Consider the following 57,622-nt stretch of genomic DNA (forward strand, 5'->3'; position numbering starts at 1 on the left):
AATGATCTGGCCAACCGGATCATCGACAGCCGCGCCCGTCCCAACGGACTATTGATGGAGCGGATCCGCGTTCCGGTGGGCGTGCTGGGCATCATTTACGAAAGCCGGCCCAACGTGACTGCCGATGCTGCAGCACTTGGCCTTCGGTCGGGTAATGCCGTCATATTGCGCGGCGGAAGCGAGGCGGTGCACAGCAACCATGCCATTCATGCCGCGATGCTGCGCGGGGTTGTTGCGGCTGGCCTGCCGGCCGATATTATTCAACTGGTCCCGACGCAGGACCGCGAGATGGTGGGCGCGATGCTGCGCGCACAAGGGGCAATCGACATGATCATCCCGCGCGGCGGCAAGTCGCTGGTGGCGCGGGTGCAGGATGAGGCGCGGGTGCCGGTCCTCGCGCATCTTGACGGCATCTGTCACAGCTATGTCCACAAGGATGCCGACCCGGACATGGCGCAGGCGCTGGTCGTCAACGCCAAGATGCGGCGCACCGGCGTGTGCGGATCAACCGAAACGCTTTTGATCGATCAGGATTATCCAGCGCCCGCCGCATTGATCGCGGCGCTGATCGATGCCGGGTGCGAAGTGCGGGCCGACGATATGCTGATGGAACTCGATGCGCGCACGGTGTCGGCTGACGATGACGACTGGAACACCGAATATCTCGATTCGGTCATTTCGGCGCGTGTTGTGTCCGGGCTCGATGATGCCATGGCGCATATTGCCCGCCACGGATCGCACCATACCGATGCGATCATCACGCAGGATGAAGTGGCGGCTGCGCGTTTCCTAGCCGAGGTCGACAGCGCCATTGTCATGCACAACACCTCCACCCAATTTGCCGATGGCGGTGAATTCGGCCTTGGCGCTGAAATCGGAATCGCCACGGGGCGCCTGCATGCGCGCGGGCCCGTCGCACTTGAGGGACTGACGACCTATAAATGGCTTGTCCGTGGCCAGGGACAGGTCCGGCCTTGAAAACAGTCGGGCTGATGGGGGGATCGTTCAACCCGGCGCATGGCGGGCATCGCGCGATCAGCCTGTTTGCAATGGATTCGCTCGGCCTCGATGAATTTTGGTGGATGGTGTCGCCGGGCAATCCGCTGAAACCCAAATCGGACATGGCGCCATTGCCCGCCCGCATGGCATCGGCCAAGGCACAAGCGCGCCGCACGCCCATCAAAGTCACGGCGATCGAACAGGCGCTCGGCACCGTGTACACCGCTGAAACACTCGCGAAACTGGTCGCGCGTTACCCCAAGACGCGGTTCATCTGGATCATGGGGGCGGACAATCTGTTGCAATTTCACCACTGGCGGCAGTGGCGAAAGATCGCCCGATTGATGCCGATTGCAGTTATCGCAAGACCCGGCTATAACGGGCGCGCTGTTGCGGGTCCCGCAATGGCCTGGTTGAGACGGTTTGTCCGGCGTCCGGACCAGCATCATCACTGGACTACATGGAGTACGCCAGCGCTTGTCTTTTTGCGCTTTCGTCCAGATCCGCGTTCGGCCACCGCTCTTCGGCGCGCTGACCCATATTGGTTTCACCGATATAAGGAACTTGGAACGCGTGACGGCGTTACCCGAAATATTGTGCTTTAAGGAGCCATCTTGATCGATTCTGTTTCCGTTCCTGCCGCTGGCATTGCCGCCGCAAAGGCTAAGGAACCCACTTTGACCCCCGACGCTTTGCATGCGTTGATTCTCCAATCGCTCGATGATGATCAGGCGCAAGAGGTGGTCACCATCCCGCTTGAAGGCAAAAGCAACATTGCGGACCATATGGTCGTCGCTTCGGGCCGCTCGTCGCGCCAGGTGGCGTCGATGGCGCAAAAGCTTGCCGAGCGTATCAAGAAGGCCGGACGTCATGCCCGTATCGAAGGTCTTCCTTCGGCTGACTGGGTGCTGATCGACGCTGAAGACGTGATCGTGCATCTGTTCCGTCCGGAAGTGCGCAGCTTCTACAATCTGGAACGCATGTGGGCATTTGGCGACGCGCCCGAAGTCGCGGCGCAATAAGCCAGCATTAACGCGCCGATGGCAATGCGTTTGCACATCATCGCGCGCGGCAAGATTGGCCGCTCACCCGAATCCGAGCTGGTCGATCGCTATCTGAAACGGATCAACTGGCCAACGCGGCACAGCGAATTGCCTGATCGGGGTGGGGATCTGCCTGCCTCCGACAGCCCGCACAAAACCATCATCATGGACGAAAAGGGCGAACAGCTCAGTTCGGTCGAGCTGGCGCGCCTGCTGGAGCGCTGGCGCGACGATGGCGTGCGCGAGGTGCGCTTCCTGATTGGCGCGGCCGACGGCTTTGACGACGCTGCACGCGCCGACGCAGACAAGCTTATTGCCTTCGGCAAAGCCACCTGGCCGCATTTGATGGCGCGTGCGATGCTGGCCGAACAATTGTTCCGCGCAACTTCTATCATTGCCAACCACCCTTATCATCGTGAAGGATAAGCCATGCGGTTCGGCTTCACCCTCGCGACGTTGATAATTGCACCACTCGCCATCGCAGGCGGGTTGATGGCGCAGGAAAATGCCACCCGCGACCCGCAACAAAATGCTTTGCGCAATGCGCAAGCACGGGTGCATGCTGCCCAACAGCGCAGCGAATTGCTTCGGCAGGAGGCGAGCAATGCAGAAAGCACCGCCGATCGTTTCATTGCACGGCGCGCTGTGCTGTCGGCTGAAGTCGATGCAGCAGAGGCGCAGATTGACGCAGCGACGATTAGCGTTGGCATTATTTCGCGCAGCCAAAATGCACAGCAGCTTCAGCTGAATACGCAAAGCGCGCCTGTGCTGCGGCTGAATGCAGCGCTTCAGCAAATGGCAGGCAAACCCACATATTTGCTGATGATGCAGCCTGGGCAGCGCAAGGATTATATCCATTTGCGCGCCGTTATGGCGACGGTGCAGCCATATATCATGCAGCAAACAAGCGCGCTGCGGCAGCAGATTGCCGTGCAGAGCGAGTTGCAGGCGCAGGAATTGACGGCGCTTAAAATGCTGCGTGATGCGCGCAACAGGCTGAAAACGCGCCAAGCCGCATTGGCGCAACTGGAAGGCGCGGCGCAGGGCGTGAATGGCGTCCTGTCCGCCAACGCAGCGATCGCCTTTGAACGGGCTATTGCCCAAGGCGAACAGGCACGCGATATTGTCGGCCGTATTGATAATCAGCGGTTGAGCGCAGCAAAAGCTTCCGAGCTGGCGGCGCTCGATGGTCCCGTTGTGCGTCCCGGTCGCGGTGGACGAAAAACTGTCATCGACAATGTCTATATGTTGCCCGTTGCTGGCAAGCTGGTCACCGGTTTTAGCGAACTGACCGCTACGGGTTATCGCGAGCGTGGCCTGCGGTTGGCGGTTGGCCCGTCCACGCGAGTGGTCGCCCCGGCAGCGGGAACAGTGTCCTTTTCTGGCCGCTACCGCAGCTATGGGCAGATTGTGATTATCGAACATGGCAGTGGCTGGAACAGCTTGCTCACTCATCTCGATTCGGTTCAGGTGACGAAGGGGCAGAAGGTAGACCGAGGTGGCTTGCTTGGCCGCGCCGGAAAAGATTCGCCAGATATCGGGGTCGAACTGCGCAAAAATGGCCGTGGAATGGACATATCTGCGCTTTTGGGCTGATCTGCTTCCCTTGGTCGAGGGCAAATCCCTGTTCATGGTAAACTTGCTTTCACCTGAGGTTCAGGCGAGATATAGCTAAGAAGATCTGATGAACTGGAATTGGTCTATGAAGAACCGTTTGCTGCCTTCCACCCTCGCCATCATGGTGGCGCTTGCCGTGCCCGGCACAGTGCTTGTTGCGCAGAATATGCAGCAACAGCAATTGCAGGCGCAGCAGATTGAGGATCTCGACGAATTTCTTGCTGTCTACCGCAAGGTCAAATCAAGCTATGTCGACAAGGTGGACGACAAACAATTGATGGAAGGCGCCATTCAGGGGATGCTCGCGAGCCTCGACCCACATAGCGGGTTCCTCGACAAGTCCGATTTCAGTTCGCTGCAAACGCAAATTGACGGCGAATATGGCGGCCTTGGCCTCTCGGTTACGCTTGAGGATGAAGCGGTGAAGGTCATCGCGCCGACCAAAGATACGCCTGCGGACAAGGCCGGGATTAAGTCGGGCGACTTCATTACCCATTTGGATGGCAAGCTGATCATTGGTGGAACGCTCGACGAAGCGGTCGACGCGATGCGCGGCCCACCGGGTACATCAATCAAGCTATCGATCTTTCGTCCCGGCCGCGACGCGCCGTTTGACGTGACTTTGACTCGCGCCATCATTGACCTGAAACCAGTTCAATGGGAGGTTAAAGACCGCATCGGCGTTATTTCGGTAACCGGCTTTTCCGAACAGACCGGCGCTGATGTGGTCGCCGCGGTTGCTGGCATCAAGAAATCACTTGGCGGCAATCCGCTTGGATATATCGTTGATCTGCGGTCCAACCCCGGTGGCATTTTGGATGAAGCGGTGGCCGTTTCCGATGCGTTTTTGACGAGCGGCGAGATCGTTTCCGAGCGCGGCCGCGACAAGCGCAACATCGAGAGATGGTGGGCTGAGCGTGCTGTTCCGGGTGACGTTACCGGTGGCGCGCCAATCATCGTATTGGTTGACGCGGGCTCCGCTTCCGCATCCGAAATCGTGGCAGGGGCGCTTCAGGATCATCATCGCGGGCTCGTGATGGGCGAACGCAGCTTTGGCAAGGGGTCGGTACAAAATGTCCTTCCGCTGACCCGCGATACCGGCCTTCGTTTGACCGTGGCGCGTTACCATCTGCCATCTGGCCGGTCGGTGCAGGAAGGCGGCATTAAGCCAGACATCCGCGTGCCCCAATTGTCCGACCCCGATTACAAAAAACGCGTGTCGATCCGCGAATCCGATTTGCGCCGGCACTTGGTCAATGAGCTGAAAGACGACACAAAGGATCTGGAATCGGATATCACCGACGATCCCCGCTTCGCCATGACTGCCGAGCAGTTGAAGGCAAAGGGCATTGAGGATTTCCAGCTATATTACGCGATGGAAACGCTGCAACGCCTTGGACCCCGCACCATGAAGCTCGCCGAAAAGCCATTGAAGGGCAAAGCGCAGAATTGAGTTGGGCGGTAGTCTGTCACACTGATCGGCATCCTGAACTTGTTTCAGGATAGCAAACCACCGCTGCTCGTTATCCTGAAACAAGTTCAGGATGACGACATAGAGAAGATTGGCCTTTCGCGGTCCACCACTGGGTCATGCTGAACTTGTTTCAGCATCTTACTTTTTCCATATTGTCCAAGTAAGACCCTGCATTGAATTCAGGATGACAATAAAGACTGGTAACGCCGCATATATGACTTCGAAAATTGACAAGGCCCATTGGTTGGCGCTGCTGCTGCCCGCTGCAATGCTGGCGGGCGCTTATGTGTCGCAATATGTCGGCGGACTCTACCCATGCGAGATGTGCTGGTGGCAGCGGTATCCGCATTTTGCTGCGGTTGCCATCGCGCTTGTTGCCTTTGGCGTCAACAACGCCGCCTATCGCAAGACCTTGGTTGCATTGGCTGCATTGGCGATTGCAACAAGCGGCGGCATTGGCGGGTTTCATGCGGGCGTTGAATATGGCTGGTGGAAAGGCCTCACCGCCTGCACCGCGACGATTTCGGGCAGTGGCGACGATTTGTTAAAGTCGATCATGAACGCGCCCTTGGTGCGCTGCGACGTTGCCCCATGGACTTTGTTCGGTATTTCGCTTGCCGGGTACAATTTCCTCTTGTCGTTCGGCGGCGCAATGCTCATCTTGGCGATGATATGGCGCAAAAAGACACTTTGATAACCGCAGAACAGCGGAAACGAGCAATCGAACGCATGATCCGCGTCAACCAGGCGGGTGAATTCGGTGCAAAACGTATCTACGCTGGCCAGCTTGCGGTCATGGGTGATCGCACGCCAGCCGCGCGCAGCATTGCGCATATGGCCGAGCAGGAAGAACGCCACCTCAATGCCTTCGACAAGATGATGGCGGAGCGCGGCGTCCGGCCAACCGCATTGCACCCGATCTGGAATGCCGCCGGTTTTGCGCTTGGTGCGGTATCCGCTTTGGTAGGTCCGGAGGCAGCGATGGCCTGCACCGTGGCTGTCGAAACTGAAATCGACCGCCATTATGGCGAACAATTGGCCGAGATCGGGGACAGCGACCCCGAATTGGCAGCGATGATCGCAGATTTTCAGGCCGATGAGCTGGAGCATAAGGCAACCGCATTGGAGCAAGGCGCCGAACGCGCGTTTGGCTATCCAGTGATGAGCGCGCTGGTGCGGATGGGATGTCGCACGGCCATCGCGGTGTCGAAACATATTTAAGCTTCATCGCGCATTCAGCCTGCGCGGTTCAAGCTCAAGGCTATAAAGTTGGAGATATTCCCGTGAATGCAATGGCCAAAATTTCAATTGCCTGCCTTGGCCTGATGCTGTCGGCACAGGCACCTGCTCAAGATATGCCTGCGGCCCAACCGGGCGATGAAAAAATCAACCAGCTGATTATTTATGGCGACGACAAATGCCCTGAAAGCACTGGCGATGAAATCGTTGTCTGCGCACGGATGGGTGAGGCCGACCGTTTTCGCATCCCGTCATCGTTACGCGGCGACCCGAATGATCCCCGTAATCAGGCGATGTCCGAACGGATCAAGTCCTACGAATATGTTGCCGCAAGTGGCACGATGAGCTGCTCGCCCTCGGGCGCTGGCGGATTTACGGGTTGCGGTCTGGCCGCGATCAACAAGGCTTATGCCGAAAAGGCGCAAGACCCCGGCATTACCTTTGGCCGCCTGATCGCCGCCGAACGGTCCAAGCGCATGGCGGGCATTGATGCCGAAGCCGCCGAAGTTGAACAACGCGTGCAGGAATTTGAAAAGGGCCGCGCCGAGCGTGAAGCAAAATTGCAAGCCGAGCTTGAAGCCAAGGAAGCGGCGGGCGCTGATGCCGAGCCGCTCCCCGAGCCCAAATAAGCAGAGCTAGCTTTACGCCTTTTCGCTTGCGACCCAGTCCTTGATTTGTTGCTCAAGCACGTCCAGCGGCACTGACCCCTGACCTAAAACGGCGTCGTGAAATGCGGCCAGATCGAATTTGGGGCCAAGCTCTTTGGTAGCCATCGCCCGCAACTCACGGATTTTAAGCTCACCCAATTTATAGGCCAAAGCTTGGGCGGGCCAGCTGATATAGCGGTTTACCTCAGCCTCAATGTTCGCGGCGGACAAGGCGCTGTTGTCGGTCATGAAGGCGATCGCCTGCTGCTTGCTCCAACCTTTGGCATGAATGCCGGTGTCGACCACAAGCCGGCACGCGCGCCACATCTCATAGGACAATCGGCCCATATCCTTGGCGGGCGTATCATATAGACCCATTTCGATGCCAAGCCGTTCGGAATACAGCCCCCAGCCTTCGGTAAACGCGGTAAAGGACACGCCATATTTGCGGAAGTCCGACAAGGGCAATTGCTGCTGCAACGCAATCTGGTGATGGTGCCCCGGCACCGCTTCATGGACCGACAGCGCGGGGATTTCCCAATAGGGCCGTTGGTCAAGCTTCGATGTGTTGACGAAATAGGTCCCTGAAATGCCGATTTCGGGCGACCCCGGATTATAATAAGCCGTCGTCGTGCCTTCGGCAGTCTCCGCCGGAATTTCCTTGATACCATATGGCAGGCGGGGCAGGCGGCCAAACAGACTCGGCATCTTGCCATCAATAATCTTGGTCACCCGCGCGACCTTCTCCATCAGCTCTTCGGGCGTCTTGGCATAATATTGCGGGTCGGTCCTCAAATGCGCGATGAAGGCTTCGCGGCTTGGATAGCCAGCCTTTGTTGCGATATCGGCCATTTCGGCGCGAATACGGGCGACTTCGCTGAGGCCAATTTGATGGATCTGTTCCGCCGTCAAATTGGTCGTGGTTTCTTCACGGATCCGGAATGCGTAATATTTGTCGCCGCCGGGCTGCGCCGAGACACCGGGCGCTTTGGCGCAGGCTGGCTCGTAGCTTGCCGTATACCAGGCCAGCTGCTTGCTCAGCGCCGGGTGGATGACGTTGCGGATGGTCGCTTGGGCACGCGCCGCCAATTCTGCAAAATCAGCTTCCGACACGTTGTCAGGCCGTTTTCCAGCATAAGGCCCGTAAAAACGCGACTGGCGTACGTCAGGGGCGATCAGGCCAGTGATGGTGCCTTCAAAACCGGTAAGCGTCTCGCACGGTTGGGTAAACTTGCCCTTGATCGCGACATTCGCGACCGCGATGTTTTCGTCGTTCACGCGCGCATATTGTGCGAGCCGCGCATTATAGCTTTCAAAGTCGGCTTTGGTTTTAAACGGCAGATTTCGCGGCATGCTTGCGATTTGCTGATGCCAGCTGGAATAGGTCGTGAAGTTAATTGCGCGCTGGCCGAACCGGTTGCCCTCGATTGTGGAATACAGCGACTGCCGCAATATGCCTGCCTCAACCTTCGATGCAGCATCAAGGTCGCCCGAAGGAATAGCATCGAGACGGGAGAGGAATTTACTGGCTTGGGCTGCCCTGCGGTCGAGCGCGGCCAGCGTATAATCGCCAAGTTCATTGCCATAGTCGTTGACGCCGAGCGCGCTCGCATAAACCGGCTGTTCCTTGAGCACGAACGCCCAGACTTCATCGACCAGTTCCGCGACGTCTTTGTTGGCATCGGCGTATGCTGGGGCCGAAAGTACAAATAGCGATCCAGCGAGTAAATATTTGCGCATAAGGGCCCTTCCATGAAATATGGCTCTGCGGACTAAAGCAGGGGAGAGAGCAATTGGCCAGTCTGTTTGGCAAACCAAAGGAACGCATTACGCCCGCACAGCTAGTGCCGGACGGCTTCGACCGGCTCCTGTCCGCTGGCGCGGCGCTGTTGTTTGTGGCCTTATGTATTGCGTTGTTGCGCGGCCAAAAGGACTGGCCACAACTGCCGCTGGCGTTGTGGTTTCACATCGCGACGATTGCGACAGCGCTTGTTCTCACGCCAGTGATGTTGCTGCGCAAGCGCGGCGACAAATGGCATCGACAATTGGGGTATGTGTGGGTGTCGGCGATGCTTATCACCGCCATCGTCAGCTTTGATATTCGTCTCGCAAACCGCGGAAGTTTCAGCATCATTCATCTTCTGTCGGTGTGGACGTTGATCCAATGCGCGCTAATATTCTGGAGCGCGCGGACCCATGATGTTGCCCGCCACAAAAGCGCTGTGCGCGGCATGGTGCTCGGCGCACTGCTGATCGCCGGCTTCTTCACCTTTCCATTCAACCGCCTGCTTGGCCAGTGGCTTTTTGGTTAGCAGTAGCTGTCGACGACTTCGAACATCGCGGTGATTTGATCGCGTTCGCGTATTGTCAATTCAGGCCGCCAAATGTCGAATATCAACACGAGCCGGTCAAAGGCGCTATTATTCCACGCCTCATGCTCGACACTGTCGTCAAAGGCGATGATTTTGCCTTCCTCCCACTGGATTGTGGTCGCACCGACCCTAAAGCCGCAGTAGGGCGGGACGATGAGCGGGAGGTGACAGATCAGCCTGCTGTTCAGCATGCCCGAATGCGGCGGAATTTTTGCACCCGGGCGTAACAATGACAACATGACCGACGGCGCGCGCGGGCCAATGAAGCACAAGGGCACATTGTCCATCACCGCGCGATAGATTTCGGGGCAGCGGCGGATATGCTCCTCCACCGGCGCGCCATTCTGCCAGAGATGCAAGGTGCTCCAGTCCGAATTTTCAAGCAGTCCGTGATGGTCCTGCTGCGGCCGGCCGGCAGCGGCCTGCATATATGGCTGGAACCCGTCATGGCTTTTCAAAAGCTTCAACGCTTCATCCTGCAGTGCAGGAAAATTTTCTTCCAACTGCGGAACCCAGTCGAATTGGCTTGTATCCGCAAACTCAAGATGCGGCATGTCCGGATAATAATGCGCCATAGGCTTCTGCGGAAACTGCCGATATTCGGGAGGGCGCGGTACGTCGCCAAACATCATGTCGAGCGATTGCGCGAAGCGGGGATGCTGCTGGTCTCTGCCGAATCCCTTATTGCTCAGTGAATCCAGCAAGTGATTCCGGAACACATCGGCCAGCCATGTTACGGCACGCGATGCGCGTTCGACCTGCTCGATAACAAGAGGGTCGGATGGCGGGCGCGCGGCGGCGGTCCGAACTGCTGCGTTATAATAAGCATTGGCCGCGCGGCGGTCGCCGTCTTCGCGCCGGTGGTCAGCTTTTGCAATCAACGCGAGGATGTCAAAACGGTCGGCAGTGAGCCGGGTCTCAGCCTCTGATTCGGTAATCGATCCGGGCGGTGTCTGGGGTTCGCGGCCTAACATATTCAGGCATTACGCCATCAATATGCGCCTTGGCAACTTTCGGGTTGCGCTTGCCTTTACCGATTGCGCGCGCGCCGGGCCTCTTCTTTGGCCACGCGGATCTGGTCTTCCATATCGCGGCTGAGATTTTCGAACGCTGGCATCATATTGGCCATCGCCCGGGCAACGCCGCCCATCATGCCAACAACTTCGCGTGTCTGACCACCCAATTCTTGGGGCAGATAATCGGCGTCGCGTCCTGCAAGATCACCAATCGTGGCATCGCGGCGCAGTCGTCTCTCGACCGTTCCGGGCCGCGCGGTTTCAATCGCGTCGGTGATACCGCCAATCGGCATGTTCAAAACCGCACCCGATACGCGCTCGACCATGATCGCTATACCATTTTGCACAACAGGGTCGGAAAGCCGACCGGCGATCTCGCCCATCCCTGCCTGCGCATCATCACTGGCATAAGCTTCATCGTCATAGGCTTCACCTTGCGAGTCGTCGTCGGCACTTGCATATCCCTGCGCCCCGGCACCCGGCACGTAAGTCACGTCCTGCGCGGCCAATGGCGCAGCCATGGCTGCGATAGGAAGGGCTAGAAGTATGATATTAACACGCATGATTCATCCTTGCATGAAACCGTCAACTGATAATGCTGGGGTTTACGCCGCACAGCATGAGTCTAAGCTGAACGCTTTTTATCGGGTCAGTTGACGCAATGACTGGAGCGCTGCTTTCACTCAGCGGCTTCCAATGCTGCATGGTCCGACAACGGTTGATTAAGGCGAGACAGCATTTCCTTCGGGCAAATCTGCCAGAACTCGCCGCGCCTGCGATCCCAATCCTCAATGATTGATTTTGACCATGCGCTGTCGGTGGCATCGGCATGCGCGGTAACAAGCGCCTTGAGCTGCTCTTCCCAATATGTGCTTTCCAGCCTTTGCCAGACGATGCTTTCGGGGTTGGCCATTGCGGCGAAGTCACGTTCCGCATCGAGCACAAACGCCATTCCGCCGGTCATGCCTGCACCGAAATTGCTGCCGACCTTACCCAGGATAACTGCCATGCCGTTGGTCATATATTCAAGCCCGTTTGAGCCGCAACCTTCGACCACCACATGCGCGCCGGAGTTGCGAACTGCAAAGCGTTCGCCCGCTTGCCCTGCCGCGAACAAACGGCCCGACGTTGCGCCATATAAAACGGTGTTGCCGATGATGCTGTTTTGGTGGCTCACAAGAGGACTGCTGACCGTTGGCCGGACAATGATCGTTCCGCCTGACAAGCCCTTGCCGACATAGTCGTTGGCGTCGCCAAAGACTTCCAACGTAATGCCTTGGCACAAAAACGCCCCAAGCGATTGCCCGGCGGAGCCGCGTAAACGGACATGGACATGCCCTTCGGAAAGGCCCTTCATGCCGTAAAGCCGTGTGATTTCGGAACTGAGCCGCGTTCCTACGGCGCGATGCGTATTGCGGACATTATAAGTCAGCTGCATCTTCTCGCGCCGTTCAAACACCGGCCTGCCATCATGGATCATTTGCGCATCCAGGCTTTCGGGCACTTCGTTCCGGAATGTCGGAATACTGAAGCGGCGTGCACTGTCGGGCGCATCGACCTTGGCGAGGATGGGATTGAGATCAAGATCATCGAGATGCTCCGCTCCGCGGCTGACCTGCCGAAGCAGTTCGGTGCGCCCGATAACTTCGTCAAGGCTGCGATAGCCAAGCTTGGCCAGTATCTCGCGCACTTCCTCGGCGATGAAAGTCATCAGGTTGATGACCTTTTCAGGTGTGCCAGTGAACTTCTTGCGCAATGCCTCGTCCTGAACGCAAACGCCAACAGGGCAGGTGTTCGAATGGCATTGCCGCACCATGATGCAGCCCATGGCAACCAGGCTCAGCGTGCCGATGCCGAATTCCTCAGCGCCAAGGATCGCGGCGATCACGATATCGCGCCCGGTCTTGAGGCCACCGTCGGTGCGCAGCTTGACGCGATGCCGAAGACCGTTGAGCGTGAGCACCTGATTGGCCTCGGACAGACCCATTTCCCACGGCGTCCCGGCATATTTGATGCTCGTCTGCGGGCTCGCGCCGGTGCCGCCGACATTGCCCGAGACGAGGATGACGTCGGCATGCGCCTTGGCCACGCCCGCCGCAATCGTGCCGATGCCCGCCGCGCTGACGAGCTTCACACAGACCCGCGCGCGCGGGTTGATCTGCTTGAGATCGTAGATCAGCTGCGCGAGATCCTCGATCGAGTAGATGTCATGATGCGGCGGCGGTGAAATCAGCGTCACGCCCGGCGTGGAGTGCCGCAGCCGCGCAATCATCTCGGTGACCTTGAAACCGGGCAATTGCCCGCCTTCGCCCGGCTTTGCGCCTTGCGCGACCTTGATTTCGATTTCCTCGCAGGCACCAAGATATTCGGCAGTCACGCCGAAACGGCCGCTGGCAATCTGTTTGATGACGCTGTTGGCATTGTCGCCATTCTCATAGGGCTTGAACCGCTTGCTGTCCTCGCCGCCCTCGCCAGATACGGCCTTTGCGCCGATGCGATTCATGGCGATGGCAAGCGTTTCGTGCGCTTCTGGCGACAGCGCGCCAAGCGACATTCCGGGCGTGACAAAGCGTTTGCGGATTTCGGTGATGGCCTCAACCTCGTCAATCGCGACAGGCTCTTTGGCGAAGTTGAACTCAAGCAAATCACGCAGATAAATCGGCGGCAGTTCCTTAACGCCTTGCGCAAACTGGGTGTAGGTAGAGTAACTGTCGTTTGCGACAGCGCTCTGCAACAAATGCATCAGCCCTGCCGAATAAGCATGCGACTCGCCGCCGCTGCGCTGTTTGTAAAAGCCGCCAACAGGTAACCTTGCAACCGCGCTGTCAAAGGCGTCGGCATGCCGGTCGCGCGCGTTGACATATAGAGAGTGATAGCCTTCGCCCGAAATCTTATTCGGCATGCCGGGGAAGAAGTCGTTGACGAGCGCGCGCGAGAGGCCAACTGCTTCAAAATTATAGCCGCCACGATAGCTTGAGATGACCGCGATGCCCATTTTGGACATGATCTTCAGCAGCCCTTCGTTAATGGCCGTGCGGTAATTCTCGACGGCTTGGGGCAGCGTAAGACTTCCAAGCAGGCCGCGCGCGTGCCGGTCTGCAATCGCAGCTTCAGAAAGATAGGCGTTCACTGTGGTTGCGCCGACACCAATGAGCACGGCAAAATAATGCGTATCAAGGCATTCCGCCGAACGGACGTTGATGGACGAGTAACTGCGAAGGCCATTGCGCACCAGATGCGTGTGCACCGCGGCTGCCGCCAATATCATCGCTATGCCGACGCGGTCGGCATTGATGTTCTCGTCGGTGAGGAACAGCTCCGATTTGCCCATCCGCACTGCGGCAACGGCCTCTTCGCGGATCCGCTTTATGGCGGCGCGCAAGCCTTCTTGTCCTGTAGATATGTCGTAGGTGCAGTCGATTTCGGCGCCAAGCGAACCAAAGGCGGCCTTAAGCCTATACCAGTCGCGCGCGGTCAAAACCGGACTGTCCAGAACCAGAACATCGGCGTTTTGGCTCTTTTCCTCCAATATATTGGCGAGGTTGGAAAAGCGTGTTTTCAGGCTCATCACATGCCGTTCACGCAAGCTGTCGATGGGCGGATTGGTAACCTGGCTGAAATTCTGGCGGAAGAACTGGCTGATCAGCCGCGGCTTGTCGCTGATGACGGCGAGCGGGGTGTCGTCGCCCATCGACCCAATGGCTTCCTTGCCATCCTCGATCATCGGCGCAAGGATCATTTCGACATCTTCCAACGTCATGCCGGCGGCGATCTGGCGCTTTGTCAGTTCAGCGCGCGACCAAGCCGCGGTGCTTTGCTCGCCGGTATCGGGCAAATCGTCGATCCGGCGGAAGCCGCCGACAAGTGCGCGATAATCCTGCTCGGCTGAAATGCGGTCCTTCAACTCGCCGTCGCGGTACAATTTGCCTTCATCGAGATTGACGGCAATCATCTGCCCCGGGCCAAGGCGACCTTTTTCCAATATGACGGCTTCCGGCAGAACCACCATTCCGGTTTCCGAGCCAATCACGAGCAGATTGTCCGACGTCCGGCTGTAGCGCAGCGGACGCAGCGCGTTGCGGTCAACACCCGCTACCGCCCAATGGCCATCGGTCATCGCCAGCGCTGCCGGACCGTCCCACGGCTCCATGACGCTTGCCATATATTCATACATCGCGCGGTGGTTTGCGGGCAGATTCGGGTTCGACTGCCATGCTTCAGGGATCAGCATCAGCTTCGCGGTCGGCGCTTCCTTGCCCGAGCGGACAAGGGTTTCGAACACGGCGTCGAGCGCCGCGGTGTCGGATGACCCGGCGGGAATGACTGGCTTGATATCATCTGACTGCGCGCCAAAGGCGATGCTCGCCATCTTGATTTCGTGGCTTTTCATCCAATTCTGGTTGCCGCGAATGGTGTTGATCTCGCCATTATGCGCAAGGCCGCGGAAGGGCTGTGCCAACCACCATTGCGGGAAGGTGTTGGTCGAATAACGCTGGTGGAAAATCGCGACGCGGCTTTCAAACCGGTCGTCCTGCAAGTCAGGATAGAACACGGAAAGCGATTCTGCGAGGAACAGGCCCTTGTAAACAATCGACCGGCACGACATCGAGCAGATGTAGAAGTCGCGAATTTGCGCAGCGATAATCTTCTTCTCGATCCGGCGGCGAACGAGATAGAGATTTTTCTCAAACTCGGTCGCGTCAACTTCGTCAGGCATCGGCCCGGCAATCATGATCTGCTCGATCTCTGGCCGCGTTGCCTGCGCCTTTGTGCCGATAACCGATACGTCGACAGGCACCTGCCGCCATCCATAGATTGTGTAGCCAGCGTCGATGATTTCGGCCTCGACGATCGTGCGGCAGTTTTCCTGCGCGCTCAGGTCCGTGCGCGGCAGGAAGACCATGCCGACCGCAAGCCGGTTGGGCATCGGCCGGTGGCCGCTGTCTGAAATTGCGTCGTCAAAGAAGCGGACGGGCAAATCGATATGCAGCCCTGCGCCATCGCCAGTCTTGCCATCTGCATCCACCGCACCGCGATGCCAAACCGCCTTCAGCGCTTCGATCCCTGCGGCCACCACGCGGCGCGACGGCTTGCCATCGGTCGCCGCGATCAGGCCAACGCCGCACGCATCGCCTTCGGACTCCGGATGGTACATGCCTTCACGGGCAAGGCGTTCATGTTCGGCGGTGGGGTAGAAAATGGTCATTTACCTGTTCCAAGATATTGCGCAGCTTCGCCCATCAATTCGACGGCAGCCTTTTCACCGGCCTTGCGGCCAATTTCCTGTCCGGACAGGCTGAGCTTTTGCTGTATTTTTGGTTGCGCTGAAGCCAATGCCTGTCCCGCACGCGATTCCATGAACGTACGAATATTCGCAAGATCGGCCGGGCTGATTTCTGCCACATATTGCTGCGCGGCCTGATCCAAAATGGTCGGATATGCCGCCTTGAAATTCAGCATGATCAACTCGCCGAAACGCTTCCCGAAAGCGGCTTGGCCACCAGGATATTTGGCGTCAATTTGCTTTATGAGTTCAGCGCCACCTGCGATCTGGCCAATTTGCCCAAGGAAGCCAGCCTCCATGACGGGCACTAACTGTGTGAACATATAATCGAGTGTTTTTTCGGTGTTAGCGGCAATGATAATGGCGCGCGCATCTTCGATCGGCGTGGCCGGTGCTGCGACTTGCGCGGCGACGGGTCCTGTCGCGACGCCCATGCACAAGAGTGCCAAAAAACTATGGCGGACGACTGAAGATATTTTCATGCTGCAATCCTCTCACGACCGGCCTTCGAATTCAGATAACTGTGCATATGCTCCGTGACATCACGTCCGTCGCGGATTGCCCAGACGACCAGGCTTGCGCCGCGCACGATATCGCCAATGGCAAATACGCCATCGAGATTTGTCATTTGCGTTTTATGGTCAACGCGAATGGTGCCCCAGCGGGTGACGTTGAGGTCGGCTGCCCCGAACAACACGGGCAGGTCCTCCGCCTCAAAACCGAGTGCGGTAATCACCATGTCGGCGTTGACCGTAAAATCACCCTCCGGATCATTTTCGGGCGTGCGGCGGCCAGAGGCATCCGGCGCTGCAAGCCGCATCTTGGCGACGTGCACGCGTTCGATCTTGCCATTGCCATCAAAGCCCTTGGGGCCGGAAAGCCAGACGAACTCGACGCCCTCTTCTTCCGCATTGGCAACTTCGCGCTGCGATCCCGGCATATTTTCCCGGTCGCGGCGGTACAGGCATTTTATGGACCGAGCGCCCTGACGAATGGCGGTGCGCACGCAGTCCATCGCGGTGTCGCCGCCGCCGATGACGACAACATCCTTGCCGTGCGCATTCAGCGCGCCGCTGTCGAACGCGGGGACATCATCGCCAAAGCCTTTGCGGTTCGACGCCGTGAGAAAATCGAGCGCGGGTACTATGCCGTCAAGCCCTACACCCGGCGTTGATATGGCCCGCGCCTTATACACGCCCGTCGCGATTAGCACTGCGTCATGTTTCGCGCGCAAATCGTCAAGTGTCGCGTCGCGGCCAACCTCGAAATTCGCATGGAAGTGGATGCCAGCATCCTCAAGTCTCTTGATGCGGCGCATGACGACGTCTTTTTCAAGCTTGAAGCCGGGGATACCATAAGTCAGCAGGCCGCCCATCCGGTCATAGCGGTCGTAAACATGCACATCATATCCAGCGACACGCAGATATTCCGCTGTTGTAAGCCCGCCCGGTCCACCGCCGATAATGCCTACCGACTGGCCGCGCGATGGCCCGACCTCAACGGGTTCGACCCAGCCCTGCTCCCACGCGGTATCGGTGATATATTTCTCGACCGCGCCGATGGTGACGGCATCATGGCCCGAAAACTCAATGACACAATTACCTTCGCACAGGCGATCCTGCGGGCAGATACGGCCGCAGATTTCGGGCATGGTGCTGGTCAGGTTGGACAGCTCATATGCCTCGCGCAGACGGCCTTCGGCGGTCAAACGTAGCCAGTCGGGAATATGGTTATGCAGCGGGCAGTGGACAGAACAATATGGCACGCCGCACTGCGAACAGCGTGATGCCTGGTCTGCTGCCGCTACCGGCGCGTAACGGTCCGCGATTTCCGCAAAATCTTCTGCGCGAAGCTCCGCCTCCCGCTTGTGCGGATAAGCCTGAGGCTTCGATACGAACTTAAGCATTGGATCTTTCGCCACAGCATGCTCCTTGAAGATACGGTGCGGTTACCGCGGCAAACCGTTGCTGTCACGCAGAAATCCAAATATAGGGAAGCTTTGCTGACTAATATATCGATATTTGAGGCTATAAAATAACCCTGCGCAATTTTATTTCAATTTAATATGGCCATTTCGGCCCCTACCGCAAGCTAAGCCAAATTAATGCCGCCGAGCCAACAATGATTCGATAATATGCAAAGGGCGCAAATCCATATTTTCCCACGACGGCTACAAAAGCTTTGACAACAACGACGGCCACCAGAAACGCCATGATAAAACCAATGGCGATCATCCCCATATCGTCAGAGTTCAAAAGCGCTCTGTCTTTCCATAACGCATAGACTGTCGCCGCCATCATTGTCGGCACTGCCAGAAAGAATGAAAACTCGGCAGCCGTCTTGCGCTCGACGCCCATCATCAGTCCGCCCATGATGGTCGCGCCAGATCGGCTGACGCCCGGGAGCATCGCAGTGCACTGGACAAGGCCAATCGACAATGACGTGCCGAGCGGGATTTCCTCCACCGCATTAAATCGTACAGTCTTTACCACGCGCTCAAGTATTAGAATGATGAACCCGCCGACGATCAGAGCGATGGCAACAATTTGCGGGGTCTGCATCGCAGCGCGAATGGCATCATAAGCGAGTACCCCGATGACAAGTGCCGGGGCAAAGCCGAGCAATATGTTGCGAGTGAAGGCGACTGGACCTGCCTCCATTTTCAAAAGCCCAACACCGACCGCCCAAAATCTCTGCCAGTACACAAGGATGACCGCCAATATCGCGCCAAGCTGAATCGCGATCTTAAACGCTACCGAACTTTTGTCGGTAAATCCGACCAGTTCGCCCGCCAGAATAAGATGGCCAGTGGAGGATACCGGCAAAAATTCGGTCAGCCCCTCGATGATACCAAGCAGGACTGCGACCATCCAATCGCTCATTGGCTGGATTCCGCTTGTCCCGACTCTTTAGGCGCACTGCCAAACCGGCCATGCTTGCGGTAAATGTCCAGCCAGTCGTCGGCTATGACATTGAGGGGCGTTGGCACAATCGCATAAGCCGCCAACCCATCGGTGCCGGTTACAACATTATCGCGCCCAAGCATTTTATACTGATCCTCCGTGATGGGCGCCCCGGGCAACCATCCAGTGCCCTTTGCAAGCATCTTCGCCGCGATGTCCGGAACCTCAAGAAATACCGGCTCTCGCCCGATGGCCTTTGCAATCCAGCGGTTCAATTCCATCATTGAGAATATCTCTGGCCCGCCAAGTTCCAATATGCGCCCATCCTGATGCACCAAAGCGGCCGCAACGGCCTTGGCTACATCGCCTGCAAAGACTGGCTGAAACCGGGTAGCCGCGCCAATGACTGGAACGATGGGCAGCATTCGGATGAGCCCAGCAAAGCGATTTATGAACTGGTCCTCGCGGCCAAATACGATCGATGGTCGCAGTATGACTGCGGCGGGAAAGGCGGCATGCACTGCGGCCTCGCCGCCGGCTTTGCTCTGGCCATATTGTGCATCGCTGCTGGCATCGGCACCAATCGCCGAAATATGGACCAATGCTGTCACACCGGCATCCGCCGCGGCCTTTGCAACATGACCAGCGCCGATATTCTGGACCGCATTCATATCGGCAAAACTGCCCACCAGATTGACGACGGCGTCCGCATCCTTGACGGCGCGCGCGACGCTTGCGGGCTTGCGGATATCCGCCTCCATCAATTGCACATCGCCCAGATTGCCAAGAGGTTTAATGTGATTGGCATTATTGGCGTTGCGGCACGCGACACGAATACGCGCACCCTGACTGAGCAGCGTTTGCGCAACGTACCGGCCCAAAAAACCGCCGCCGCCAAAAATCGTTACCAACTTGCCTTGCATACATGCTCCGTCATTAAGCGAAAAATCGCTCCTGCGCTTTGCACCACCACCCGAAAGCTTTCAAGGCCGACATGCTGGAAACGACCGCAGCATCGATCCCTGCTTGCTTTACTTATGTAATCGGCCAGCTGCGTGGCAGGGCCGTTGACAATATCCCCCGATTGCTTAAAGGGACGCGCCTACCCGACGTGCTGCCAAAAACTGCGCGTCACGTGCCCGGATGGCGGAATTGGTAGACGCACCAGCTTCAGGTGCTGGCGCTGGTAACGGCGTGGAGGTTCGAGTCCTCTTCCGGGCACCATTTTCGCGATCGTGTAAATTATCGTCGGTTGAACACGGCGCATGCGTGTTGCTATTGCAACCGGTGTCGTTCGCAGTATCGGATATTCGGAGGCCACAGCGGAACCTTTTTGCGTGAGGTGGTGTTGGGGCCGGGGGATGTCTTTTTGATCCGATCAATTGCCTTTTTATATCTTGGATGTGCGGCCGCGCCTTTGCTTGCCCAAAATCCGCCTGCGTCTGCTGTTTCCACGCCTGTTCCGGTTGCGCCAGCGGCGGTAGAGGCTGATCCAACCGGACCGCGCACGCCGATAATAACAGATACGGAATTTGACGAGGCCATTCCGTCGCTCGATGATGCCCCGCTGGAAAGCATCGATGAATGGACAGCGGCGCAGGAAAGCCGGGAAGAAGGGGGTTCAGCGCAGGAACAGGCAAAGCAGACCGCAGCCGACCCTGCCATAGCCGCAGTTCAGGATAATGACGCGGTAGAGCTGCTGCCGGATGCGCCCGTCACGGATCCGCTTTTGGACGACCCGTTGCCGCCTATTGAAAGTTTTGATGCAGAGCCACCGCCTGAGCCGACACAGGTGGCCGAGCGGGAAGCCAGCGCGGTGCGCTATGTCGTACGGGTCGACGGGCTTGATGCAGCAAAGACCGCCGAAATCGCAAAAGACGCCGATGCTGTGCCGATCGAAGCCGAGGCGTGGCGCGATGTTCGCAGCCGTTTTAACGATCTGTCCTCCTTAGACGATGGGGATGGCCGCGCCGACAGCCGCGCCGAGGTTGGTCAGCGCGCACGAGCCGATCGCCAGTTACTGCTCGATATCTTGAACGGGCTTGGCTTTTTTGATGCAGATGTTCGCGTCACGTCCGAAGTTGCGACAACCCCCGATGGCGCAATCAATGTTGTCCTGACGGTCATTCCGGGGCGGCGTTATTATCTCGGGCAGATCGCCTTTACCGCGCCAGTGGTTCAGCCGGCTGACCTAATCAGCAGCAGCTTTGTGCCGAAAACCGGCGATGCGATTGTTGCAGATGTTATGTTGGCCGCCGAGGCGAATATTTCGGTTACCTTACCGCGCAATGGCTATCCCTTCGCCACGGTCGGTCAGCGGGACATATTGCTGGATAGCGATACGGGCGTTGGCGATTACACTTTGCCGGTGGAAACGGGCGCACGAAGCTATTTTGGGCAATTGCGCACGGAAGGAACGCCAGCGTTCGGCGCGGATCATGTCGCCATCTTGCGGCGGTTCAAAACAGGCGACTTGTACGACAGCCGCAAGGTTGACGATTTGCGCGCGGCCTTGATTGCAACGGGACTATTGTCGACCGTGTCCATTGAGGCCGTGCCAGGTGAGGGCGTTGCGCCCGATGGGACACCTTATGCCGACCTGCTTGTCCGTCAGGAGGCTGCTCCGCCCCGCACGCTTGCTGCAAGTGCGGGGTACGGCACCGGACAGGGCTTCCGCGCCGAGGGCAGCTGGACTCACCGCAATTTGTTTCCGCCAGAAGGATCGTTAAGAGTTGCAGGCGTGCTTGGCACGCAAGAGCAGGCTGCAAGCGTTGCCTTTGCGCGCGCCAATGCTGGGCGGCGTGATCGCAATTTTGAAATATCACTGTCGGCGCTGCATAGCACGTATGATGCGTTCGAAGCATATACTGGCCGACTTGCGGCGACCATGGCGTTCGTCTCGACACCGATCTGGCAAAAGAAATTTACATGGTCGGTCGGGGCCGAAATACTGGCGACGTCCGAAGATACGTTTGAAGTCGCACGCGCGATACGCGATCGGCGCATTTATTATGTCGCCGCTTTACCCGGGCAAGTGGGCTTCGACCGGTCGAACGACCTGCTTGACCCTGTCCGCGGCTATCGCGTCAATCTGCGCGTATCGCCCGAGGCATCATTGGGGTCAGGCAAACAGATTTACGCACGCGTGATATTGGACGGATCCTATTATTACCCGGTCAACGACAGCATGGTCGTCGCGGCGCGTGCGCGGGTTGGTACGATCTCGGGCATTGCACGCGATAATCTTGCGCCTTCACGCCGTTTTTACGGCGGCGGCGGCGGCTCGGTCCGTGGCTTTGGATATCTGCAGCTTGGACCTAAAGACATAAACAACGATCCAATTGGCGGCCGCAGCCTGAATGAATTTGCGCTTGAGGGGCGATACCGCTTTGGCAATTTTGGTGTCGTTGGCTTTGTCGACGCTGGACAAACCTATGAATCGTCAAAGCCGAAATTCAATGACTGGCGCGTCGGCGTCGGCATTGGCGGCCGTTTTTATACAAACTTCGGACCCGTCCGGCTTGACCTTGCTACCCCGCTGAATCGCCAGCAAGGCGAGCCGAAAATAAGCGTCTATGTTTCGATAGGACAGGCGTTTTAATGGTCTGGCGGCGGGTAGCTATTGGCGTTGCGGCGATCGCGGGACTGTTGCTTGCGGTTTTATTGGGCAGCTATATCTGGCTCGATAGCCAGTCTGGTCGTAATTTTGTTGCGCGACAGATTGCCAGTTTCGAACTGGAAAATGGCCTGAACATCCGCATCGGGAAAATCGAAGGGTCCATTTATGGCGACGCGATTTTGTACGATGTCCGCTTCCGCGACCCGAAGGGTGACTTTGCCCGCGCGCCGGAAATCCGGCTCGACTGGAACCCGCTGTCTTATTTCAAGCGCGGCGTTGCCATCAATGCGCTGACGGCCAAAGAATTGAACGTATCGCGTCGGCCCGCGTTTCGGATCGTACCTGACCGCGGCGACCCGCTACTGCCTGATATCGATATCAGCATTGACCGGTTGCAGGTGGACCGCATTGTCTTTGCCAAAACCATAACCGGCGAAGAACAAATTGCTTCGCTGTCGGGCAAAGTGCAAATTGCGGACAGACGCGCGGTAATCGACGCCACCGCCGGAAGCATCCGCGGCGACCGGATTGTTTTGAAACTGGATGCGGTGCCCGACGACAATCGCTTTGATGTCGATTTGAAACTCGATGCACCGGCAAAAGGCTTGGTCGCTGGACTAATTGGACGCGAACAACAGATAAAAGTAAAACTATCCGGGCGTGGCAGTTGGCGCAAATGGGATGGCGCGCTGACCGCGCAAATCGCGTCCGACGATGTCGCTGACCTCAAACTGTCTGCGCGCGAAGGGACGTTCACGGTCAAGGGTACTGCCGCGCCGGCGAAATTGATGGCCGATGGCTTGCTCATGCGCGCCTTGTCGCCAGTGACATCGATAGACATGGCAGCTACCTTCGCCGATCGGATTGCAAAGATTAAGGGAACTGTCCGGTCGGCAGCGGTTGAGGTTGATGCCGATGGCATGGCTGATCTGGGTGAAGGCAGCTTTGAAGATCTGGCGCTGGAGTTTCGGGTTCTGCGCCCTGGAATCATTGGGTCAAATGTCAGCGGCACGAATATTCGCGGGAGAGCTTTGCTCAATGGTGTCTTCGCGGGCCCCATTGTGGCTTATTCCGCCAGCGCCAAGCGAATTGCTTTTGATGCCACAACATTTGAAGACGTTACCGCGACGGGCGAAGCGCAAGGCAAAGCCGACCGTTTTATCATTCCGGTCAATGTACGGGCGCGGCGCGTCACGGGTATCAACCAGATTGCAGGCGGGCTTTTGACCAACGTCCGCCTGAACGGCGATCTTGCCATCTCGGGTGGGCGCTTGCTTTCCGACAATCTGAAGATCCGGTCCGACCGGATTAATGCAACTGCCCTGCTCGTCGGGGATATCGACAAGGGTTTTTATACCAGCGCATTGAACGGAAAAGTAGACGGATTTCAGGTCAATTCGGTTGGCCTGTTCAACGTGGTAGCTGATGTCGATTTGGAAACGACACTTGGCCGTGGCTACGCGCTGGTCGGCACCGTCAAAGCGCGTTCAACGCGTCTGTTTAGCGCCGGCTTCCAGAATTTCCTTGGCGGACAGATGTTCGTGAATGCCGGGATCCGTTATGGCAGCAATGGCATATTGCAGATTACCCGCGCCACAGTCGTGTCGCCCTTATTCCGGCTAAACAGCGGTAGCGGAAGCTATGTGACTGAGGGCGGCCGGGTCGTGTTCAACGGACGCGGATATTCCACCAAATACGGCCCGGTGTTGGTCGGAATGACCGGCACATTTGACCGTCCCGTGTATCGCATTACAGCGACCAATCCGGGATTGGGCGTTGGCATGTCCAATGTCGTTGGCGTTGTTACGCAAAGTCGGCGGGGCTATGCCGTCGCGATAACGGGTTCAACCGCTTACGGTCCGATTAGCGGCAACATAGACGTCCTGTCCGGCAACGGCCCGCTGACGATTGACATATTGCGCGGGAATTTCGCAGGGATCGGCATAACCGGACAAATCCGGCAGGCCGCATCGGGTCCATTCGTGGGAACCCTGACGGGAGTCGGCTCCGGATTTGACGGAACAATCGCATTGTCGGCCCAAGGCGCATATCAACGCGCGGTTGTCGACGCGGTTGCGCTGAATGCGGAGCTTTCGGGCGCGCAAAAACTCGCCATCGGACGCGGCATCATAAATGCGGACATCATATTGTACGATAGCCCGCAAATCATTGCGGATGTTCAGGTAGAAAACGCGCTGGTGAACGACATCTCGTTGGCGGCTGCCCGGGTCAAGGTCAATTATCGTGCAGGCGCAGGCACTGCGCAATTATTGGCCGAGGGCCGAAGCCAGGTTCCGTTCCGCATCGCCGGCAATGCAGACTTCACGCCGCAACTTTGGCGGGTCGCATTGAAGGGCCGCGCCAATAGCATCGATTTCGCTACCGATGGCCCGGTCAGGATTATTCCGCGCCGAAACAGCTATGATATTTTGCCAAGCACTATCAAGGTGGCTGACGGCAACTTGCGTCTTGCGGGTAGTTACGGCGAAGCGATAAAGTTGCAGTCGCGGTTGGACAAGGTCGACATCGCGGTGCTCAATCCGTTCATGCCCGGGCTCGGTCTGAGCGGACGTGCGACCGGAAGCTTCGACTGGTCGCAGGCGTCATTGGCCGCGTTCCCGAGTGCAGATGCGCGGCTTGAAATATCCCGCTTTGCGCGAACAAATCTGGGCTCCCGTTCGCAACCGGTTGATATTAGCATGGTTGGCAGACTATTGCCCAGCGGCGGCAATGCCCGCGCCATCGTCCGTCGCCGCGGGGCCGCAGTAGGCCGGCTTCAGATCGATCTCACGCCATTGCCGCCTGGCAACGCAAGCTGGACAGAGCGCCTTCTTGCTGCGCCCTTGTCGGGCGGTATCCGCTATAATGGGCCTGCGGATACGTTATTCTCGCTGGCGGCGCTGGCGGATCAGAGCCTGACTGGAAATATCGGCGTGGCTGCCGATTTCTCGGGCCGGGTGCAAACTCCGCGTTTGACTGGCGTCGTCCGCGCGAACGACCTCGTCTACGAAAATGATCTGTACGGCACGCGTCTGACGCAGCTGCGCGTGCGCGGTGTTTTTACCAATGACCAACTGGAAGTAACCGAACTGAGTGCGAAGGCGGGCGATGGCACAGTGTCGGGCAAGGGGATCGTCAACCTGAGCGCCGCAAAGGGCTTCCCGTTGCAGTTAAATCTTGACCTCGACCGCGCCCGCGTCGCGCGCAGCGAGTTGATTTCATCGACGGCCACCGGGCAAATCAGCATAACCAATACGCCCGACGGCGCTGCTTTGGTCAGCGGTACGCTGCGCCTGCCCGAAACACGGTTCAAGATCATCCGCCAAGGTGCCGCAAAGGTTGCGACCTTAACTGGTATCCGCCGTAAGACACCAATCGGGCGCGCGCGCGTTTCAGGTAATGCCGACGCGATCACCAGCCTGCCAAGTAACTGGAAGCTGGACATCCGGCTTGAGGCACCCGACGAATTATACGTCAGCGGCATGGGACTGGAATCCGAATGGGGCGCAAATTTGCGGGTAACAGGCACCAGTGACGCCCCGCTCATTTCGGGCGAAATGGAGTTGCTGCGCGGAACGCTCGGTTTTGCTGGCCGGTCGTTTGAACTGGAAAGCGGTCGCATTTCCTTCAATGGCGGTCCGGCCAGCAACCCGTCCATTCGCGTTGCTGCCGCAAGCGAAGTTGACGGCACGACAGTGCGGGTCAATATTCGCGGGACGGGCCAGAACCCCGATATCAGTTTCAGCTCGACCCCGGCATTGCCCCAGGATGAGATCATGGCGCGAATATTGTTTGGAAATTCTATTGGCGAGCTGTCAGCTATCCAGGCTGTCCAACTGGCCGGATCGCTGAACAGCCTGCGCGGGGGATCAGGAGGACTTAATCCGCTTGGCGTGTTGCAGTCGGCTACCGGACTTGACCGCCTGAGAATATTGAGCGCTGACGAGAAAACCGGACGTGAAATGGCGGTTGCCTTTGGCCAATATATCACCAACGACGTCTATGTCGAAATCGTTACCGACGCGCGTGGTTACACCGCCACGCAGTTGGAAATCAGCCTGACCCCTGCATTGTCGGTGCTCAGCCAAATTGGTACTGGCGGCACGTCGAACGTCAATGTCAGATATAAAAAGGACTATTGATGCGTCGCGCCATCCTTTTGCTCATTCTGGTATTGCCGCTTTCGTGTCTCGCCGGGTGTCAGCAGGACTTTGACTCGCAATATGCCGAGACAGAGCGGAAGGTGAAGGCCGCCGAGGCAAAAATAGACGCCGAAATGGCGAAGAAAGCGAAGCGGGAAGCGGGTGAAGAAGCTAAATCGGACTAATGCCCGTGGTTTTGCGGTGCGCGCTCTTCCCTTTATCCATAACCCGCCCTAACAGACACGCATGTGGCAACTCCATCAATATCCACTCTGTCCGTTTTCGCGCAAAGTGCGTCTGCTCTTGGGCGAAAAAGGTGTGCCCTATAGTCTGGTGCGCGAAAACCCTTGGGAACAGCGCGACGAGTTTTTGCAAATGAACCCGGCTGGACGGACACCGGTGATGCGCGATTCCGAACGGAATATTACGCTGGCCGATTCGGTGGCGATCTCCGAATATATTGACGAGACGGTTTCGACCAACCCGATGATCAGCGGCACTGCGCAATATCGGGCTGAAATCCGGCGGCTTGTGTCCTGGTTTGACGAACAGTTTTACGGCGATGTCACGCAACCGCTTTTGCATGAGCGCATGAAGAAGCGATTGATTGATCGGCAACCGCCGGAGTCCAAAGTTTTGCGTGAGGCGATGAAGCTGGCAAACGGACATCTCGATTATATTGACTATCTGATCGACCACCGCGCGTGGTTGGCAGGTTCAACGATGACAATGGCGGATCTGGCTGCGGCTGCGCAAATTTCGGTTGCCGATTATCTCGGTGGTATCGACTGGAACGGGCATGAGCAGACCAAGGCATGGTATGCGATGTTCAAATCGCGGCCCAGTTTCCGGCCATTATTGTCCGAACGGATGGAAGTTATCACGCCGCCCAAACATTATGAGCAAGTGGACTTCTAACGGCAACTCATGGTCATAGTGTAAAGTACACCGACACCTTGTTTGTGTAAAAAATATGCCATTAGATATACTAACGTTTAGTATACGAGACGTAGGCAGTTGCCTCTAACGCGAATTTCGTTGCAAGAAATGTGTGTCGATCTCTGGACCGGTCGGCTGGGCCTCCGTTATGTCACATCCCGACATGGCGGGGGCTCATTTCGTTTTGTGGGGAACCAATATGGTGTCGATAGTCTCCACGGTCGCCTATCTGGGATTGGAAGCGCGCAGCGTTGAGGTCCAATGTCAGGTCGCCCCTGGCATGGTAGGGTTTGCCGTTGTTGGCCTTCCCGACAAAGCCGTTGCAGAAAGCCGCGAGCGCGTGCGCGCCGCTATTTCGGCGCTTGGTCTGGCGCTACCGCCCAAGCGGATCACTATAAATCTGTCGCCTGCCGATCTGCCAAAAGAAGGGTCGCATTATGACCTCCCCATCGCGCTCGCCTTGCTTGGTGCCATGGGACTGGTGGATGCAGAAACGCTGGCCCACTTTGTTGTGGTTGGCGAGTTGGGGCTAGATGGTCGGGTTGCTGCATCGCCCGGTGTGCTTCTGGCTGCGTTGCACGCTTCTTCGCGGGGGCTGGGGCTTATCTGTCCAGCAGTGCAAGGACCAGAAGCGGCATGGGCAGGAGAAATCGAAGTTGTAGCGGCGCCCGATCTGCTTGCGTTGCTCAACCATCTAAAGGGCCAGTCATTGTTGCGTACGCCAGAGCCGGGAGCAGTGGAAGCCCGCCAACGCGGCCCGGACTTGAAAATGGTCAAAGGTCAGGAGACCGCAAAGCGCGCCCTCGAAATCGCTGCTGCCGGTGGTCACAATCTGGCGATGGTCGGACCGCCCGGCGCAGGCAAGTCGCTCTTGGCGTCATGTATGCCGGGGATATTGCCTGAACTCCCGCCTGCCGAAGCGCTTGAAGTATCGATGATAGCTTCGGTTGCCGGAACATTGGAGGGCGGACGGCTCATGCGGACACGTCCGTTTCGCGCGCCGCACCACAGCGCCTCAATGCCCGCCTTGGTCGGCGGAGGATTACGCATCCGTCCCGGCGAAGTTAGCCTAGCGCATCTCGGGGTCTTGTTCCTCGACGAACTCCCTGAATTTCAACGCGGCGTTCTCGACAGCCTGCGGCAACCGCTTGAAACCGGTGAAGTCAGCGTCGCTCGTGCAAACAGCCATGTGACATTTCCGGCAAATGTGCAGCTTGTTGCGGCGATGAACCCATGTCGATGCGGACATCTCGGCGACGCCGCACTGGCGTGCAGCGGCGCCCCGCGTTGTGCTGCAGATTATCAGGCCAAGATTTCAGGGCCGTTGCTCGATCGGATCGATCTGCACGTTGAGGTGCAGGCAGTAAGTGCAGCGGACCTGGTTTTGCCGCCGCCTGCGGAGGGCTCTGCCGAGGTAGCTGCGCGCGTACATGTGGCGCGGCAACTGCAAAGTGCGCGCTTGCACGGATCTGGCTTGCGCACCAATGCTGACCTTGACGGCGATATGCTCGCGGCTTTTGCAACACCCGATGCAGCAGGGCAGAAATTGTTGGCGCAGGCGGCGGAAGCCATGCGACTGTCGGCCAGAGGCTACACCCGCATATTACGCGTTGCGCGAACGATTGCCGATCTGTCGCTTTCCGCCGATGTCGGGCGAATCCACATTGCCGAAGCCCTCAGTTATCGTCGGCAACCCCCGCGCAATTAAGCGCGTGAGGCAATGTTCTGGACCTGAACCCATTCCGGCATGTCCGAAACAATCGCCCCGATCTGGTCGCCAAAAGGGCATGACAAAGGTTCGTCGTAAAAAGCCAAGGAAGGGCGCATGAACGGTGAATGGAATTATGTGCCTTGCCGGACAACAAACGACGCTTTGACGATAACGCTGCTTCTGCAGCGTTAGCGATGCAAAATGGTGCGGATGGCGGGACTCGAACCCGCACGCCCAAAAGGACAACAGATTTTAAGTCTGTAGCGTCTACCATTCCGCCACATCCGCTTGACCACGCGCAGACAGCATTACACCGGCATGGTCAAGTGACTTTGTGATTTAGGCTCAAGTGTTGAGGCGTTCCCGGACTTCTTTACCGGGTTTGAAATACGGTACGCGCTTTGACGGCACCTCGACTGAATCGCCGGTGCGCGGGTTGCGGCCCTTGCGGGGGCTGCGGTCGCGTGTTGAAAAGGCGCCAAAGCCGCGCAGCTCAACGCGTCCACCATCGGCGAGGCGCTGGATTATCTGGTTGAAAAACAGATCAGCGATCTTTTCGATCTCCTCTGTTTTCAGCTCGGGATTTTCGGCTTCCAGCTTCTTGATCAACTCCGAACGGATCATATCATGTCCTTCACTTTGGGGCGACTTTTGTAACACAATACCAGCTACATACGACTATTACCACCAATTTGGCAGCAATTTTTTCAGATTACAATGGGTTTACGTATCAGAAGGCACCGAAAAGCATAAAAAAACCCGCTCCTGGCGTCAGGAGCGGGTTTCTGATCCGATATTCCGGATAAAGTGATCAGCCGAAGCTTATTTTTTAGCGCCTTTAAGTGCTTCGCCCAGGATGTCGCCAAGCGACGCGCCTGAATCTGACGAACCATATTGCTCAACGGCTTGTTTTTCTTCAGCCAATTGAAGCGCCTTGACCGAGAAGTTTGGCTTCTTCGAACGGTCAAAGCCAGTGATCATTGCGTCGAACTTCTGGCCAACCTGGAAACGGTCCGGACGTTGCTCGTCACGATCGCGGCCAAGGTCAGCGCGCTTGATGAAGCCAGTTGCGCCATCTTCGCCCGCTTGCACTTCAAGTCCGCCATCGCGCACTTCAAGTACCGTCACAGTGGTGGTTCCACCCTTCTTCAGGCCGCTTGCCGAAGCAGCGCCGGCTGCCGACGGGGCACCCTTTTCAAGCTGCTTGATGCCAAGCGAAATGCGCTCTTTCTCGGCGTCGATGTCAAGGACGATCGCCTTGATGGTTTCGCCCTTGCGGTGGAGATGCAACGCTTCTTCGCCAGTGATGCCCCATGCGATGTCGGACATATGCACCATGCCGTCGACGTCGCCGTCGAGGCCAATGAAAAGGCCAAATTCAGTTGCATTCTTGACTTCGCCTTCGACGGTCGAGCCAACTGGGAATTTCTCTGCGAACGATGCCCATGGATTGTCGTGCGCTTGCTTGAGGCCAAGCGAAATGCGGCGCTTTTCCATGTCGATGTCGAGAACGACAACGTCGACTTCCTGGCTCGTCGAAACGATTTTGCCGGGGTGGACGTTCTTCTTTGTCCATGACATTTCCGAAACGTGGACCAGACCTTCGATACCGGCTTCGAGTTCAATGAACGCGCCGTATTCGGTGATGTTCGTAACTGAACCCTTGAGCTTTGTGCCGACTGGATATTTGGCAACCGCTGCATCCCAAGGATCGCTTTCCAGCTGCTTCATGCCAAGGCTGATGCGCTGTGTATCCTTGTTAATACGGACGATCTGTACCTTGACGGTGTCACCAATGTTGATGACTTCGCTTGGGTGGTTGATCCGCTTGTAGCTGATGTCGGTGACGTGGAGCAGGCCATCGATGCCGCCCAGGTCAACGAACGCACCATAATCGGTGATGTTCTTGACAACGCCGTCGATGATCTGACCTTCGGCGAGGTTCTGGATGAGGCCAGTGCGCTGCTCTGCGCGTGTTTCTTCCAAAATGGCGCGACGCGATACAACGATGTTGCCACGCTTGCGGTCCATCTTCAGGATGACGAATGGCTGCGCGATGTCCATCAATGGACCAACGTCGCGTACGGGACGCACGTCAACCTGGCTGCCGGGCAAAAATGCCACTGCGCCACCAAGATCGACAGTGAAGCCGCCCTTGACGCGGCCGAAGATAACGCCATCGACGCGGTTGCCAGCGTCGAATTCGCCTTCAAGCACATCCCAAGCTGCTTCGCGGCGGGCGCGGTCACGGCTCAACATGGCTTCGCCATTCATATTTTCTACGCGGTCGACGAAGACTTCAACTTCGTCACCAACCTTAAGGTCGGCTTTCTGGCCGGGCATAGCGAATTCACGCAGCGCCACACGGCCTTCGGATTTGAGCCCCACATCGATGACGGCATGGTCATTGTCGATTGCGGTTACGGTGCCTTTAACGACGCGGCCTTCAAAGCCACCGTCTGCGCCACCAAGTGATTCGTCGAGAAGTGCCGCGAAATCGTCGCGGGTCGGGTTTGGCGAAGTTGCCATAGGTTAGAGTTTCCTTGCGTACTTTTTGTCCGGCCAGTCGGTTGGTTCCGACGGTCTTTGACCAGAGTTGCCTTACTGCCCGAATAGCAGCAAAGCGTTCGTTTTAAGAGGGTTGCAGAATTATAGCAGCGTCACCCTGAACGTGTTTCAGGGTCTTACTAACGAAGGCATTTGCCAAAATAAGATGCTGAAACAAGTTCAGCATGACGCAGATTTTCTGCGAAACACTCCCGCCACTCAACGCGTGCGGAGTCGCGACTCCACCAGCGCTATCGCGGCTTGAACGGCGTCGCCTATAGTCAAATCGCCGGTATCAAGCAATAGCGCGTCTTCAGCCGCTTTCAGCGGGGCGTCGGCACGGCCCATGTCCCGTTCGTCGCGCGCGCGAATGTCCGCGAGGATAGCAGGATAATCTACACTCATGCCGTGTCGTCGCATTTCGTCATACCGCCTGCGGGCGCGAACCTCGGCTGGAGCCGTTACAAACAGCTTCACATCGGCGTGCGGTGCAATGACCGTTCCGATATCGCGGCCATCAAGCAATGCCCCGCCGGGTTGGTTGGCAAATTCAACTTGCCGCTTGTTCAATGCTGCGCGTACCTCTGGATGGATGGACACGCGGCTCGCCAACCCGCCAACTTCCTCGCTCCGCAGAACAGTGTCATTAAGTAGGCTGTCTGCAAAGCTACACCCAGCCAGCGCATCCGCCGGATCATCAGGTTTGCCTTGGTTTAGCTGCACCTGCCGACCAACAGCGCGGTACAGCAATCCCGTATCCAAGAACGGCAATCCGAAATGCGCCGCCAATGCCTTTGCCAACGTGCCCTTGCCTGAGGCAGTTGGCCCGTCAACGGCAATGATCACTTCGGCGTGCCTGTCTCTGCGCGGCGCGCCATCAGCGCTTTTGTCATGCCAAACAGCGCAATCGCCATCCAGACGATTTCCAACACCATCGTTGGGAGGTTGAAATTGACGGTCAGCGATATGGTCAGCAACGCAGCGCCAATGAAGTTGGCCACGTTGAACCACAACGCATTCATCTGCGTCGTCAGATTGCTGTAAGCAAAAGCCGCGACGATGAAGAAGCTGCCGGCAAAGCCGACAAGGTCAGCAGCAAAGGGTGAGAGATATTCAGTCATTTTGTGCCTGCAGTTTATTTAAGATGGCTTCAAATGTCGGAAAGCTTGTCGCAATTGGCGAGACATCATCGACAGTGACGGGATGATAAATATGCTGCCCAACCACCGCGAAGCTCATGGCGATGCGGTGATCGAGCGCGCTCGACACGGTCGCGCCGCCCTCCAAAGGTTCCCCGCCAGTGCCTTCGATGATGAGGCCACCCTCGCGTTCTTCAACCTGCGCACCGATTGCTTTTAAGCCTGCTGCCATTAGCGCAAGCCTGTCGGACTCCTTGACGCGCAATTCGTCCAGACCGCTGGTCGTCGTGCGGCCTTGCGCGATGCTTGCGGCGACAAAGAACACGGGAAATTCATCAATCATGCTTGGCGCAACATCGGGCGGTACTTCAATCCCGCGCAATATAGAATGCCGTGCCGTGATGTCGGAAACTGGTTCGCCGCCGACTTCACGTTGGTTGGCGTATGTCAGGTCAGCGCCCATCGCTTGCAGTATCTGGTAGATTCCCGTGCGTGTCGGGTTCATGCCGACATGGGTGACGGTAACTTCGCTCCCGGGCGTAATCAATGCTGCGACTATGAAGAACGCTGCCGACGATGGATCGCCGGGGACTTCGATCTCCTGCGGCTTTAATTCGGCTTCGCCCATCAGGCGGATGTGCCGCACGTTTTCGGCATCGACCTCCACCGTCAAATCCGCGCCAAAACCGCGCAACATGCGCTCGCTATGGTCGCGGGTAGGCACAGGCTCGATGACCTCCGTGATGCCAGCGATGTTGAGCCCCGCCAATAGGACAGCGCTTTTGACTTGCGCCGAGGCAACCGGCAGTCGGTAGCTTATCGGCACGGCAGGGACCAACCCCCGCACCATTAATGGCAACGTGCCGCCCGGACTTGCCGTAAACTCTGCGCCCATTAGGGAAAGCGGATCGATGACGCGGCCCATCGGTCTTTTGGACAGGCTCGCATCGCCAATGAATGTCGCAGTCAGCCGGTGGCTGGCAACGAGTCCCATCAACAATCGCGTCGATGTGCCACTGTTGCCCATATCAAGCGCGCCAGAGGGCTGCATGAGGCCGCCCACGCCTACACCATGCACGGTCCAGTCGCCATCGCCTGTGCGTTCTATATGGGCGCCCATTGCGCGCATGGCGGCGGCGGTCGCTAAAACATCTTCGCCCTCCAACAATCCCGAAATCCGGCTTTCGCCAATGGCAAGCGCGCTGAGCATCAGGGCGCGGTGCGAGATGGATTTGTCGCCGGGGACCTTTACGGTGCCGCGTAACGGGCCTTGGGGCTGAAAACGGCCGGGTCTGGTTTGGGAGTGCTGCGTCACCATTTGCGCTTTGCGGATGATGCGCGATCAAGTCAACGACCACAGTAATTTTTGACAGCGGCGCAGCGCTGTGGCAAAGGCCGCGCCAATTGACGGTGATTCACGCACGTGCATCGCCTTTCCAAGCCAGTTTAAAAAGGATTTAAGCCCGCCATGATCAAGGCTGAATGGGGAACCAAGCGCACTTGCCCGAAATGTGGCGTGCGTTTTTATGACCTGACTAAGGACGAGCCGGTTGAATGCATTGAATGCGGCAACCAGTGGACCCCTGAACCCGTATTAAAATCAAAGCAGCCGATGCCATTTGAGGAAGTCGAGAAGAAGAAGGATGACGCCGATCTGGCCGATGACGATCTCGACATCGACGTAGATGCTGTCGATGGCGATGTCTCGCCAGACAATGACGTCGACCTGGGTGGTGACGAAGACCTTGGGGTCGCCGGCACTGAAGGCGAGCCTGACGATATCTAATCTTCGCGCTTGAAATATGCAGGAGCGCCAGCTAGTGGCGCTCCTCACCAACGCCGTCCTTTGGGCGGTAAGATGGGGCCTTAGCTCAGCTGGTAGAGCGCTACACTGGCAGTGTAGAGGTCAGGGGTTCGACTCCCCTAGGCTCCACCAATTTTCGCTAAGGCTTCGGCTAGCTCGCCAGTCCGCGTTGTCGGCAACATTCCGCTCCCCAAGTTTCGTCATGCTGAACTTGTTTCAGCAGAACATGCGACGTTAGCCCGTTATCCCGAAACGAGTTCGGGATGACGAAGTCGCTACGATAGTTTAAGGCCACTACATGCACTTTCTTGACCAAGCTAAAATTTTTGTCCGTTCGGGCGCAGGTGGCCCCGGCGCGGTCAGTTTTCGGCGCGAGAAATATGTTCAATATGGCGGCCCCGACGGCGGCAATGGCGGCAAAGGCGGCGATGTCATTATTGAAGCTGTGGCTGGGCTGAACACGCTTATCGATTTCCGCTACGCGCAACATTTCAAAGCCATGCGCGGTATTCAGGGTATGGGCCGTGACCGCCATGGCGCCTATGGTGATGACCTGGTCATCCAGGTGCCGGTGGGAACACAGGTGCTGGCGGACGATGAAGAGCGCACTTTGCTGCTTGATTTGACCGAGGTTGGTCAACGCGTCGTGTTCTTGCGCGGCGGCGACGGCGGGCGTGGCAACGCTTCTTATAAAAGCTCAACAAATCGCGCACCGCGCCAACATGGTCCGGGCTGGCCGGGCGAAGAAATGTATGTCTGGTTGCGGCTGAAACTGCTGGCGGATGCCGGGTTGGTTGGTATGCCAAATGCAGGCAAATCGACCTTCATCAATCAGGTATCCAACACCAAAGCCAAGGTCGGCGATTATCCCTTCACCACCACGCGCCCGCAATTGGGCGTTGTTGACCACAAATCACGCGAATTTGTGCTTGCCGATATTCCCGGCCTCATCGCCGGGGCAGCCGAAGGCGTTGGCATTGGTGACCGGTTCTTGGGCCATATCGAACGTTGCCGCATCCTCATTCACTTGATCGATGCGACTCAGGATGACCCCGTGGCCGCATGGCATATCGTGTGCGACGAACTCAGCGAATATGGCGCGGCATTGGATGAAAAGCCCCAGATTGTCGCACTGAACAAGGGCGATTTGCTTGATCCGGAATTGATGGCTGACATTGCGCAACAGCTTCAGGCAGCAGGGGCGAAGGACGTCATCGCCATCTCGGGCGCAACCGGGCAGGGCGTTGATCTTGTCCTCGACCGGATTTTGGAGGAACTCCCGGCGAAAAGCGGAATCGAAGGCGCGAAAAACGCGGGCATAACCGAGGATGGGACATGGTCGCCGATTTGATCATTGCGCCCAGCCTTTACAAAACCGGCGTGGACGGGGTCTAGCGATGAATGATACGTCTCCTCGCCAAAATGCTGTCACCCTTAACTTGTTTCAGGGTTTTGGATCGATGTCGAAAAGCAAGATGATGAAACGAGTTCAGCGTGACGGCGCTGGGTGGACTGGCCGTGGATAAGCTGTCTCCCGCATTTTGCCCCTTGTTGGTGGTAAAGGTCGGATCGTCGTTGTTGGTTCAACCCGATGGCAATGTCCGCCGTGAATGGCTTCAAACGCTCGTTGCGGATGTTGCCACGCGGCACAAGGCGGGACAAAGGATCATTATTGTAACCTCGGGCGCAATTGCGCTTGGTGCGCGCAAACTTGGCTTTGACAAGGGCGGACGTGCCAGCCTTGCCGATGCGCAGGCGGCGGCGTCGGTTGGACAGATTGTGCTGTCGGGCATCTGGGCACAACTTCTGGAAGCGCAAGGGCTTGCCGCGGCGCAAATGCTGGTGACGCTCGACGACCTTGAGGATCGCCGTCGCTATCTCAATATCGCTGCGACGCTTGATCGCCTGTTGGGTGCAGGGGCCGTGCCTGTGATCAACGAAAATGACAGCGTTGCCACCGAAGAAATCCGCTTCGGCGATAACGACCGCTTGGCCGCGCGCGTCGCACAGGCCGCTGGAGCGTCGGGCGTGGTTTTGCTCTCTGATGTCGATGGCCTGTTTGATCGCGCACCGCATCTGCCCGGTGCAGTGCTGCTGCGAAGCGTTGAGAAGATCGATGGCCGTGTGCGGGTGATGGTGGCTGAAGGTTCATCGTCCGGCATGGGGTCGGGCGGGATGGCGTCAAAGCTTGATGCGGCGGATATCGCAACGCGCGCTGGCATTGGCCTCGTCATAGCTTCAGGGCTGCGCGACCACCCTCTCTCGGCTTTGGAGCAAGGCGGCCCTTCAACCTTCTTTGCCCCGCGCGAAGGCGCATCGGCCCGCAAAAGCTGGCTTGGCGGGCGGCTGACGGTAAAGGGTCGGATCCGGATTGATGCCGGCGCGGTTGCGGCTTTGAAAACGGGCAGCAGCCTTCTGCCAGCTGGCGCATTGTCAGTTGAAGGCGAGTTCAAGCGCGGCGACGTGATCGACATCAGCGCCGACGACGACATCGCGATTGCGCGGGGGCTGTCGGAATATGATGCAGTCGATGCAGCACGCATTTGCGGTCATCGGTCAAGCGAGCTGGCGGCGATATTGGGCACTGTGCCGCGGTCAGTGCTTGTCCACCGTGACCAGCTGGTTCTTCTGTGAAGACAGTCGCGCTGACGGGAGCGACGGGTTTTGTTGGACGCGTCACGCTTGACCGGCTTGTTGCCGCTGGTTGGCATGTCCGCGCGCTGACTCGGCGGGACCAGTCCAAAAAAGATGGCGTAAGCTGGGTTCACGGCAGCTTGGATAACACGGCCAGCCTTGCGGAATTGTCCGAAGGTGCCGACGCGGTGCTGCATGTCGCGGGCGTCGTCAATGCACCTAACGCTGCAGGGTTCGAAAGCGGAAATGTGACTGGCACTTTTAACATGCTCGCTGCCGCGGATGCGGCGGGGATAAGCCGCTTTATCCACGTTTCATCGCTAGCGGCGCGTCATCCAAGCCTGTCGATGTACGGGGCGAGCAAAGCAAAAGCCGAGTCATTGGTTACTTCTTCAACGCTCGATTGGACCATAATCCGGCCGCCAGGAGTTTATGGCCCCGGCGACACCGAAATGTTCGATATGTTTCGGATCGCGGCCAAAGGATGGGCCATTCTGCCACCGCGCGGACGCGTGTCGGTTATCCATGTCGATGATCTGGCAAGCTTGCTGGTGGCGTTGCTTTCCGCCGAAAATATGTCAAAGTACGTCGTGGAAGCCGACGACGGCACTCCAAACGGCTGGACTCACGAAGGTTTTGCCAAAGCCATCGGGGCAGTCGTCGGACGGGATATCAGAACATTGCATGCGCCCGTAGCATTGCTCAAATTTGCAGGATGGGCCGATCGGGCGGTTCGCGGATCAAAGGCAAAGTTGACCCCTGACCGTGCCAGCTATCTTGCGCATCCAGACTGGACGATCAACAGGGACGCTATGCCATCCCCCGATGTTTGGAAGCCCGAAATAGCAACACCTGCAGGGCTGATAGACACCGTTGCATGGTATCGAAAACATGGCTGGATGTAGCCACCATATTTTGCCCTCTTGCCGCCTTATTCCCTTGCCATAGCGCGCAAAGCCGACGCAAAGCCGACGCAAAGCCTGCGCGTAAATTAAGGAATTCGAATGACTGACCGGAGCGAAATGCTTGATCGCCTGATGGGCCTGATTGAGCCATTCAACAAAAAAGGTGTTGAAGTAACCGAGGCAACGACCTTTGCTGGCGACCTTGAATGGGACAGCCTGACCGTCATGGATTTCGTTGCCGAAGTCGAAGACAGCTTCGACATTATCATCAGCATGAATTTGCAGGCCGAGATTGAAAATGTTGGCCAGCTTGCCGATGCCGTAACCAAGATGACCGCTGCCTGATTTTTAACGGAAAGACGTTGATGACTGACTTATTCTCCAAATTTGACGCCTTGATTGCCCAACGCGAAGGCCTGCTCGCCACTGGCGTGAAGGATCCGTTCAGCCTGGTGATGGAAGAGGTGAAATCGCCAACCGTTGCCGTCGTCAATGGCAAGGAAACAATCTTGCTTGGCACCTATAATTATATGGGCATGACCTTTGACGATGATGTCATCGCGGCTGGCAAACAGGCTTTGGACGAATTTGGCGCGGGCACCACCGGCAGCCGTGTTTTGAATGGTACGTTTCAGGGCCATAAGGAGTGTGAGGACGCGCTGAAGGAATTTTATGGAATGGACTACGCGATGGTCTTTTCCACTGGGTATCAAGCAAACCTTGGGATCATCAGTACGATTGCGGGCAAGGGCGATTACATCATCCTTGATATCGACAGTCATGCGTCGATTTATGACGGCTGCAAAATGGGCGACGCCGAAATCGTCGCGTTCCGCCATAATGACGTTGAGGCACTGGAAAAACGTCTCAAGCGTTTGCCTGCCGACGCTGGCAAATTGGTGGTTCTTGAAGGTGTCTATTCGATGCTTGGCGATGTCGCGCCCCTGAAAGAGATGATCCGCGTGTCGAAAGAAGCCGGCGCAATGATTCTGGTCGATGAAGCGCACTCGATGGGCTTCATTGGCGAAAATGGCCGCGGCGTTGCCGAGGAACAGGGCGTTCTCGATGATGTCGATTTCATCATCGGCACTTTTTCCAAATCAGTCGGCACGGTCGGCGGTTTCTGCGTTTCGAACCATCCGAAGTTCGAGATCATGCGGCTTGTCTGCCGTCCTTATGTTTTTACCGCGTCGCTTCCACCCTCGGTCGTCGCCTGTTCGGCCACGAGCATCCGCAAGTTGATGCATAACCATAACAAGCGCGCACATTTGTGGGAGAATTCGAAAAGCCTGCATCAGGGGCTGCGCGATCTGGGCTTCCAATTGGGCACACCGAACGCACAAAGCGCCATCATTGCGGTGATCATGCCTGATCTGGAAAAAGGCGCTGCGATGTGGGCGGCATTGCTCGAAAACGGGCTTTACGTGAATCTCGCTCGGCCACCAGCGACACCAGCTGGCATGACCTTGCTGCGTTGTTCCTTGTGCGCCGAACACAGCAGCGCGCAGGTCGCCGACATTCTCGACCGTTTTGAACGGGCGGGCAAAGCCGTCGGGATCATCTGACGACCGGAATATGAACAGGCTTGACCGTAATGCCCGTATCTTGGCCGTCAGTTTTGCGGCCATGGCGGGCATGGTCGACGCCATCGGATTTCTTGCCAGCGGCGGGTTTTTCCTGTCGTTTATGAGCGGTAATTCCACGCGCTTCAGCGTCGGTGTAGTCGAAGCAGCGCCTTACGTCTCTATGGTCGCTGCGTTGCTTTTATGCTTTGTTGCCGGCGTTGTGGTAGGGTCATTGATTGGCCGCAAGAATTCGCTTTCGGCAACAAAACGGCAGGCATATATCCTCATCATCATATCGCTGTTGCTGTTTGCCGCGCCATTGATCGCTGGCATGGGATTTTTATGGGTTGGTCTGTGTGCCGCGGCTTTCTGCATGGGGCTGGAAAACACACTTTTTGAACGCGAAGGATCGGTGTCGTTCGGGCTAACTTACATGACAGGCGCGCTCGTCAAAATTGGGCAGGGGATGGCAACGGCATTGAGTGGCGGCGCACGTTTTGAATGGCTGCCCTATCTTCTGCTCTGGCTTGGCCTTGTCACAGGCGCGGCAGTTGGCGCCTTGATGTTTCGCAGCTTCGGCCTCAACAGCCTTTGGTTGCCCGCAGGGTTTGCGGGTGTTTTTGCTTTTGTGTTATTGGCCCAACGCAAGCGAGCGTAGCGCTAACGCACTGCGCCTTTCACCCATAACTTCGGCACCAGAAACAACGCCGCAACCAAGGGCCACTTACGCTGCCATGGCCGGATGACAATCTGCGTGCCTGCATGGCGATTTATCTTCCACGCCAGATAATCGATTCCCCCGGCATAAGTGAACGCGGCCTTCGCAAGCCGCGCAATGGTCAGCAACTTGCCCCTGCGGCGAAGGCCCGGCCAGCGCGCCTTTTCCTGCACAATCCTGCCCTCCAGGTCGGGCTGCAGGACAATTTTATTGCCGCGATGCTCATTGGCAATCAATGTGTGATGAAGCGCCGCCACGCCAAAGCGCGTGTAACGTTCGGGGTCGAAAGCAATGACCGACGATGGCCGGTCCTTCCGCTCAGCCCGAAGCTCAGCGCTATAGGTCATTTGAAACCCGGACTGCCAAAGATCAAGCACTTCAACCTCGCGTTCGACAAATGCCAGCGCGCCGTTCAACAGCGTCGGTGCAGCGCCCGAAATCGCCATGATCGCGGACTGGCGCGCCGCTTCATCGGCACACCAAACGAGGCGCGATGGTTGCGCAAATCGCGCCCAGACCGACACGGCAGAGGCAGATGGCCGGTTCAGTTCGTGAAAATCCGCTTCGCTCAGAACGGCAACTTTTGCGATAAGGCCATCATGCTCGACCGGAAAGACATTAGGCGGCAAGCGGCGGTTCCATGTCGCCCGCCAGGTTTTTCCGTACGCAGCCTCATAATCCGAAACAATGAGGTAAAAGTCGAGCATTTCGCCGTGCAACTGTTCGGAACGTAGACAAGAGCCATAAAACAGCACCGCGCGCGATGCGGCACCAAATTGCGCGGCTATATGTTCAGCAAAGTCGCACACACCGTCCTGAACCGGCACGGCCAGTTCCTCGGCCACAAGTTTCGTGAGCGACAGCATATGCGTGCCTTAGCAGTCTTTACAGCAATCTGTTAAGCCGCGAGCTTAAGGAACGGCACAGGCGGTGTCGACCGGAGCACGATTGGGCTTCCCAGATATGCCTCAAATACTTCGCCATCCAGAACAACGCTGCTTTGCTCGCTATCGATTCTAATCACGTCGCCTTGCTGAAAATGGATGCCAGCCATTGTCGTTTGGCCCAATTTACCGCGCAAGGACGCCGCAATCATCTTCAGCATTGCGATTGGCTTCTGGTCAACCGCAAGAAATTTCATCAGCCCGCGCTGTTTGGTGTTTCCGGCCTGACCACCGAGCAGCAGTTTTTCCAATGTCGTAACAATCAGCACCGAGAATGTGCCATGCAGTTCGCCATTACGAATGAAAGAAATGCTTACCGGCTTGGATCGCTCGGGAAGGAAGCTGGCCTTTACACTGACAATTGTGGAAAACATGACGGCAATCGCCGTCAAAAAGTGGCTCAATCCATTTGGCAATCCCAAGGGATAGATTTTGTGCCGGCAGTAAAGGATCGTTTCGGCAAGCCCTGCGCCACCTAGAAACATCCCAAGCACTGGACGAGCGCCTTCGCTGCCATCACTCAATGCGATAAGTTCGCGCACGACAATATGTTTTGACAGATCGCCCTTGGCGACTTCGATAATCCGGGCCAGCGCTTCGAGCGGATTTCCCTCAGCGCCCAAATCCAAAGCAATCAAATTGGTCTTTCCGTTGGGCAAAACCGCGACCGGAGGCGGCGTGCCGTCAAAATGCCCGCCATGATATAATTCGGTCAGGGCTGACTGGACCGTGCCGTCACCGCCATTGATAACAAGCACCTTTGGCTTGACGCGCGCAATCATTTCCAGCGCTTTGGCAATCTGGCCGATCTCTTCGACCTCATAATGAAATATATCCGGGTTCTTGGCGCAATATGACCGAACCGCCGGCAACAATGACCTGTTGCCGGTGGAATTAGGGTTCGAAAGGAGCGCCACTAAAGCCAAATAATGTCCTTACATATATTTCAGGTTTACGGTGATCCGGGTGACACCCGGTCCGGCTTCGAAGGCAACTTTATTGACTGACGGTTTGCCAAGATTCAGTATGCTGATGCTTGGATTGTTGGAAAATCCGCCGCCGTCCTGGCTGATGTCGGTTTTGCCATTAGCGTTGCGGTCATGCCGCACGGCAATTCCGTATTTGCCTTCGGAAGGCACGGGAATGCATATATTCATGCTGCCCGCGCTTGCACGGCTTTCAACGCGGTGAAGCCACCGGCCTTTGGCGAGCCATGCATTCGAGCTCGCTGGATAGGATTGCACCCTGATCTTGCCGCTGGATTCTTTTACGCCGCGGACATTCACGAGCACAGCAGGTCCCTTACCTGACGCACAGCGCGACAAATCGTTACCCAATTCTTGGCTCGCGACTGCTGTACCCGAAATGAGCACAAGACCGACTACGGTCATGAGGGCGACATATTTATTCATCTCAAAACTCCTGGAACGCTATGTCGATATCCGCACATTTTTCGGATACCATCGATATTGCCCCTGAACCACTAAGCGTCTATCGCGACAGTTTGCGGCCAAATTAGGGTGACAGGGCGACCATAAGTTGAAATTTATTACTGCCACTGACCGCTATATTTTCCGGCTTGTGATGTTGCCGTTGCTTGCCACGCTGGTAATTGCGGCTTCTTTATTGCTTTTGGAAAAAATGCTGAGCCTGTTCGACTTTGTCGCGGCAGAGGGCGGACCTGTAAGCGTTGTGTGGCGGATGCTTGCCAATTTGATGCCGGAATATCTGTCACTTGGTATCCCGATCGGTTTGCTGCTTGGTATCTTGCTGGCGTTCAGGAAACTCGCAACATCTTCGGAACTCGACATTTTTCGCGCGGTTGGCATGAGCTACTTTCGACTTTTGCGCGTTCCGTTTATGCTCGCTATTGCGCTTGCGGCGGTGAATTTTGCGATCGTTGGATTCCTTCAGCCGAGTGCACGATATCTTTATGAGGAACTGCGCTTTGAGCTCCGGTCCGGTGCATTCGGCGCGAAGGTTCGGGTGGGGGAATTTAACAATGTAGGAAAAAACCTGACCGTCCGCATTGATGAAAGCCGTAACAATGGCAATGAATTGTCCGGCATGTTTGTATTTGCGCAGAGCAAAAACGGGCAGACCATTGCTGTAACTGCAGAAAAAGGGCAGTTTTTGCGCACCGATGACCCGGACACAATTTTATTGCGGCTGGAAAAGGGCACGCTTGTCCACGATGCGCCCAGTTATGAATCGCCGCGGGTACTGAGCTTCACGAGCCATGATGTACCTATCCCCCTTCCGCAGATCGAGAATTTCCGTACGCGCGGTGGCAAGGACAGGGAATATCTAATCACTGAGCTGACGAAGATCGGTGGCGATGCCCAGCGGCCCGCAATTGAACGAAACAGCGCGTGGGCCAATTTCCATTTTCGCCTCGTCGAAGTGGCGATGATGCTGCTGCTTCCCTTGCTGGCGGTTGCGCTCGCCATCCCGCCGAAGCGGTCGACGTCGGCGCTTGGCGTATTTTTGTCCATTGTGATGGTCGTCACCTATCACAAGATTAACGAATATGCGCAAAGCGTTGGGAGCATGGGTGTGATTGACCCTTTCATTGCTTTGTGGGTGCCGTTTGCCTTGTTTGCTGCTTTGATCCTGTGGATGTACCATGTCATTGCACATGTGCCCGGTGGACAGCCAATCGGGGCGCTTGAGGTATTCGCTGCAAAGGCAGGCAAATGGATCAAGCGCGTATTCCGTTTTGGCCGGAAATCGCGTTTGGCGACATTAGGCATGCCTGCCCTTCCGGCGGAGTCATAACAGATGCATTTCTTTCCATCGCGCAACATCACAATGTACATGGCCAAGTTGTTCGTTGTCCGCAGTTTCGCGGTCTTGATGATGCTTGTTCTAGTGCTGATGGCGCTTGATCTGCTGGGCGAGAGTGGCAAAATCCTGGCAGTGCCGGGCAACAACCAGGGTGACGTCCTGCATTATGTTTCCATGCGGGCACCGCAAATTATTGCCCGGTTTCTGCCCTTTTCCGTCCTGCTTGGAACGTTGATAACTTTTGCCGGATTGAGCCAGCACAGTGAAGTCGTTGCGATGAAGGCAGCCGGGCTATCCGCGCATCAGATATTGGCTCCGATGTTCGTAGCAAGCTTAGGCGTTGCACTCATCTCGTTCGTTTTTAACGATGCCGTTGTTGCACCTAACACTGCGAAGTTGAAGGTCTGGCAAACGGCAGAATATGGGGCAGTCGCGCCCGACGGTGACGCGCGTAACAATGTGTGGGTACGTGAGGGCAATGACCTTTTTCGTGCCGGCAATGTGCGCGGTTCCGGCAATGATACGGTGTTGGAAAATGTTCGTGTTTACCTACGGGCGAATGGCGGGTTGCGCCAGGTTGTCACTGCGACGCAAGCCCGCTTTGTAGGTAATGCATGGCAACTTGATAACGCTCAGTCGTTTGATGTTGCAACGACTTCGGAGACCAAGGTTGAAAATCTTGTCATCGGCAAGGGCATAACACCTGACCGGTTCAATTATGTCAAAGTTGACGGCGATAGCCTCGCCTTCCTGCCGCTTATGCGCGCCATTGATGACCTGAAGGCCTCTGGTCGCCGCACCGATAATCTGGAAGGCATATTGTGGCACAAGTTGTCGGGGCCGTTATCGACCTTGCTCATGCCCTTGCTTGGCGCAGTGGCTGCCTTTGGCCTTGCGCGATCGGGCGCGCTGTTTTTGCGCGCCGTCATCGGAATGGCCTTGGGCTTCACCTATTTTGTGGCGGACAATTTTGCCTTGGCGATGGGCAATCTGGGCGCGTACCCGCCATGGATTGCGGCATGGGGGCCATTTTTGTTATTCTTTCTGATCGGCGAGACGGTGTTAGTCCGCACCGAAGAATGACGGCGGCGCGATGAGCGGCCCGATTGAGGATGCGCTGGTTAAGCTAGCGCCTGCGGTCAGCAATCAGGAAGTTGCCAAGGGCGCAGGACTTGCCGCGCTTGCGCGTCTGGGCGCGCTCATCGAAATAGTCGCGCAGCCTGCTTATACGTGGATGTTCGGCATTACCGGCTATGGCGTATATGTCGTACTTTGGGCGGCAATCAACATTTTGGCCAATATTCTCGATCTGGCAATGGGGCAGGCGCTTCAGCGGATTGTGCCCGCCGCAGCGTCCGAGGAACGCCAACATGGTGCGGTGAAATTTGCGCTGCTGACAGGAACAGCGTTGGGCATCGTTGCGGCTTTGGCCATTACGCTATCGGCGACCTGGTTGGCGGGCTACGTCGCGAGTGCGCCAGAACAGGTTAGCCGCTTGCCTGCCGCCATCGCGCTTTTTGCATGGAGCTTGCCGCTGTGGATCTTTGTGGAAATCGCTACCGCTGCGGCGCGGGCCAAACGGGCCTTTGGTCCCGAAATCCGGTTGCGTATTTTTTGGGAACAGTTGGCACGCCTTTTGTTCGCAGCCGGATTTTTCGCCCTTGGTTTTGACCTGATGGGCCTTCTACTTGGTCATATGCTGTCGCTTGCGTTGACCGCAATATTGTCGGTGCAATTGCTTGGCCGATATTATAACCTTCGCCTTTTGTGGCGCGCGCCCATGCCGCGGGTGCTGCGCAACGCCGTGCTGAACAGTGGCATGGCGATGTTGCCGCCAGCGGTGGCAAGACGGGCCTATAATGATTTGCCGCCCATTTTGTTGAGCCTCATGGTCCCCGGCGCGGCAGGCGCTACGGCTGCTGCCCTTTATGGCATTGCGCGCAAGGTTGCATCGCTCCCGTTGATTGTGCGCCAGTCTTTTCTTTATGTGTTGTCGCCGCTTGCGTCGGCGCAGGCCGCGGTTGACCGCAACGCGATGCTACCCATGTACCGGTTTTCCACGCATATGTCGTTGTTGTTGGCGGTGCCCTTGGCTGGCTTTCTGATCCTCGTTGCGTCCGACATCCTCAGCGCCTTTGCACCCGGTGCCTCTGCCGCGTTGCCGGTCCTCATCATCCTGCTTGCCGCACGCGCCGGTGAAGCAGTTATCGGACCAGCGACTCCAATCGTCGAGATGGTGGGGCATCGCGCCTTACCCTTGCTCAACAGCATCATCGGCCTCGTGATTTGGCTCCTGCTCGCATATTGGCTTGTGCCGCTTTATGGCGCGACAGGGATGGCCATTTCGGTTTCAGTCGCCGTTGTCGTTACCGCTTGGGCTGCGGTCGTCGAGCTTATGGTCAGCGACAGACTAAGTCCGTTTGGGTTTGGCTTCTGGCGCGCTGCTGCTGCGGGTCTAAGCGTGGTTGGTGCATTGTGGCTGTTGGGTGAAGCGCTTTCCCCGTTTGGCGCGCCAGTCAGGGCAATTTCGCTGCTACTGCTTTTCTGGCCGCTATTGTGGCTTGGATTGGTCTATGGCCTGCCCAAGGACGACAAAGCTGCATTGGGGAAATTCGGAAAGCGGCTTCGTTTGGGTTCGGGCGCATAAAGCGGAAAAATTCAGGGAAAATGTTATGACGAAAATCCTCATTCGCCCGGTTTTAACCAAGGCTGACAAGAAAGCCTTTGTCGACCTGCCATTCCGGCTTTACGCTGGCGATCCAAACTGGAGCCCACCGCTAAAAAGCGATGTTATGTCGACGATCACGCCGGGTAAAAACCCGTGGTTTGGACATGGAGAAGCGCAGCTTTTTCTCGCCGAGCGCGATGGAAAAGTGGTTGGCCGCATTTCGGCCCATCTGGACCATCTCGCACTGAAACAGCCTGCCGACCAAGGCATGGGACCGGGTGTAGGTAATTGGGGGTTCTTCGAAGCTGAAGACGCCGATGTTGCAAGGGAATTGATCGCGGCAGCCGAGGGCTGGCTTCGTGACAAGAAAATGGTCCGGTCGCTTGGACCGCTAAGCCTTTCGATCTGGGAAGAGCCCGGGTTGTTGGTGCAGGGGCATGATCATCCTTCAACGGTTCTTATGGGATATCATAATGCCGCTTACGGTCCGTGGATCGAAGCTGCGGGGTATGCCGGGGTCAAAGACCTGTATACCTACCAGATACCAATTGATGTCCCCTTTCCCCCCTTGGTGCAACGCATCACAGCATCGGGTGAACGCAACGAGCGGATCGTCATCCGGAAAGTGGACAAGAAGAATTTTGATGCAGAAGCAGCCATTATCCTGTCCATTCTAAATGATGCATGGAGTGGAAATTGGGGTTTTGTACCCATTACCGATGCTGAAGTTACCCATACCGGGAAGCAGTTGAAACCAATTGTTTTCAACGATCTTATCCGGATTGCCGAAGTTGATGGCGAGCCTGTCGCGTTCATGATGACCTGGCCCGATATCAATGAAAAAATTGGTACCTTTGGTGGATCATTGTTGCCGTTTAATTGGGCCAAGCTACTTTGGTGGTTGCGCGCGCCCAAGGTGAAAACGATGCGGGTTCCCCTGATGGGTGTCGTGAAGAAATTGCAGTCGACAAGAATGGCAAGCCAACTTGCATTCATGCTGGTATCGTTAATCAGGGATTCCTCGACGGCAAATTTCGGCGCGACACGCGGTGAATTTGGCTGGGTGCTTGATGATAATGGACCAATGCGTTCGGTTGGTGAGGCCATCAATGGCGAAATCAACAAGGTCTATCGCATTTACGAAAAGCAACTTTGATGCGCTGGTGCCGGACAAAACTGTCGCGTACCGGGTTTCGCGGCTAACATTCCGGCATGACGCGGGCCTATCGTCTTGATGCGCCGTCAGGTGTGATCGCCGATATGTTTGATGCGCAACATGGGCCGGACCCATGGGGCGGCGGGGATCTGAGGCCGGGCGAGTTTGCGCCAGTGATTGTCCGGTCGGCCAAAACGTCCAGGCGCGTTATCCGGCCAATGGTCTGGGGCTATCCTGCACCCAATAGTTTGACGCCATCCGGCGAGGTGCAGTGGGTGCCGACTGTGCGCAACATCAGCAGTCCGTTCTGGGTCGGCAATCTGCGGCATGTCGAATTGCGGTGCCTCGTGCCTGCCACCGCGCTCATCCGAAGCAGGCAGGGGCAAACGGATGAAGCCGCCATCAATGCACCTCGCATCTTTGCAATGGCCGGAATTTGGCGCGACCTTACAGACATGCCTGTTTTTGCGATTATCAGCGTGGAAGACAAAGCGCGCGCCCGGGCAAGCACGCCGCTGATCCTTGATGGACCGCAGCAGCAGCATTGGCTGACAGCAGACTGGAAGGATGCGTCCAGACTATTAGACCAGCCACGCGCAAGGCCTGACCCATGTGCGTAGTGTCAGTTGCCTGGAAGGCCCATCCGCGCTGGTTACTGATTGCGGCGGGCAACCGCGACGAATTCCATGCCCGGGACGCTGAACCCTTGGCGACATGGGCCGATGCTCCGTCGATCATTGCGGGCCGCGATGTCCTGTCCCAAGGAACGTGGATGGGTGTCAGCCGCGACGGCCGTTTTGGCGTGGTAACAAATGTGCGTAACCCCGATGGACCGGACCCCGACAAGGCATCTCGCGGGGCGCTGGTTACCGACTGGCTGGCTGGGTCCCGATTACCCGACAAACCGGACGGGTATAATCCGTTCAACCTGCTGGTCGCCGATCAAGATGCTGTCTATTTTCTGTCAAACCGCCCATCGGCCGTTTGCACGTCGTTGGGCGAGGGACTGCACAGCCTGTCCAACTCCATCGCGGGCGAACTGTGGCCGCGCAGAGAACGGTTGAATAGCGCAGTAGAAAGCTGGCTTCATGATGGCGCGGACGACCCGCGCACGTTGCTCAGCATTCTGGCAGACTCCCACGCCGACCGCGCCGAGGAACATCCCATGTTCATTCGCAACAATCGCTACGGAACGAGATGCAGCACCATATTTGCGGTCGATTGCCACGGAGCGGGTTTTGTCATCGAACGCCGGTTTACCAATAACGGCGGCTTTGCTGGTGAAAGCAGCTGTGCCTTTGAATGGTGCGCCTGAACTTTGTAACGGAACAGCCTTTCATCGTCCGCGTTTGCACTGCACCACTTTTAGGAAAGGATGTGCCTGTGACTCAAGCGGATGACAGCCGACCAATCGGCAATACGCCCATGACCGATGCCGCATCGGCAACTGCGCCCACCACACACGCGACAGATTTAGGAGCTGACCCTTCGACAGTACGCAGCAATGCTGATCTGCGGACAAGCGAGGACGATGCAAGCGACGCTGCCGTCACTGCAACTGGCGCTGATGTTGACAATGACCATGCGGACGAAAGCCATGTCCACAGGTCGCAGGACGCGCCCGAGAGCTTTAATGACGAGCAGGATGACGAGGCAGCGCAGGCACAGACCGTATCCGATGACGCCATTCGTGGGATCGCTGACCGCGCTTCTTTTTCTGAGAGCGAGCATGGCGGTTCCAGCAATCCAGCCCAGATTGATCCGGACGACGCGCAGGACGTCGTGGATCATATGAACCAGATGGAGCGAAGCGGACGGATCGACATGGACGCCTATCGCGGTGAACGAAGTGACGATGACGAGCCTGATACGTTCGGAGAGTCCGCCCTTGAGCCTGATGATGTCGACAGCCATGGCAATCGGCCACGCAACACCTATTGATACAGATGCGTTGCCTGAGACGGCTGTAAAGCCGTTCAAACATACCGATGGCCCGTTCCCCGAAAGGGGGCGGGCTTAATCGGTTTTGATTACGTCGCCAATCGTGACAAACATCATGATAACCGCGAAGGAAACAATCATGCCGGTGAACAAAGCAACGGCGGGGATTTGCAGAACGTCCATGTCAGATTCTCCATTAAAGGAGGCCCTTATGCGACGAAGTTGGATGTCATGCTTTGATCTGAGTCAAATGCCCGATAATTGCTGACATTGGCAAATGGCCGTAGATGTGCGGAAATAAGGCACCGCCGCGTGACTCCTCCCACTTAATCAGGTCTTGCAACGATGTAAGATCGACTTCAGCGATAACGAGATCTTCCTGTCCAACAAAGTGCTTGGCCAAAGTGCCTTGGACTTGTGCCGCGGTCGACAAATGGATGTAGCCATCTGATAAATCGACAGGCGCGCCGCCAAACACCCCCTGGGCATCAAAGTCGGCCCATTGCGCTGCGGTGAATATTTTAAATGCGGTGGTTGGGCGCTGCGTATTTTCCATCGCGCATCCCTGACCAATTTACACCTTCAACTCAAGCTTGATCCAATCATATTCGAAATCGTGTCAATTTTGTCACATCATTTTCGTTGTTTTATATTCATGAAACTATCGTGCGAAGGGTCTGTTTGGTCAGTGGCGTCGCAATGACGGCGTCAGTTCTACTAAAAATTGGATTATTAAAATGCGTAAACTCCTCATTGGTGCAGCCCTCCTCTCCACTGCACTTGCAACTCCTGCGTTCGCGCAGGAAGCCGCGCCATTCACCGGACCACATATTGAAGCTCTGGTCGGATATGACGATGTCAGCGAAGGCAAAGGCGATTTGATGTACGGCGTAGCTGCTGGTTATGACTTCCAACTTGGCGGTGTGATTGCCGGCATTGAAGGCGAATTTGCCGATTCCGACGTCAAAGGTTCGGCCAACGACCTTATCACCACGGGCGACTCGTTCAGCCTGAACACCGACCGCGATCTGTATATCGGCGCGCGCGTTGGCTTTGCCGTTACGCCTTCGACGATGATCTACGCAAAGGGTGGCTACACCAACGCGAAGTTCGAAAGCCGTTTGGATAATGGCACGGGTACAATTTTCAACAACGGCGTAACCGCTGATGGCTACCGTCTGGGCGCCGGGATTGAGCAGAAGTTCAACCTTTTTGGACCAAGCGGCTTCATCAAGGCGGAATATCGTTATTCCAACTACAAGAATCTCGACATTGGCAAGAACGATTTCGACCGTGAAATCGACGTTGACCGCCATCAGGCCGTTGTTGGCGTAGGCGTTCGTTTCTAGTTTTCTGCCTGAACGAATAAGAGGCCTTGGCCTCAAAACATGGAACCGCCGGGCGAAAACCCGGCGGTTTTTTAATGTTGGAACACGTCCCTGAGGGGAGGTCGCGTCCAATTTGGATTTAACGCGCCGCGACTTTTCGCCGCTATTGAGCTTAAGTTGTAAAATATGGTACGACCTGACGCTTCGGCCGGTCCAGCGCAGGGGGCTTCGGATATATTCCGGGTCCCCTGCGCATCCAGCCAAATGTTTAGTCACGCGCAAAGGTCCAGTGCACAATGACTCGGTTTCTGCCGCTTACGCTCGTCCTTTCGGCCGCCACTTTTTGGGGCGTCTGGACTTTGTCCGATCCCGCGTCCGCGGTTGGCGCAGCCGCCCTTGCCGCCAGCAGCGCAGACCAAGAAGCGGCAAATTTTGGCCTGTGCCATAGCGGCGGCGGAACTAACTGCGTAGTTGACGGCGACACAATCCGGTACCGCGGCATCAAAATCCGTATCGCCGATATCGACACGCCCGAAACGCACGAGCCGCGCTGTCCGGCGGAAGCGGATCTTGGCGCCGCGGCAACACGGCGGATGCACCAGCTGGTCAATGCAGGGCCATTTACCCTTCAAAGCATCGACCGCGATGAAGACCGCTATGGCCGCAAATTGCGCATCCTGACGCGTAGCGGCGAAAGCCTTGGCGATGTGTTGGTCAATGAAGGCCTTGCCCGATATTATGAAGGTGGACGCCGCAGCTGGTGCTGACGCGCCAAAGCGTAAGCTTCATGGTTGACGACAAAGAGCCCTCCGCGCAATCTGCCTGTCATGTGCAACCATTATCGCAATATCCCCGGCGCGCAGCATCTGCTGCCGACATGGCGCGAGTTTATATCGTGGAGCACGCAGGTCACGCCGGCCCCCGATGTCGCTCTTGTCGATGACATGTGGCCCCGTCGCGAGGCGGCAGTTGTGCGGCAATGCGCAGAAGCAGGCGGCGCAATCGTCGACCAGATGATCTGGGGCGTCCCGCTTGCGCTCCCCGGCAAGCGTGCGGGCACGACCGTGACCAAGCACATTACCAATGTCCGCAACCTTGAAAGCCCGTTCTGGCGGTCGATGCTGAACAAGCCCGAACAAAGATGCCTTGTGCCGTTCAGCAGCTTTGCCGAGCCCCAAATCGGGGCAGGGCGCGCCGAACACTGGTTCCATATCAAGGACCGCCCCGTGGCCGCCTTTGCCGGCGTATGGCGCTGGGCAGCGGCAGCAGGGCCAGCCGCAAAGAAGGCAAGCACCGATGACCTGCTCGGCAATCTGGAGGATTCGGGCCAAAGCGAAAGCGTAGCAGCGCCACCGCCGTCCAAAGTCTTCGCCTTCCTCACCTGCGCGCCCAACCCTTTGGTCGCGCCGCTGCATCCCAAGGCGATGCCCGTCATCTTGCACGAGGCGGATTATCAGGCTTGGCTGACCGCCGATTGGGTGGAGGCCACAAAGCTGGTAACGCCATTCCCAAGCCAGTTGATGACGGTGGCGTGATGCGTGCCTAACGCCGCCCCAACCGGTTTACGATTGTCACGAAAAACGCTGTAGACCAACCCAGCAACAAAAGACCGTTTATCCCCTCGATCGCAGCCACAAGCCGCCATTCGGGATCAATATAGCGATCGTCAAAGCCAATCCCGGCATAGCTAATTGTCGAGAAATAAACTGCTGTTTCCAGACTGCTAACCGCGCCGATGCCTTCATATAAAAAGGCGTAGAGCCATATTTCCAGACCATGCAGGATAAACAAGGCCAGCACCAACCCCAGCGTAAATCCCATCGTCCTGAGTGAAAAGCTTTGAATATGATGGGCGCGTTCGACCTGAACCTCGCCGCCCAACATGCGGCCAAGGATGGCAAGGCCAACACCATGAATGATCACAGTCACAATCACCATGATCGTGGAAATCAAAAGCTGAATGATCATGGCGGGTTCTTGCACAAAGCCCGGCAAGCGTCAAAGCCGATAAGCTGGCGGCGGCGACGTGGGTTAGGCCAGTCCCAATCCAGTTGATGGCATTGGAACAGCCATTTTCAGGGCCTTCCGGGCCAAGCCGCCGACGGCTTCCGAATTTACAAAGTCACACTAAGGTCTCACCTAAACGGTCTGCGCGTTGCCCCGGGTCAGGCCGAAAAAAGTTTTTTAAAGCGGCGATTTTCTGTGCCGATCGTGGCCGCGTTTATGTCAACTTTTCAAAGAACATTGCCCGCTTTTGCGGATCTTACACGCGATACTCTCAAACGAAATCCTACATTGCAATGCAAAATATCATCGGGCGTTCAGCCAGCGATTATCCATCCACCTGCAATCGCAGCGGCGGCGGCATGAAGCGCAGCGGTCTGGTGCAGATGGCTGCAAAAGGGTTGCTTGCGCGTCTTGTGGCGGAATATGGCGCGTCCGGCATAGGCCCCAACCGACCCGCCAAAAAAGGCCCAGGCGAGCAACGTGCCCTCCGAAATCCGCCACGACCCGGCCTCGGCCCGCAATTTGTCGAGGCCAAACAGCATGAAGGTCATCAGGTTGATGAGCGCAAACAGCGCGAGGAGGTTGGGCCAGTTGAGGAAGGCGGGCAGGGGCATGATGATTATTTTTCTGGCGTGCGGTTGTGCTGAGTCGCCTTAGCGCTGTTCAAGCTGCTTCAGGTTGTTCGCGCTGTTTTCAAGCGCCTTTATCGTTTCGTCAACCTGCTGTTGGCTTGCTGCATCATCCGCGGGCGCCTCCGCTTTATCGGGGATCGAGCAATAGGCGGTAAGCATAACCGACGCAGCAAACCACAACGCCTTCCAGCGGCTGGCAAAGACGGTTTTGATCGAGGGGCCGAACATGAGTGTATCATGCGCGCGGAGGGTTAACAATTGATGTGGGTTGGTGCGCGGTTAGCCGTTAGCGAGTTCAATAATAGTCTTCGCAGGCGATACCGTCACCGTCGCCATCCATATGTTCGCCATAGCCGGGATCGCCGCGATACAAGGGCGCCTTGTCAGCAGCGCGGACTTCTCTGCAGCCGCTATAATGGACAGATTGCTCGACTGCATCGCGCGCGGCGATTTCTTCTTCGGTGACGGCAGGAAAATTGTACACGCCCAAAAAGGTCAGGACGACCAAGGGTGCAGCGATTTTAAGGAATGAGTCGTCAGCCATAAATGTAAAATGGCATGCTGTGGTTAAGGGGAGGTTGGGAGCTACCCAAAATTTGGGGCTTGGTGCCTTTTCGCCAAATTTTAAATAAAATTCTCAAAAAAATTATCGAAAAATCTTCTGCATGTAAGTCGTTGCGAAGCAATCCTTGCACATTGATATTTGAATATCTCTTTGCTTAATCCCGTATTGTTTAAATATATTTTCACAAAATTGTCGATGATATATTTTCCGTCATATAGTTCGCGTCGCAAATTCGTCTCTTTAATTTGGCTTACTTTCTTCTCGCATTCCCTGCGTAATGCTGAGATATTTTTATCTGAATAAGTTGAGTTTAAAAATTCTACATGAGCCTTAATCTGTATCCCGGCGCGTTCCAATGGACCCCTGACTCTAAAAACTGTTTTACCAAGCTCGGCTTTAACCCGCCTTTCTACTTCGTGATTTTCCATACTGTCCAAAATTGACGTTATTGCATCCTCGACGTCCGATACTTTCGAAAAATCCGTTTTTTCGATCACAAGTTCTAAGGCTTCGAAGATGACATCAGGGTCGATAAGAAAATTTTCTACCATGCTAACTGGTAGCATTTTCACCAACTTATCCTCGTCTTCCAAGTCTACGTCACGATCAACTAGAGCACAGACTTTGGCGCTGGAGCCGAAGGACATCATCATCTCGGAAAGACTCCGCGCCTTGGTGATGCACTCGCTTTTGCTTGATGACGGTGTAACAGTAATTCGACGAAACCTGAGGTCTAAAAGTTCATAAATTTTGCGGTCGCTGGAAGATTGACTGTTCGGTGTCAGTTCTTTGCCTTCAACAATCACAATGCTTTTCATCGCAGTTAAATCGGATCGGCGCCCGAACACCTCGTTGATTAAATCAAGTTTATTTTCGTCTCCCGCAATACGAACGAGTTGATTTTCTCCGTCCTCAACAGAATGAACAGGCTTCATCAAATAGAGTTCGTCATGGTTTGCCGCTTCAACCAAGACCTGTGAGTGGGAAGAAATTATGAACTGATAACGTCTTGCCGCTGAGAGGTCGCGCATGTAGGATAATAGTAATTCTTGAAGATTTGGATGTAAATGTAGTTCCGGTTCATCAATAATTACAGGCCTACATATCCACTCAATTTCAGATGTCGGCTCTTCTATTCGTTTTAAGTTGTGCAGAATTTCGTGCTCAATTAATGGCAAAAACAACTGTACAATAGATTTTTCCCCGGAACTCAAATTATCAAACTCAATAAGCGTTTCGGTTTTTTTATTTAAGAATAAGACTTTCATATCAGTCTTTTCTGTAACATTTACCTCAACAAATTGCATATGAGGCAAGAGAGTATCAATCAGATCTGAAAGAGGCTTCCAAACATTAGGTATTGAATGTTTCCTTATCTCACCATTTCGGTGAAATAAAATTGCAATCCTGTTGTTCACGTCTGATGCTATGTTACAAAGCGTGTATTTTATTAGATTACCACTCTCATCTGCATTCCACGGGTCGCGACCATGGTCAAAGACGCGAATGCCTTCGACTTGCGATACGTTATCGCTTGTCATAATTTCTGACAGTTTAACTTGCGGCCCGAGCCAACGACTCTGAATGTTTTGACGACGAATTGCCCTGTGTGGTCCAATGTAAATTGGCTGGGTTGCTTGACTTGATCTTTTGATAGCGATCAAAAGGGTCGATTTTCCCGATCCATTGGGACCAGTTATGACCATAACCGGAGGCACTGAGCTACAATTGGCGGTTTTGATACCTCTATCATGACTTACCGCAATTTGCGTTATTGGCAGGTTCGCCACGTTTAGACTACTCCGCGGCAACCCCAGCCTGTTCGAACATGTCCATGCCGTCATTTTCCGCGACGATCACTTCGGCGACGTCTTTCTTCTTGCGGCGGTCGAAGCTGTCCCAGACCTGGCCCCAGTCGCCGCGTGTCGACGCCTTGCTGTATTCCGTCGCGCGGGTTTCGAAGAAGTTGGCGTGCTCGACACCGTTCAGCAATGGCGCGAGCCATGGCAGCGGGTGGTCTTCGACCATGTAGATTGGATTGAAGCCCAATTGGCCAAGGCGCCAGTCGGCGATGTAGCGGATGTAGCGCTTGATTTCCTTGGCAGTCATGCCGGGAACCGGGCCCATTTCGAAGGCGAGATCGATGAAATTGTCTTCCAGACGGACAACCTTCTGGCAGCAATCGATGATGTCTTCCTTCACCGCCTTGGTCAGGCAGCCGCGCTCTGCACAGAATGCGTGGAACAGCTTGGTGATGCCTTCGCAGTGCAAGCTCTCGTCGCGGACGGACCAGGAGACGATCTGCCCCATGCCCTTCATCTTGTTGAAGCGCGGGAAGTTCATCAGCATCGCGAAGCTGGCGAACAATTGAAGCCCCTCAGTAAAGCCGCCGAACATCGCGAGCGTGCGGGCGATATCTTCATCGCTGTCGACGCCGAACTGGTGGATATAATCTACCTTTGCGGCCATTTCCTCATATTCGAGGAACGCCGAATATTCGCTTTCGGGCATACCGATGGTGTCGAGCAAGTGGCTGTACGCCGCGACGTGTACGGTTTCCATATTGGAAAATGCGGTCAGCATCATCTTGACTTCAGTCGGCTTGAACACGCGGCCATAATGTTCGTGGTAGCAATTCTGGACCTCGATATCGGCTTGCGTGAAGAAGCGGAAAATCTGAGTCAAAAGGTTGCGCTCATGGTCAGACAGCTTCTGCGCCCAGTCGCGGCAATCCTCGCCCAAGGGCACTTCTTCAGGCAGCCAGTGGATCTGCTGCTGGCGTTTCCAGAAGTCATAGGCCCATGGATATTCAAAGGGCTTGTATGAGTTGCGTGCTACTAACAATGACATGTCGATTTCCTTGGACCTGTAATTTCAAATGTTGCGATGGTGCCGGACGCCTTATTGGCAGGCGAGGCATTCTTCATAATCGGTTTGCGCGGCGAGTTCGATGACGGGCGCTTCGGCGGTATTGTCGGCCTCAACCCCGCCGGCAAAGCCAGCGCGCTGGATAGACTTCGACCGCAGATAATATAGCGACTTCACGCCCAATTCCCAAGCGCGGAAGTGGAGCATGAGCAGGTCCCATTTTTCCACATCAGCAGGGATGTAGAGGTTCAGCGACGTTGCCTGGTCGATATAGGGCGTGCGGTCAGCGGCGAGCTCGATCAGCCAGCGCTGGTCGATTTCGAAGCTGGTCTTGAACGTGTCCTTTTCCTCAGGGGTGAGGAAATCGAGATGCTGCACGCTGCCGCCCTTTTCGAGGATGCTGTTCCAG

At 56.4% G+C, this 57,622-nt stretch carries 55 protein-coding genes, 3 tRNA genes and 2 pseudogenes; 35 read left to right on the plus strand and 25 right to left on the minus strand.

All coding sequences use genetic code 11. From position 1 onward, the window contains the following. The 9 genes from ACLL9E_RS06400 to ACLL9E_RS06440 all read left to right on the plus strand — a co-directional run. Positions 1–978, plus strand: a 978-nt coding sequence (locus tag ACLL9E_RS06400) for a glutamate-5-semialdehyde dehydrogenase (RefSeq protein ID WP_411290910.1), incomplete at its 5' end; no start/stop codon positions are given. Further along, positions 975–1,604, plus strand: coding sequence for a nicotinate-nucleotide adenylyltransferase (locus ACLL9E_RS06405; protein ID WP_411290911.1), 630 nt, complete (start codon positions 975–977; stop codon positions 1,602–1,604). The genes ACLL9E_RS06400 and ACLL9E_RS06405, both read left to right, overlap by 4 nt. A 42-nt stretch (positions 1,605–1,646) precedes the next feature. Further along, positions 1,647–2,021 (plus strand): ribosome silencing factor, encoded by a 375-nt coding sequence (gene rsfS / locus ACLL9E_RS06410; RefSeq protein ID WP_411290963.1) that lies wholly within the window; start codon positions 1,647–1,649, stop codon positions 2,019–2,021. A 24-nt stretch (positions 2,022–2,045) separates the two neighbouring features. Continuing rightward, the gene (locus ACLL9E_RS06415) at positions 2,046–2,468 is read left to right on the plus strand and encodes a 23S rRNA (pseudouridine(1915)-N(3))-methyltransferase RlmH (protein ID WP_411290912.1); all 423 of its coding nucleotides are present in this window, start codon (positions 2,046–2,048) and stop codon (positions 2,466–2,468) included. A 3-nt stretch (positions 2,469–2,471) separates the two neighbouring features. Beyond that, entirely contained in the window at positions 2,472–3,638 is a 1,167-nt protein-coding gene (locus tag ACLL9E_RS06420; RefSeq protein ID WP_411290913.1) for a murein hydrolase activator EnvC family protein, read from the plus strand. 106 nt (positions 3,639–3,744) lie between these two features. Next, positions 3,745–5,112 carry a S41 family peptidase gene (locus tag ACLL9E_RS06425; RefSeq protein ID WP_411290914.1) on the plus strand — a complete coding sequence of 456 codons (1,368 nt, stop codon included), beginning with the start codon at positions 3,745–3,747 and terminating at the stop codon, positions 5,110–5,112. Positions 5,113–5,347: 235 nt separating this feature from the next. Then, complete coding sequence (locus tag ACLL9E_RS06430; protein WP_411290915.1) at positions 5,348–5,827, plus strand: disulfide bond formation protein B; 480 nt, start codon at positions 5,348–5,350, stop codon at positions 5,825–5,827. After that, positions 5,806–6,354 (plus strand): demethoxyubiquinone hydroxylase family protein, encoded by a 549-nt coding sequence (locus tag ACLL9E_RS06435; RefSeq protein WP_411290916.1) that lies wholly within the window; start codon positions 5,806–5,808, stop codon positions 6,352–6,354. The genes ACLL9E_RS06430 and ACLL9E_RS06435 overlap by 22 nt, the downstream gene beginning before the upstream one ends. Next, on the plus strand, positions 6,318–7,001 hold the full coding sequence (locus ACLL9E_RS06440; protein ID WP_411290917.1) for a hypothetical protein: 684 nt from the start codon (positions 6,318–6,320) through the stop codon (positions 6,999–7,001). Before ACLL9E_RS06435 ends, ACLL9E_RS06440 begins: the two co-directional genes overlap by 37 nt. Before the next feature lie 12 nt (positions 7,002–7,013). Here the strand turns inward: ACLL9E_RS06440 and ACLL9E_RS06445 are convergent, their stop codons facing one another. Further along, positions 7,014–8,759, minus strand: coding sequence for a DUF885 domain-containing protein (locus ACLL9E_RS06445; RefSeq protein ID WP_411290918.1), 1,746 nt, complete (start codon positions 8,757–8,759; stop codon positions 7,014–7,016). 53 nt (positions 8,760–8,812) lie between these two features. Here ACLL9E_RS06445 and ACLL9E_RS06450 point away from each other — a divergent pair, with 53 nt between their 5' ends. Beyond that, a complete protein-coding gene (locus ACLL9E_RS06450; RefSeq protein ID WP_411290919.1) occupies positions 8,813–9,331 on the plus strand; it encodes a DUF2306 domain-containing protein in 519 nt (172 codons plus the stop codon). On the opposite strand, the gene ACLL9E_RS06455 is transcribed toward ACLL9E_RS06450, so the two are convergent. From ACLL9E_RS06455 to ACLL9E_RS06485, 7 genes are all read right to left on the minus strand, one after another. Continuing rightward, positions 9,328–10,365, minus strand: coding sequence for an aspartyl/asparaginyl beta-hydroxylase domain-containing protein (locus tag ACLL9E_RS06455; RefSeq protein WP_411290920.1), 1,038 nt, complete (start codon positions 10,363–10,365; stop codon positions 9,328–9,330). The genes ACLL9E_RS06450 and ACLL9E_RS06455 overlap by 4 nt on opposite strands. Positions 10,366–10,421: 56 nt before the next feature. Then, positions 10,422–10,970, minus strand: coding sequence for a hypothetical protein (locus ACLL9E_RS06460; RefSeq protein ID WP_411290921.1), 549 nt, complete (start codon positions 10,968–10,970; stop codon positions 10,422–10,424). A gap of 116 nt (positions 10,971–11,086) precedes the next feature. Further along, positions 11,087–15,613: a glutamate synthase large subunit gene (gene gltB, locus ACLL9E_RS06465; RefSeq protein WP_411290922.1), complete on the minus strand. Its 4,527-nt coding sequence runs from the start codon at positions 15,611–15,613 to the stop codon at positions 11,087–11,089. After that, positions 15,610–16,173, minus strand: a complete 564-nt coding sequence (locus ACLL9E_RS06470) for a DUF2059 domain-containing protein (RefSeq protein ID WP_411290923.1) — start codon at positions 16,171–16,173, stop codon at positions 15,610–15,612. The genes gltB and ACLL9E_RS06470 overlap by 4 nt, the downstream gene beginning before the upstream one ends. Beyond that, positions 16,170–17,612 (minus strand): NAD(P)-dependent oxidoreductase, encoded by a 1,443-nt coding sequence (locus tag ACLL9E_RS06475; RefSeq protein WP_411290924.1) that lies wholly within the window; start codon positions 17,610–17,612, stop codon positions 16,170–16,172. The genes ACLL9E_RS06470 and ACLL9E_RS06475 overlap by 4 nt, the downstream gene beginning before the upstream one ends. 160 nt (positions 17,613–17,772) lie before the next feature. Continuing rightward, the gene (locus ACLL9E_RS06480; RefSeq protein WP_411290925.1) at positions 17,773–18,573 is read right to left on the minus strand and encodes an undecaprenyl-diphosphate phosphatase; all 801 of its coding nucleotides are present in this window, start codon (positions 18,571–18,573) and stop codon (positions 17,773–17,775) included. Further along, positions 18,570–19,517: a complex I NDUFA9 subunit family protein gene (locus ACLL9E_RS06485; RefSeq protein WP_411290926.1), complete on the minus strand. Its 948-nt coding sequence runs from the start codon at positions 19,515–19,517 to the stop codon at positions 18,570–18,572. Before ACLL9E_RS06485 ends, ACLL9E_RS06480 begins: the two co-directional genes overlap by 4 nt. A 214-nt stretch (positions 19,518–19,731) precedes the next feature. Here ACLL9E_RS06485 and ACLL9E_RS06490 point away from each other — a divergent pair. The 6 genes from ACLL9E_RS06490 (at position 19,732) to ACLL9E_RS06515 (ending at position 29,002) form a co-directional block, all read left to right on the plus strand. Continuing rightward, positions 19,732–19,818 (plus strand) — tRNA-Leu (locus ACLL9E_RS06490). 145 nt (positions 19,819–19,963) lie between these two features. Next, on the plus strand, positions 19,964–22,195 hold the full coding sequence (locus tag ACLL9E_RS06495; RefSeq protein WP_411290927.1) for a BamA/TamA family outer membrane protein: 2,232 nt from the start codon (positions 19,964–19,966) through the stop codon (positions 22,193–22,195). Beyond that, on the plus strand, positions 22,195–26,355 hold the full coding sequence (locus tag ACLL9E_RS06500; protein ID WP_411290928.1) for a translocation/assembly module TamB domain-containing protein: 4,161 nt from the start codon (positions 22,195–22,197) through the stop codon (positions 26,353–26,355). The genes ACLL9E_RS06495 and ACLL9E_RS06500 overlap by 1 nt, the downstream gene beginning before the upstream one ends. Further along, on the plus strand, positions 26,355–26,540 hold the full coding sequence (locus tag ACLL9E_RS06505; protein ID WP_411290929.1) for a hypothetical protein: 186 nt from the start codon (positions 26,355–26,357) through the stop codon (positions 26,538–26,540). The genes ACLL9E_RS06500 and ACLL9E_RS06505 overlap by 1 nt, the downstream gene beginning before the upstream one ends. A 61-nt stretch (positions 26,541–26,601) precedes the next feature. After that, on the plus strand, positions 26,602–27,273 hold the full coding sequence (locus tag ACLL9E_RS06510; protein ID WP_411290930.1) for a glutathione S-transferase family protein: 672 nt from the start codon (positions 26,602–26,604) through the stop codon (positions 27,271–27,273). A 220-nt stretch (positions 27,274–27,493) separates the two neighbouring features. Continuing rightward, positions 27,494–29,002 carry a YifB family Mg chelatase-like AAA ATPase gene (locus ACLL9E_RS06515; RefSeq protein WP_411290931.1) on the plus strand — a complete coding sequence of 503 codons (1,509 nt, stop codon included), beginning with the start codon at positions 27,494–27,496 and terminating at the stop codon, positions 29,000–29,002. 205 nt (positions 29,003–29,207) lie between these two features. Here the strand turns inward: ACLL9E_RS06515 and ACLL9E_RS06520 are convergent. From ACLL9E_RS06520 to aroA, 6 genes are all read right to left on the minus strand, one after another. Continuing rightward, positions 29,208–29,293 (minus strand) — tRNA-Leu (locus tag ACLL9E_RS06520). Between the two features lie 57 nt (positions 29,294–29,350). Continuing rightward, positions 29,351–29,629 (minus strand): integration host factor subunit beta, encoded by a 279-nt coding sequence (locus ACLL9E_RS06525; RefSeq protein ID WP_411290932.1) that lies wholly within the window; start codon positions 29,627–29,629, stop codon positions 29,351–29,353. A gap of 198 nt (positions 29,630–29,827) precedes the next feature. Beyond that, positions 29,828–31,534 (minus strand): 30S ribosomal protein S1, encoded by a 1,707-nt coding sequence (rpsA, locus tag ACLL9E_RS06530; protein ID WP_411290933.1) that lies wholly within the window; start codon positions 31,532–31,534, stop codon positions 29,828–29,830. A gap of 237 nt (positions 31,535–31,771) precedes the next feature. Continuing rightward, positions 31,772–32,398, minus strand: coding sequence for a (d)CMP kinase (cmk, locus tag ACLL9E_RS06535; protein WP_411290934.1), 627 nt, complete (start codon positions 32,396–32,398; stop codon positions 31,772–31,774). Continuing rightward, positions 32,395–32,673, minus strand: coding sequence for a CBU_0592 family membrane protein (locus ACLL9E_RS06540; RefSeq protein ID WP_411290935.1), 279 nt, complete (start codon positions 32,671–32,673; stop codon positions 32,395–32,397). Before ACLL9E_RS06540 ends, cmk begins: the two co-directional genes overlap by 4 nt. Continuing rightward, positions 32,666–34,009, minus strand: coding sequence for a 3-phosphoshikimate 1-carboxyvinyltransferase (gene aroA, locus ACLL9E_RS06545; protein ID WP_411290936.1), 1,344 nt, complete (start codon positions 34,007–34,009; stop codon positions 32,666–32,668). The genes ACLL9E_RS06540 and aroA overlap by 8 nt, the downstream gene beginning before the upstream one ends. 150 nt (positions 34,010–34,159) lie before the next feature. On the opposite strand from aroA, the gene ACLL9E_RS06550 reads away from it, so the two are divergent. From ACLL9E_RS06550 to ACLL9E_RS06585, 8 genes are all read left to right on the plus strand, one after another. After that, positions 34,160–34,477 carry an FYDLN acid domain-containing protein gene (locus ACLL9E_RS06550; RefSeq protein ID WP_411290937.1) on the plus strand — a complete coding sequence of 106 codons (318 nt, stop codon included), beginning with the start codon at positions 34,160–34,162 and terminating at the stop codon, positions 34,475–34,477. Positions 34,478–34,551: 74 nt separating this feature from the next. Then, positions 34,552–34,627: transfer RNA gene (locus tag ACLL9E_RS06555), tRNA-Ala, on the plus strand. Between the two features lie 166 nt (positions 34,628–34,793). Further along, positions 34,794–35,846 (plus strand): GTPase ObgE, encoded by a 1,053-nt coding sequence (gene obgE, locus ACLL9E_RS06560; RefSeq protein WP_411290938.1) that lies wholly within the window; start codon positions 34,794–34,796, stop codon positions 35,844–35,846. 167 nt (positions 35,847–36,013) lie between these two features. After that, complete coding sequence (gene proB, locus ACLL9E_RS06565; protein WP_411290939.1) at positions 36,014–37,129, plus strand: glutamate 5-kinase; 1,116 nt, start codon at positions 36,014–36,016, stop codon at positions 37,127–37,129. Beyond that, complete coding sequence (locus tag ACLL9E_RS06570; protein ID WP_411290940.1) at positions 37,126–38,034, plus strand: NAD-dependent epimerase/dehydratase family protein; 909 nt, start codon at positions 37,126–37,128, stop codon at positions 38,032–38,034. Before proB ends, ACLL9E_RS06570 begins: the two co-directional genes overlap by 4 nt. Positions 38,035–38,133: 99 nt before the next feature. Then, entirely contained in the window at positions 38,134–38,379 is a 246-nt protein-coding gene (locus ACLL9E_RS06575) for an acyl carrier protein (protein WP_411290941.1), read from the plus strand. 20 nt (positions 38,380–38,399) lie between these two features. After that, positions 38,400–39,599 carry a serine palmitoyltransferase gene (spt, locus tag ACLL9E_RS06580; protein WP_411290942.1) on the plus strand — a complete coding sequence of 400 codons (1,200 nt, stop codon included), beginning with the start codon at positions 38,400–38,402 and terminating at the stop codon, positions 39,597–39,599. A gap of 10 nt (positions 39,600–39,609) precedes the next feature. Continuing rightward, complete coding sequence (locus ACLL9E_RS06585; RefSeq protein ID WP_411290943.1) at positions 39,610–40,257, plus strand: YoaK family protein; 648 nt, start codon at positions 39,610–39,612, stop codon at positions 40,255–40,257. A gap of 2 nt (positions 40,258–40,259) precedes the next feature. On the opposite strand, the gene ACLL9E_RS06590 is transcribed toward ACLL9E_RS06585, so the two are convergent. From ACLL9E_RS06590 to ACLL9E_RS06600, 3 genes are read right to left on the minus strand one after another with little or no spacing between them, the layout of a single operon-like run. After that, a complete protein-coding gene (locus ACLL9E_RS06590; protein ID WP_411290944.1) occupies positions 40,260–41,183 on the minus strand; it encodes a hypothetical protein in 924 nt (307 codons plus the stop codon). 32 nt (positions 41,184–41,215) lie between these two features. Beyond that, positions 41,216–42,187 carry a diacylglycerol/lipid kinase family protein gene (locus ACLL9E_RS06595; protein WP_411290945.1) on the minus strand — a complete coding sequence of 324 codons (972 nt, stop codon included), beginning with the start codon at positions 42,185–42,187 and terminating at the stop codon, positions 41,216–41,218. A gap of 9 nt (positions 42,188–42,196) precedes the next feature. Further along, entirely contained in the window at positions 42,197–42,673 is a 477-nt protein-coding gene (locus ACLL9E_RS06600; protein WP_411290946.1) for a DUF2141 domain-containing protein, read from the minus strand. Positions 42,674–42,800: 127 nt separating this feature from the next. On the opposite strand from ACLL9E_RS06600, the gene lptF reads away from it, so the two are divergent. The 8 genes and pseudogenes from lptF (at position 42,801) to ACLL9E_RS06640 (ending at position 49,813) form a co-directional block, all read left to right on the plus strand. Beyond that, on the plus strand, positions 42,801–44,039 hold the full coding sequence (gene lptF, locus ACLL9E_RS06605; RefSeq protein WP_411290947.1) for an LPS export ABC transporter permease LptF: 1,239 nt from the start codon (positions 42,801–42,803) through the stop codon (positions 44,037–44,039). Positions 44,040–44,042: 3 nt separating this feature from the next. Beyond that, positions 44,043–45,131 carry an LPS export ABC transporter permease LptG gene (gene lptG / locus ACLL9E_RS06610; RefSeq protein WP_411290948.1) on the plus strand — a complete coding sequence of 363 codons (1,089 nt, stop codon included), beginning with the start codon at positions 44,043–44,045 and terminating at the stop codon, positions 45,129–45,131. 10 nt (positions 45,132–45,141) lie between these two features. Beyond that, a pseudogene (locus ACLL9E_RS06615) lies at positions 45,142–46,038 on the plus strand (oligosaccharide flippase family protein); the annotation flags it as partial. Between the two features lie 234 nt (positions 46,039–46,272). Continuing rightward, a complete protein-coding gene (locus ACLL9E_RS06620) occupies positions 46,273–46,695 on the plus strand; it encodes a polysaccharide biosynthesis C-terminal domain-containing protein (protein WP_411290964.1) in 423 nt (140 codons plus the stop codon). 25 nt (positions 46,696–46,720) lie between these two features. After that, a complete protein-coding gene (locus ACLL9E_RS06625; RefSeq protein ID WP_411290949.1) occupies positions 46,721–47,872 on the plus strand; it encodes an N-acetyltransferase in 1,152 nt (383 codons plus the stop codon). A gap of 56 nt (positions 47,873–47,928) precedes the next feature. Beyond that, on the plus strand, positions 47,929–48,492 hold the full coding sequence (locus tag ACLL9E_RS06630; RefSeq protein WP_411290950.1) for a DUF159 family protein: 564 nt from the start codon (positions 47,929–47,931) through the stop codon (positions 48,490–48,492). Continuing rightward, complete coding sequence (locus ACLL9E_RS06635; RefSeq protein ID WP_411290951.1) at positions 48,483–49,187, plus strand: NRDE family protein; 705 nt, start codon at positions 48,483–48,485, stop codon at positions 49,185–49,187. The genes ACLL9E_RS06630 and ACLL9E_RS06635 overlap by 10 nt, the downstream gene beginning before the upstream one ends. 68 nt (positions 49,188–49,255) lie before the next feature. Beyond that, the gene (locus ACLL9E_RS06640) at positions 49,256–49,813 is read left to right on the plus strand and encodes a hypothetical protein (RefSeq protein WP_411290952.1); all 558 of its coding nucleotides are present in this window, start codon (positions 49,256–49,258) and stop codon (positions 49,811–49,813) included. A 229-nt stretch (positions 49,814–50,042) separates the two neighbouring features. On the opposite strand, the gene ACLL9E_RS06645 is transcribed toward ACLL9E_RS06640, so the two are convergent. Then, complete coding sequence (locus ACLL9E_RS06645; protein WP_411290953.1) at positions 50,043–50,369, minus strand: DUF952 domain-containing protein; 327 nt, start codon at positions 50,367–50,369, stop codon at positions 50,043–50,045. A 181-nt stretch (positions 50,370–50,550) separates the two neighbouring features. Between ACLL9E_RS06645 and ACLL9E_RS06650 the strand changes: the two genes are divergently transcribed. The 3 genes from ACLL9E_RS06650 to ACLL9E_RS06660 all read left to right on the plus strand — a co-directional run bounded on the left by ACLL9E_RS06650 (position 50,551) and on the right by ACLL9E_RS06660 (position 52,676). Beyond that, complete coding sequence (locus ACLL9E_RS06650; protein ID WP_411290954.1) at positions 50,551–51,162, plus strand: outer membrane protein; 612 nt, start codon at positions 50,551–50,553, stop codon at positions 51,160–51,162. A gap of 275 nt (positions 51,163–51,437) precedes the next feature. Continuing rightward, positions 51,438–51,908 (plus strand): thermonuclease family protein, encoded by a 471-nt coding sequence (locus ACLL9E_RS06655; RefSeq protein ID WP_411290955.1) that lies wholly within the window; start codon positions 51,438–51,440, stop codon positions 51,906–51,908. Between the two features lie 24 nt (positions 51,909–51,932). Next, positions 51,933–52,676 carry an SOS response-associated peptidase family protein gene (locus tag ACLL9E_RS06660; protein ID WP_411290956.1) on the plus strand — a complete coding sequence of 248 codons (744 nt, stop codon included), beginning with the start codon at positions 51,933–51,935 and terminating at the stop codon, positions 52,674–52,676. Positions 52,677–52,683: 7 nt separating this feature from the next. Here ACLL9E_RS06660 and ACLL9E_RS06665 read toward each other — a convergent pair whose 3' ends face one another. From ACLL9E_RS06665 to ACLL9E_RS06695, 7 genes and pseudogenes are all read right to left on the minus strand, one after another. Continuing rightward, entirely contained in the window at positions 52,684–53,109 is a 426-nt protein-coding gene (locus ACLL9E_RS06665) for an ion channel (RefSeq protein WP_411290957.1), read from the minus strand. 353 nt (positions 53,110–53,462) lie between these two features. After that, positions 53,463–53,762, minus strand: a complete 300-nt coding sequence (locus tag ACLL9E_RS06670; RefSeq protein ID WP_411290958.1) for a DUF1294 domain-containing protein — start codon at positions 53,760–53,762, stop codon at positions 53,463–53,465. Between the two features lie 39 nt (positions 53,763–53,801). Beyond that, positions 53,802–54,008 carry a hypothetical protein gene (locus tag ACLL9E_RS06675; protein WP_411290959.1) on the minus strand — a complete coding sequence of 69 codons (207 nt, stop codon included), beginning with the start codon at positions 54,006–54,008 and terminating at the stop codon, positions 53,802–53,804. A gap of 67 nt (positions 54,009–54,075) precedes the next feature. Continuing rightward, on the minus strand, positions 54,076–54,324 hold the full coding sequence (locus tag ACLL9E_RS06680) for an excalibur calcium-binding domain-containing protein (protein ID WP_411290960.1): 249 nt from the start codon (positions 54,322–54,324) through the stop codon (positions 54,076–54,078). An 80-nt stretch (positions 54,325–54,404) separates the two neighbouring features. Continuing rightward, complete coding sequence (locus tag ACLL9E_RS06685) at positions 54,405–56,135, minus strand: AAA family ATPase (RefSeq protein WP_411290961.1); 1,731 nt, start codon at positions 56,133–56,135, stop codon at positions 54,405–54,407. Between the two features lie 7 nt (positions 56,136–56,142). Further along, on the minus strand, positions 56,143–57,195 hold the full coding sequence (locus ACLL9E_RS06690; RefSeq protein WP_411290962.1) for a ribonucleotide-diphosphate reductase subunit beta: 1,053 nt from the start codon (positions 57,193–57,195) through the stop codon (positions 56,143–56,145). Positions 57,196–57,246: 51 nt separating this feature from the next. Then, positions 57,247–57,622, minus strand: a pseudogene (locus ACLL9E_RS06695) (ribonucleotide-diphosphate reductase subunit alpha); the annotation flags it as partial.

The organism is Sphingorhabdus sp., from assembly GCF_046596595.1.
In the GTDB taxonomy this organism is placed as follows: domain Bacteria; phylum Pseudomonadota; class Alphaproteobacteria; order Sphingomonadales; family Sphingomonadaceae; genus Sphingorhabdus_B.

Bases quoted from the DNA above. Each gene is read 5' to 3' on its own strand.
- ACLL9E_RS06665 (WP_411290957.1), bottom strand. From the start codon at position 53,109: ATGATCATTCAGCTTTTGATTTCCACGATCATGGTGATTGTGACTGTG.
- ACLL9E_RS06670 (WP_411290958.1), bottom strand. From the start codon at position 53,762: ATGCCCCTGCCCGCCTTCCTCAACTGGCCCAACCTCCTCGCGCTGTTT.
- ACLL9E_RS06630 (WP_411290950.1), top strand. From the start codon at position 47,929: ATGACGCGGGCCTATCGTCTTGATGCGCCGTCAGGTGTGATCGCCGAT.
- lptG (WP_411290948.1), top strand. From the start codon at position 44,043: ATGCATTTCTTTCCATCGCGCAACATCACAATGTACATGGCCAAGTTG.
- ACLL9E_RS06510 (WP_411290930.1), top strand. From the start codon at position 26,602: ATGTGGCAACTCCATCAATATCCACTCTGTCCGTTTTCGCGCAAAGTG.
- ACLL9E_RS06585 (WP_411290943.1), top strand. From the start codon at position 39,610: ATGAACAGGCTTGACCGTAATGCCCGTATCTTGGCCGTCAGTTTTGCG.
- ACLL9E_RS06675 (WP_411290959.1), bottom strand. From the start codon at position 54,008: ATGTTCGGCCCCTCGATCAAAACCGTCTTTGCCAGCCGCTGGAAGGCG.
- ACLL9E_RS06590 (WP_411290944.1), bottom strand. From the start codon at position 41,183: ATGCTGTCGCTCACGAAACTTGTGGCCGAGGAACTGGCCGTGCCGGTT.
- ACLL9E_RS06460 (WP_411290921.1), bottom strand. From the start codon at position 10,970: ATGCGTGTTAATATCATACTTCTAGCCCTTCCTATCGCAGCCATGGCT.
- ACLL9E_RS06415 (WP_411290912.1), top strand. From the start codon at position 2,046: ATGCGTTTGCACATCATCGCGCGCGGCAAGATTGGCCGCTCACCCGAA.
- ACLL9E_RS06575 (WP_411290941.1), top strand. From the start codon at position 38,134: ATGACTGACCGGAGCGAAATGCTTGATCGCCTGATGGGCCTGATTGAG.
- ACLL9E_RS06425 (WP_411290914.1), top strand. From the start codon at position 3,745: ATGAAGAACCGTTTGCTGCCTTCCACCCTCGCCATCATGGTGGCGCTT.
- ACLL9E_RS06445 (WP_411290918.1), bottom strand. From the start codon at position 8,759: ATGCGCAAATATTTACTCGCTGGATCGCTATTTGTACTTTCGGCCCCA.
- ACLL9E_RS06440 (WP_411290917.1), top strand. From the start codon at position 6,318: ATGTCGCACGGCCATCGCGGTGTCGAAACATATTTAAGCTTCATCGCG.
- ACLL9E_RS06525 (WP_411290932.1), bottom strand. From the start codon at position 29,629: ATGATCCGTTCGGAGTTGATCAAGAAGCTGGAAGCCGAAAATCCCGAG.
- ACLL9E_RS06690 (WP_411290962.1), bottom strand. From the start codon at position 57,195: ATGTCATTGTTAGTAGCACGCAACTCATACAAGCCCTTTGAATATCCA.
- ACLL9E_RS06435 (WP_411290916.1), top strand. From the start codon at position 5,806: ATGGCGCAAAAAGACACTTTGATAACCGCAGAACAGCGGAAACGAGCA.
- obgE (WP_411290938.1), top strand. From the start codon at position 34,794: ATGCACTTTCTTGACCAAGCTAAAATTTTTGTCCGTTCGGGCGCAGGT.
- ACLL9E_RS06470 (WP_411290923.1), bottom strand. From the start codon at position 16,173: ATGAAAATATCTTCAGTCGTCCGCCATAGTTTTTTGGCACTCTTGTGC.
- ACLL9E_RS06455 (WP_411290920.1), bottom strand. From the start codon at position 10,365: ATGTTAGGCCGCGAACCCCAGACACCGCCCGGATCGATTACCGAATCA.
- ACLL9E_RS06600 (WP_411290946.1), bottom strand. From the start codon at position 42,673: ATGAATAAATATGTCGCCCTCATGACCGTAGTCGGTCTTGTGCTCATT.
- ACLL9E_RS06515 (WP_411290931.1), top strand. From the start codon at position 27,494: ATGGTGTCGATAGTCTCCACGGTCGCCTATCTGGGATTGGAAGCGCGC.
- rpsA (WP_411290933.1), bottom strand. From the start codon at position 31,534: ATGGCAACTTCGCCAAACCCGACCCGCGACGATTTCGCGGCACTTCTC.
- spt (WP_411290942.1), top strand. From the start codon at position 38,400: ATGACTGACTTATTCTCCAAATTTGACGCCTTGATTGCCCAACGCGAA.
- ACLL9E_RS06680 (WP_411290960.1), bottom strand. From the start codon at position 54,324: ATGGCTGACGACTCATTCCTTAAAATCGCTGCACCCTTGGTCGTCCTG.
- ACLL9E_RS06430 (WP_411290915.1), top strand. From the start codon at position 5,348: ATGACTTCGAAAATTGACAAGGCCCATTGGTTGGCGCTGCTGCTGCCC.
- ACLL9E_RS06420 (WP_411290913.1), top strand. From the start codon at position 2,472: ATGCGGTTCGGCTTCACCCTCGCGACGTTGATAATTGCACCACTCGCC.
- ACLL9E_RS06500 (WP_411290928.1), top strand. From the start codon at position 22,195: ATGGTCTGGCGGCGGGTAGCTATTGGCGTTGCGGCGATCGCGGGACTG.
- ACLL9E_RS06650 (WP_411290954.1), top strand. From the start codon at position 50,551: ATGCGTAAACTCCTCATTGGTGCAGCCCTCCTCTCCACTGCACTTGCA.
- ACLL9E_RS06645 (WP_411290953.1), bottom strand. From the start codon at position 50,369: ATGGAAAATACGCAGCGCCCAACCACCGCATTTAAAATATTCACCGCA.
- ACLL9E_RS06625 (WP_411290949.1), top strand. From the start codon at position 46,721: ATGACGAAAATCCTCATTCGCCCGGTTTTAACCAAGGCTGACAAGAAA.
- ACLL9E_RS06505 (WP_411290929.1), top strand. From the start codon at position 26,355: ATGCGTCGCGCCATCCTTTTGCTCATTCTGGTATTGCCGCTTTCGTGT.
- ACLL9E_RS06540 (WP_411290935.1), bottom strand. From the start codon at position 32,673: ATGACTGAATATCTCTCACCCTTTGCTGCTGACCTTGTCGGCTTTGCC.
- ACLL9E_RS06480 (WP_411290925.1), bottom strand. From the start codon at position 18,573: ATGAGCGATTGGATGGTCGCAGTCCTGCTTGGTATCATCGAGGGGCTG.
- gltB (WP_411290922.1), bottom strand. From the start codon at position 15,613: ATGACCATTTTCTACCCCACCGCCGAACATGAACGCCTTGCCCGTGAA.
- ACLL9E_RS06550 (WP_411290937.1), top strand. From the start codon at position 34,160: ATGATCAAGGCTGAATGGGGAACCAAGCGCACTTGCCCGAAATGTGGC.
- ACLL9E_RS06635 (WP_411290951.1), top strand. From the start codon at position 48,483: ATGTGCGTAGTGTCAGTTGCCTGGAAGGCCCATCCGCGCTGGTTACTG.
- aroA (WP_411290936.1), bottom strand. From the start codon at position 34,009: ATGGTGACGCAGCACTCCCAAACCAGACCCGGCCGTTTTCAGCCCCAA.
- ACLL9E_RS06485 (WP_411290926.1), bottom strand. From the start codon at position 19,517: ATGCAAGGCAAGTTGGTAACGATTTTTGGCGGCGGCGGTTTTTTGGGC.
- ACLL9E_RS06655 (WP_411290955.1), top strand. From the start codon at position 51,438: ATGACTCGGTTTCTGCCGCTTACGCTCGTCCTTTCGGCCGCCACTTTT.